The sequence below is a fragment of the Oceanobacillus alkalisoli genome, assembly GCF_022213125.1.
Classification (GTDB): Bacteria; Bacillota; Bacilli; order Bacillales; family Amphibacillaceae; genus Oceanobacillus; species Oceanobacillus alkalisoli.
The window spans coordinates 1-57,671 of the sequence record NZ_JAKNRA010000005.1; the positions used below are offsets into that span (position 1 = coordinate 1).

61 protein-coding genes, 1 pseudogene and 2 riboswitches are annotated in these 57,671 nt (G+C 40.8%); of the genes and pseudogenes, 23 read left to right on the forward strand and 39 right to left on the reverse strand.

Annotation, left to right across the window (positions count from 1 at the left end; all coding sequences use genetic code 11):
• Positions 1-148: 148 nt before the first annotated feature.
• Positions 149-709, reverse strand: coding sequence for a hypothetical protein (locus L3V42_RS08495; RefSeq protein ID WP_238471768.1), 561 nt, complete (start codon positions 707-709; stop codon positions 149-151).
• 159 nt (positions 710-868) lie between these two features.
• Here L3V42_RS08495 and L3V42_RS08500 point away from each other — a divergent pair, with 159 nt between their 5' ends.
• Positions 869-3,046 carry a DNA topoisomerase III gene (locus L3V42_RS08500; protein WP_238471769.1) on the forward strand — a complete coding sequence of 726 codons (2,178 nt, stop codon included), beginning with the start codon at positions 869-871 and terminating at the stop codon, positions 3,044-3,046.
• Between the two features lie 492 nt (positions 3,047-3,538).
• On the opposite strand, the gene mnhG is transcribed toward L3V42_RS08500, so the two are convergent.
• From mnhG to arcC, 10 genes are all read right to left on the reverse strand, one after another.
• The gene (mnhG, locus tag L3V42_RS08505) at positions 3,539-3,907 is read right to left on the reverse strand and encodes a monovalent cation/H(+) antiporter subunit G (RefSeq protein WP_369412865.1); all 369 of its coding nucleotides are present in this window, start codon (positions 3,905-3,907) and stop codon (positions 3,539-3,541) included.
• Complete coding sequence (locus L3V42_RS08510; RefSeq protein WP_235763994.1) at positions 3,885-4,160, reverse strand: Na(+)/H(+) antiporter subunit F1; 276 nt, start codon at positions 4,158-4,160, stop codon at positions 3,885-3,887. The genes mnhG and L3V42_RS08510 overlap by 23 nt, the downstream gene beginning before the upstream one ends.
• A complete protein-coding gene (locus L3V42_RS08515; protein WP_235763995.1) occupies positions 4,160-4,642 on the reverse strand; it encodes a Na+/H+ antiporter subunit E in 483 nt (160 codons plus the stop codon). Before L3V42_RS08515 ends, L3V42_RS08510 begins: the two co-directional genes overlap by 1 nt.
• A gap of 5 nt (positions 4,643-4,647) precedes the next feature.
• Positions 4,648-6,132, reverse strand: a complete 1,485-nt coding sequence (locus tag L3V42_RS08520; RefSeq protein ID WP_238471771.1) for a Na+/H+ antiporter subunit D — start codon at positions 6,130-6,132, stop codon at positions 4,648-4,650.
• Positions 6,125-6,463: a Na(+)/H(+) antiporter subunit C gene (locus tag L3V42_RS08525; protein ID WP_238471772.1), complete on the reverse strand. Its 339-nt coding sequence runs from the start codon at positions 6,461-6,463 to the stop codon at positions 6,125-6,127. Before L3V42_RS08525 ends, L3V42_RS08520 begins: the two co-directional genes overlap by 8 nt.
• Positions 6,463-6,897, reverse strand: coding sequence for a Na(+)/H(+) antiporter subunit B (locus tag L3V42_RS08530; RefSeq protein WP_238471773.1), 435 nt, complete (start codon positions 6,895-6,897; stop codon positions 6,463-6,465). Before L3V42_RS08530 ends, L3V42_RS08525 begins: the two co-directional genes overlap by 1 nt.
• Positions 6,894-9,311, reverse strand: coding sequence for a Na+/H+ antiporter subunit A (locus L3V42_RS08535; protein ID WP_238471774.1), 2,418 nt, complete (start codon positions 9,309-9,311; stop codon positions 6,894-6,896). The genes L3V42_RS08530 and L3V42_RS08535 overlap by 4 nt, the downstream gene beginning before the upstream one ends.
• Before the next feature lie 384 nt (positions 9,312-9,695).
• A complete protein-coding gene (locus tag L3V42_RS18500) occupies positions 9,696-10,262 on the reverse strand; it encodes an amidohydrolase family protein (protein WP_369412872.1) in 567 nt (188 codons plus the stop codon).
• A 198-nt stretch (positions 10,263-10,460) separates the two neighbouring features.
• A complete protein-coding gene (locus L3V42_RS18505) occupies positions 10,461-10,673 on the reverse strand; it encodes a hypothetical protein (RefSeq protein WP_310739864.1) in 213 nt (70 codons plus the stop codon).
• Positions 10,674-10,870: 197 nt separating this feature from the next.
• Positions 10,871-11,827, reverse strand: coding sequence for a carbamate kinase (arcC, locus tag L3V42_RS08545; protein ID WP_235764000.1), 957 nt, complete (start codon positions 11,825-11,827; stop codon positions 10,871-10,873).
• A 341-nt stretch (positions 11,828-12,168) separates the two neighbouring features.
• Between arcC and L3V42_RS08550 the strand changes: the two genes are divergently transcribed.
• Positions 12,169-12,306 (forward strand): hypothetical protein, encoded by a 138-nt coding sequence (locus tag L3V42_RS08550; protein ID WP_235764001.1) that lies wholly within the window; start codon positions 12,169-12,171, stop codon positions 12,304-12,306.
• 80 nt (positions 12,307-12,386) lie between these two features.
• Here L3V42_RS08550 and L3V42_RS08555 read toward each other — a convergent pair whose 3' ends face one another.
• Positions 12,387-13,037 (reverse strand): B3/B4 domain-containing protein, encoded by a 651-nt coding sequence (locus L3V42_RS08555; RefSeq protein ID WP_238471775.1) that lies wholly within the window; start codon positions 13,035-13,037, stop codon positions 12,387-12,389.
• 255 nt (positions 13,038-13,292) lie between these two features.
• Here L3V42_RS08555 and L3V42_RS08560 point away from each other — a divergent pair, with 255 nt between their 5' ends.
• Positions 13,293-14,483, forward strand: coding sequence for a chromate transporter (locus L3V42_RS08560; RefSeq protein WP_238471776.1), 1,191 nt, complete (start codon positions 13,293-13,295; stop codon positions 14,481-14,483).
• A gap of 79 nt (positions 14,484-14,562) precedes the next feature.
• Here L3V42_RS08560 and L3V42_RS08565 read toward each other — a convergent pair whose 3' ends face one another.
• The 10 genes and pseudogenes from L3V42_RS08565 to L3V42_RS08610 form a co-directional block, all read right to left on the reverse strand.
• The gene (locus L3V42_RS08565; protein ID WP_238471777.1) at positions 14,563-14,787 is read right to left on the reverse strand and encodes a cupin domain-containing protein; all 225 of its coding nucleotides are present in this window, start codon (positions 14,785-14,787) and stop codon (positions 14,563-14,565) included.
• Between the two features lie 270 nt (positions 14,788-15,057).
• Positions 15,058-15,471, reverse strand: a complete 414-nt coding sequence (locus L3V42_RS08570; RefSeq protein WP_235764102.1) for a hypothetical protein — start codon at positions 15,469-15,471, stop codon at positions 15,058-15,060.
• Between the two features lie 15 nt (positions 15,472-15,486).
• Positions 15,487-15,626, reverse strand: a pseudogene (locus L3V42_RS08575) (transposase); the annotation flags it as partial.
• A gap of 565 nt (positions 15,627-16,191) precedes the next feature.
• Positions 16,192-16,626 carry a VOC family protein gene (locus L3V42_RS08580; protein ID WP_235764101.1) on the reverse strand — a complete coding sequence of 145 codons (435 nt, stop codon included), beginning with the start codon at positions 16,624-16,626 and terminating at the stop codon, positions 16,192-16,194.
• Positions 16,627-16,644: 18 nt separating this feature from the next.
• The gene (locus L3V42_RS08585) at positions 16,645-17,505 is read right to left on the reverse strand and encodes a putative RNA methyltransferase (protein WP_238471778.1); all 861 of its coding nucleotides are present in this window, start codon (positions 17,503-17,505) and stop codon (positions 16,645-16,647) included.
• A 107-nt stretch (positions 17,506-17,612) separates the two neighbouring features.
• Entirely contained in the window at positions 17,613-18,452 is an 840-nt protein-coding gene (locus L3V42_RS08590; protein ID WP_238471853.1) for an MBL fold metallo-hydrolase, read from the reverse strand.
• Positions 18,453-18,622: 170 nt separating this feature from the next.
• On the reverse strand, positions 18,623-19,267 hold the full coding sequence (locus L3V42_RS08595) for a DsbA family oxidoreductase (protein WP_235764099.1): 645 nt from the start codon (positions 19,265-19,267) through the stop codon (positions 18,623-18,625).
• A complete protein-coding gene (locus L3V42_RS08600; protein WP_235764098.1) occupies positions 19,264-19,422 on the reverse strand; it encodes a hypothetical protein in 159 nt (52 codons plus the stop codon). Before L3V42_RS08600 ends, L3V42_RS08595 begins: the two co-directional genes overlap by 4 nt.
• A gap of 169 nt (positions 19,423-19,591) precedes the next feature.
• On the reverse strand, positions 19,592-20,893 hold the full coding sequence (locus L3V42_RS08605; protein WP_238471779.1) for a DUF5068 domain-containing protein: 1,302 nt from the start codon (positions 20,891-20,893) through the stop codon (positions 19,592-19,594).
• 210 nt (positions 20,894-21,103) lie between these two features.
• A complete protein-coding gene (locus L3V42_RS08610; protein WP_235764096.1) occupies positions 21,104-21,307 on the reverse strand; it encodes a protein YkzT in 204 nt (67 codons plus the stop codon).
• Between the two features lie 154 nt (positions 21,308-21,461).
• Between L3V42_RS08610 and L3V42_RS08615 the strand changes: the two genes are divergently transcribed.
• Positions 21,462-22,031 carry an L-lactate permease gene (locus tag L3V42_RS08615; protein ID WP_238471780.1) on the forward strand — a complete coding sequence of 190 codons (570 nt, stop codon included), beginning with the start codon at positions 21,462-21,464 and terminating at the stop codon, positions 22,029-22,031.
• A gap of 169 nt (positions 22,032-22,200) precedes the next feature.
• Here the strand turns inward: L3V42_RS08615 and lspA are convergent, their stop codons facing one another.
• From lspA to L3V42_RS08650, 7 genes are all read right to left on the reverse strand, one after another.
• The gene (gene lspA / locus L3V42_RS08620) at positions 22,201-22,653 is read right to left on the reverse strand and encodes a signal peptidase II (protein ID WP_235764094.1); all 453 of its coding nucleotides are present in this window, start codon (positions 22,651-22,653) and stop codon (positions 22,201-22,203) included.
• A gap of 23 nt (positions 22,654-22,676) precedes the next feature.
• Positions 22,677-23,093, reverse strand: a complete 417-nt coding sequence (gene fosB, locus L3V42_RS08625; RefSeq protein ID WP_235764093.1) for a metallothiol transferase FosB — start codon at positions 23,091-23,093, stop codon at positions 22,677-22,679.
• Positions 23,094-23,472: 379 nt separating this feature from the next.
• Positions 23,473-24,204: an ABC transporter permease gene (locus L3V42_RS08630; protein WP_235764092.1), complete on the reverse strand. Its 732-nt coding sequence runs from the start codon at positions 24,202-24,204 to the stop codon at positions 23,473-23,475.
• Complete coding sequence (locus L3V42_RS08635) at positions 24,205-24,912, reverse strand: ABC transporter permease (RefSeq protein ID WP_235764091.1); 708 nt, start codon at positions 24,910-24,912, stop codon at positions 24,205-24,207.
• Positions 24,909-25,820: an ABC transporter ATP-binding protein gene (locus tag L3V42_RS08640; RefSeq protein WP_235764090.1), complete on the reverse strand. Its 912-nt coding sequence runs from the start codon at positions 25,818-25,820 to the stop codon at positions 24,909-24,911. The genes L3V42_RS08635 and L3V42_RS08640 overlap by 4 nt, the downstream gene beginning before the upstream one ends.
• A 122-nt stretch (positions 25,821-25,942) precedes the next feature.
• Positions 25,943-27,307, reverse strand: a complete 1,365-nt coding sequence (locus L3V42_RS08645) for a sensor histidine kinase (RefSeq protein WP_235764089.1) — start codon at positions 27,305-27,307, stop codon at positions 25,943-25,945.
• A complete protein-coding gene (locus L3V42_RS08650; RefSeq protein WP_235764088.1) occupies positions 27,304-27,972 on the reverse strand; it encodes a response regulator transcription factor in 669 nt (222 codons plus the stop codon). The genes L3V42_RS08645 and L3V42_RS08650 overlap by 4 nt, the downstream gene beginning before the upstream one ends.
• 224 nt (positions 27,973-28,196) lie before the next feature.
• Here L3V42_RS08650 and L3V42_RS08655 point away from each other — a divergent pair, with 224 nt between their 5' ends.
• Entirely contained in the window at positions 28,197-28,436 is a 240-nt protein-coding gene (locus tag L3V42_RS08655) for a thioredoxin family protein (RefSeq protein ID WP_235764087.1), read from the forward strand.
• Positions 28,437-28,769: 333 nt separating this feature from the next.
• On the opposite strand, the gene L3V42_RS08660 is transcribed toward L3V42_RS08655, so the two are convergent.
• A complete protein-coding gene (locus L3V42_RS08660; RefSeq protein ID WP_235764086.1) occupies positions 28,770-29,687 on the reverse strand; it encodes a LysR family transcriptional regulator in 918 nt (305 codons plus the stop codon).
• 228 nt (positions 29,688-29,915) lie between these two features.
• Here L3V42_RS08660 and L3V42_RS08665 point away from each other — a divergent pair, with 228 nt between their 5' ends.
• From L3V42_RS08665 to L3V42_RS08685, 5 genes are all read left to right on the forward strand, one after another.
• Complete coding sequence (locus L3V42_RS08665; RefSeq protein WP_235764085.1) at positions 29,916-30,416, forward strand: hypothetical protein; 501 nt, start codon at positions 29,916-29,918, stop codon at positions 30,414-30,416.
• Positions 30,417-30,712: 296 nt separating this feature from the next.
• Positions 30,713-30,817: riboswitch (SAM riboswitch) on the forward strand.
• A 74-nt stretch (positions 30,818-30,891) separates the two neighbouring features.
• Positions 30,892-31,644, forward strand: a complete 753-nt coding sequence (locus L3V42_RS08670) for a cyclase family protein (protein ID WP_438822761.1) — start codon at positions 30,892-30,894, stop codon at positions 31,642-31,644.
• A gap of 33 nt (positions 31,645-31,677) precedes the next feature.
• Positions 31,678-32,796: a 5-methyltetrahydropteroyltriglutamate--homocysteine S-methyltransferase gene (locus tag L3V42_RS08675; RefSeq protein WP_235762860.1), complete on the forward strand. Its 1,119-nt coding sequence runs from the start codon at positions 31,678-31,680 to the stop codon at positions 32,794-32,796.
• A 146-nt stretch (positions 32,797-32,942) separates the two neighbouring features.
• Positions 32,943-33,863, forward strand: coding sequence for an ABC transporter ATP-binding protein (locus tag L3V42_RS08680; protein ID WP_238471781.1), 921 nt, complete (start codon positions 32,943-32,945; stop codon positions 33,861-33,863).
• A complete protein-coding gene (locus L3V42_RS08685) occupies positions 33,850-34,806 on the forward strand; it encodes an ABC transporter permease (RefSeq protein WP_438822762.1) in 957 nt (318 codons plus the stop codon). Before L3V42_RS08680 ends, L3V42_RS08685 begins: the two co-directional genes overlap by 14 nt.
• Before the next feature lie 42 nt (positions 34,807-34,848).
• Here L3V42_RS08685 and L3V42_RS08690 read toward each other — a convergent pair whose 3' ends face one another.
• Both L3V42_RS08690 and crcB read right to left on the reverse strand, forming a co-directional pair.
• On the reverse strand, positions 34,849-35,214 hold the full coding sequence (locus tag L3V42_RS08690) for a CrcB family protein (protein WP_369412866.1): 366 nt from the start codon (positions 35,212-35,214) through the stop codon (positions 34,849-34,851).
• Positions 35,211-35,585, reverse strand: coding sequence for a fluoride efflux transporter CrcB (gene crcB, locus L3V42_RS08695; protein ID WP_238471782.1), 375 nt, complete (start codon positions 35,583-35,585; stop codon positions 35,211-35,213). Before crcB ends, L3V42_RS08690 begins: the two co-directional genes overlap by 4 nt.
• Positions 35,586-35,930: 345 nt before the next feature.
• Here crcB and norA point away from each other — a divergent pair, with 345 nt between their 5' ends.
• The 10 genes from norA to L3V42_RS08745 all read left to right on the forward strand — a co-directional run bounded on the left by norA (position 35,931) and on the right by L3V42_RS08745 (position 47,238).
• On the forward strand, positions 35,931-37,103 hold the full coding sequence (norA, locus tag L3V42_RS08700) for a multidrug efflux MFS transporter NorA (RefSeq protein WP_235762864.1): 1,173 nt from the start codon (positions 35,931-35,933) through the stop codon (positions 37,101-37,103).
• A gap of 61 nt (positions 37,104-37,164) precedes the next feature.
• Positions 37,165-37,266: riboswitch (TPP riboswitch) on the forward strand.
• A 491-nt stretch (positions 37,267-37,757) separates the two neighbouring features.
• Positions 37,758-38,348, forward strand: a complete 591-nt coding sequence (locus L3V42_RS08705; RefSeq protein WP_235762865.1) for a YkoF family thiamine/hydroxymethylpyrimidine-binding protein — start codon at positions 37,758-37,760, stop codon at positions 38,346-38,348.
• A 17-nt stretch (positions 38,349-38,365) separates the two neighbouring features.
• Positions 38,366-38,971, forward strand: a complete 606-nt coding sequence (locus L3V42_RS08710; RefSeq protein ID WP_238471783.1) for an ECF transporter S component — start codon at positions 38,366-38,368, stop codon at positions 38,969-38,971.
• On the forward strand, positions 38,952-40,544 hold the full coding sequence (locus L3V42_RS18510; protein ID WP_238471784.1) for an ABC transporter ATP-binding protein: 1,593 nt from the start codon (positions 38,952-38,954) through the stop codon (positions 40,542-40,544). Before L3V42_RS08710 ends, L3V42_RS18510 begins: the two co-directional genes overlap by 20 nt.
• The gene (locus L3V42_RS08720; protein ID WP_235762868.1) at positions 40,528-41,307 is read left to right on the forward strand and encodes an energy-coupling factor transporter transmembrane component T family protein; all 780 of its coding nucleotides are present in this window, start codon (positions 40,528-40,530) and stop codon (positions 41,305-41,307) included. Before L3V42_RS18510 ends, L3V42_RS08720 begins: the two co-directional genes overlap by 17 nt.
• A 240-nt stretch (positions 41,308-41,547) precedes the next feature.
• A complete protein-coding gene (locus tag L3V42_RS08725) occupies positions 41,548-43,275 on the forward strand; it encodes an ABC transporter substrate-binding protein (protein WP_235762869.1) in 1,728 nt (575 codons plus the stop codon).
• Positions 43,276-43,377: 102 nt separating this feature from the next.
• Positions 43,378-44,334: an ABC transporter permease gene (locus L3V42_RS08730; protein ID WP_235762870.1), complete on the forward strand. Its 957-nt coding sequence runs from the start codon at positions 43,378-43,380 to the stop codon at positions 44,332-44,334.
• A 17-nt stretch (positions 44,335-44,351) separates the two neighbouring features.
• The gene (gene opp4C, locus L3V42_RS08735) at positions 44,352-45,269 is read left to right on the forward strand and encodes an oligopeptide ABC transporter permease (RefSeq protein WP_235762871.1); all 918 of its coding nucleotides are present in this window, start codon (positions 44,352-44,354) and stop codon (positions 45,267-45,269) included.
• Positions 45,270-45,274: 5 nt separating this feature from the next.
• Positions 45,275-46,264 carry an ABC transporter ATP-binding protein gene (locus L3V42_RS08740; RefSeq protein WP_238471785.1) on the forward strand — a complete coding sequence of 330 codons (990 nt, stop codon included), beginning with the start codon at positions 45,275-45,277 and terminating at the stop codon, positions 46,262-46,264.
• The gene (locus tag L3V42_RS08745) at positions 46,264-47,238 is read left to right on the forward strand and encodes an ABC transporter ATP-binding protein (protein WP_238471786.1); all 975 of its coding nucleotides are present in this window, start codon (positions 46,264-46,266) and stop codon (positions 47,236-47,238) included. The genes L3V42_RS08740 and L3V42_RS08745 overlap by 1 nt, the downstream gene beginning before the upstream one ends.
• 107 nt (positions 47,239-47,345) lie before the next feature.
• Here L3V42_RS08745 and L3V42_RS08750 read toward each other — a convergent pair whose 3' ends face one another.
• The 3 genes from L3V42_RS08750 to L3V42_RS08760 all read right to left on the reverse strand — a co-directional run bounded on the left by L3V42_RS08750 (position 47,346) and on the right by L3V42_RS08760 (position 49,725).
• Positions 47,346-47,561, reverse strand: coding sequence for a hypothetical protein (locus L3V42_RS08750; protein WP_238471787.1), 216 nt, complete (start codon positions 47,559-47,561; stop codon positions 47,346-47,348).
• Positions 47,562-48,287: 726 nt separating this feature from the next.
• Complete coding sequence (locus L3V42_RS08755) at positions 48,288-49,079, reverse strand: MBL fold metallo-hydrolase (protein ID WP_235762874.1); 792 nt, start codon at positions 49,077-49,079, stop codon at positions 48,288-48,290.
• Positions 49,080-49,146: 67 nt separating this feature from the next.
• A complete protein-coding gene (locus L3V42_RS08760) occupies positions 49,147-49,725 on the reverse strand; it encodes a nitroreductase family protein (protein ID WP_439651880.1) in 579 nt (192 codons plus the stop codon).
• A gap of 417 nt (positions 49,726-50,142) precedes the next feature.
• Between L3V42_RS08760 and L3V42_RS08765 the strand changes: the two genes are divergently transcribed.
• From L3V42_RS08765 to L3V42_RS08775, 3 genes are all read left to right on the forward strand, one after another.
• Entirely contained in the window at positions 50,143-51,339 is a 1,197-nt protein-coding gene (locus L3V42_RS08765) for a quaternary amine ABC transporter ATP-binding protein (RefSeq protein WP_238471789.1), read from the forward strand.
• Positions 51,329-52,189, forward strand: a complete 861-nt coding sequence (locus tag L3V42_RS08770; RefSeq protein WP_235762877.1) for an ABC transporter permease — start codon at positions 51,329-51,331, stop codon at positions 52,187-52,189. The genes L3V42_RS08765 and L3V42_RS08770 overlap by 11 nt, the downstream gene beginning before the upstream one ends.
• 72 nt (positions 52,190-52,261) lie before the next feature.
• Positions 52,262-53,161, forward strand: coding sequence for a glycine betaine ABC transporter substrate-binding protein (locus tag L3V42_RS08775; protein WP_238471790.1), 900 nt, complete (start codon positions 52,262-52,264; stop codon positions 53,159-53,161).
• A gap of 568 nt (positions 53,162-53,729) precedes the next feature.
• Here L3V42_RS08775 and L3V42_RS08780 read toward each other — a convergent pair.
• From L3V42_RS08780 to L3V42_RS08795, 4 genes are read right to left on the reverse strand one after another with little or no spacing between them, the layout of a single operon-like run.
• Positions 53,730-54,929: an acyl-CoA dehydrogenase family protein gene (locus tag L3V42_RS08780; protein ID WP_238471791.1), complete on the reverse strand. Its 1,200-nt coding sequence runs from the start codon at positions 54,927-54,929 to the stop codon at positions 53,730-53,732.
• Between the two features lies 1 nt (position 54,930).
• Entirely contained in the window at positions 54,931-55,467 is a 537-nt protein-coding gene (locus L3V42_RS08785; RefSeq protein WP_238471792.1) for a MaoC family dehydratase, read from the reverse strand.
• A 25-nt stretch (positions 55,468-55,492) separates the two neighbouring features.
• Entirely contained in the window at positions 55,493-56,650 is a 1,158-nt protein-coding gene (locus L3V42_RS08790; RefSeq protein WP_238471793.1) for a CaiB/BaiF CoA transferase family protein, read from the reverse strand.
• 22 nt (positions 56,651-56,672) lie between these two features.
• Positions 56,673-57,530: an HpcH/HpaI aldolase/citrate lyase family protein gene (locus L3V42_RS08795; protein WP_235762882.1), complete on the reverse strand. Its 858-nt coding sequence runs from the start codon at positions 57,528-57,530 to the stop codon at positions 56,673-56,675.
• Between the last annotated feature and the right edge of the window lie 141 nt (positions 57,531-57,671).

The following is a 57,671-nucleotide window of genomic DNA, read 5'->3' on the forward strand; positions in this document are numbered from 1 at the left end:
ACAATACAGCTTGAACCCTTTCATCCAATGTGTGTTTCATTACTTTCTCAGACATAATAAAAACTCCCTTTATAGTAGTAGAGATCTTTTATTATTTCTCTGTCTACTATAAAGGGAGCATATCACAGTGCATTTGTCCCACTTCCGTTCATCTTTCTTCATTTTCTGCCCATACTTTAAAATCTACCGCCGTCTCCAATTCCCGAAGAATCTTACCATCATGGAATGAAGTAGTCGCTTTAACCGTATAGTATCCCGGAGGAAAATCGCATCTATCTTTAAAATCCTCGATAAACTCCACATGTTGCTCATCCTCAAGTTCAAAAGAAAAGACTCCTTGCTTTAAATACTTCTCCCGATACGCCTCTCCTCCCGCAAGCTCTGTCTCAATTCCAATCTCCTGCACAGCAAACGGAACCACATAATCCCGCACCTGTTCCTTAATCTCAAATAATATCGCTGACGAAGCGTGCGTAATCTTAATCTCTCCTTTTCCGGTATAAGTAATCTCTCCATACAGTTCGATCTTTTCGCCTGCTTCATATTCCTCCTTAGCGCTTACAAGCTGGAATACAAAAGTATCCTCCACTGTTTCATCAAACGTTTGTTTAACTTTATAGTCCTTTACATCTTCATTCGTCACTTCATTTACCGCCCCACAGCCTGCGAGTATAAAAAGGAAGCAGAATAGCACAACTCTCACTTTCATCCAGCAAGCCCTCCTCTGTAAAAATAAAACACGCTACATAATAAGACGTTTACAAAGCGAATTAAGTTTCATTTCCCGCTGCGTTATATAGTAACCAACAACAAACATTTATGTTAAAGTAAGAAGAGATATCTTTTACAAGAAGAAAGGATTTTACAAATGAGTAAAACAGTAGTACTAGCTGAAAAACCTTCTGTCGGCCGTGACATCGCCCGTGTTCTCCAATGTAATAAAAAAGGGAACGGTTACCTGGAAGGTTCCAAATATATTGTAACTTGGGCTCTCGGTCATTTGATTACGCTCGCTGATCCGGAAGTGTATGATGATAAATATAAAACATGGAAACTCGACGATCTTCCAATGCTTCCACCCCATTTGAAATTAGTCGTCATTAAGAAAACTAGTAAACAATTTCAATCCGTTAAAAGCCAGTTGAACCGGAAAGATGTGAAAGACATTGTCGTTGCAACAGATGCTGGACGTGAAGGTGAGCTTGTTGCCCGCTGGATCATCGATAAAGCACGAGTCAATAAACCGGTTAAAAGGTTATGGATTTCCTCTGTCACAGATAAAGCAATCCGTGACGGATTCAAGAAACTGCAGCCAGGTGATAAATATATTAATTTATACGACTCCGCGGTTGCTCGCTCTGAAGCAGATTGGTATGTTGGCTTGAACGCAACCCGGGCACTCACAACGAAATTCAATGCTCAGTTATCCACTGGACGGGTGCAGACACCGACACTTGGCATGGTGGCGACGAGAGAAAAAGAAATCAATGAATTTAAACCGAAAACATACTATGGTCTACAGGCGAAAGTTACGGGTGGCGTCACGTATACATGGCGGGATGACAAGAATAATACTCGCATCTTCCAGAAAGAAAAGGCAGACAAACTTTTCCAGTCTTTAAAGGGAGAAACATTAACAATTGACCGAATCGATAAGGCAGCCAAGAAAAAATACGCGCCGCAACTCTATGATTTAACCGAACTGCAGCGTGATGCGAACCGCTTATTCGGATTCTCCGGTAAACAAACCTTATCGATTATGCAAAGTCTTTACGAACGCCATAAAGTTTTGACCTATCCGCGAACCGATTCAAGGGTGATCTCAACGGATATTGTCCCAACCCTGAACGAGCGGCTTGAAGCATGTGGAATCGATCAATACGCAAGCGTTGCCCAGACGATTCTTAGAAAAGGAATTAAAAGACTGCCAAAATCAGTTGTCGATAACGCGAAAGTAAGTGATCACCACGCGATTATTCCTACAGAAGAGCCGGTCTATTTGTCAAATCTCGATGCAAAGGAACGCCGCATTTATGATTTAGTCGTCAAACGGTTCTTAGCTGTCCTAATGGACCCTTATGAATATGAACAAACAACGATTCATGCGAGAATTTCCGAGGAAGCTTTTACAGCAAACGGAAGAATTATTAAAAACCAAGGCTGGAGAACGCTTTACGACCGAAGTTTTGACGAAGATGATTTTGATAATCAGTCTCTTCCAAGTGTAAAACAAGGAGATACATTCACAAACTTCACCCTCAATTTAACGAATGGTGAAACAAAGCCGCCAGAACGATTTACGGAAGGTGCTTTGCTGCAAGCGATGGAAAATCCAGTCCGCTATATGGATGCAGATGAAAAACATTTGGCAGGCACCTTACAAAAATCAGGTGGAATCGGCACGGTCGCAACCCGAGCTGATATTATCGACAAGCTCTTCAACAGTGAATATATGGAGTTAAAGGGCAAACACATTTTCATCACACCAAAGGGTAAACAATTGCTTGATCTCGCTCCAGAAGACTTGCGCTCTCCTGCTTTAACGGCTGAATGGGAACAGAAGTTGAGCCTAATAGCCGACGGAAAACTGAACAAAAATAAATTTATCGCTGAGATCAAAGATTACACGAAAGAAATTATTCAAGAAATCAAAGCAAATGACGCGACATTCAAACATGATAATATTACTGGCACAAAATGTCCGGACTGCGGTAAATTAATGCTTGAAGTGAGAAACAGACACGGGCGCATGCTCGTCTGTCAAGATCGCTCCTGCGGACATAAGAAAAATATCGCCAAACGCACCAATGCCCGCTGTCCGAATTGCCATAAACGGTTGGAACTGCGCGGGGAAGGTGAGGGCCAAATCTTCACCTGTTCTTGCGGACACCGTGAAAAACTTTCTACCTTCAATAAAAGAAAGCAACATGAGAAAAAACATAAAGTATCGAAACGCGATGTCAACAAATACCTTAAAAACCAGGACGACGGCTTTAAAAACAACGCCCTCGCCGAACAGCTCGCAAAACTTAGAGATAAAAAGTAACACAAATGGGACAAAGGCGGAAGCGCCCGTTTAGCAACGTACAAACTGGAGCACTTCGAGGGGGAGATAAAGGAAACATGCCCCTTTAGGGGGTAGACGTGAGTTGGGCCTTGGCCCGTACTTAGTCGGCCTTCCTTTCCTCTTTGAGTTGATGTTGACTTTCACCACAAGGGTATAAGGGCGACTAAGCCTCACAAAGATCAAACGGCTAAGTCTTCTTTATCGATTGAAGAAGTGTGAAGTTTGGGACTGCGCATTGCTCGTCCCACTAAAAGATCTGCTAGTTGCTGGGCGCAGAGCGGACATGGCTAGCGCTAGTAACTTTAGTTATCCACAATTTTTTTATTTTATAGTTACCTATGCAAGGACAAAAGCTCTGACCCCCCATGTCTCGCCGCAACTGGGACAGAGGGTCAGAGCTTTTGTCCCATTAAACCATAAATAAACCCTGTATCGGATTTTTCCAATACAGGGTTTATTTGAATAACGTATTTATTCACTAGACTCCAGCTTCTCATCTTTATATTCCTCTTTTAAATCGTCTTGCACTGTATTTTTCTCCATCGAAACACCATTTCGGTAAGCCGATCGATTAATAAGTAAAGCACCAAGAGGAGCTGTCATAAAGACAAATAATATCGCCAATAGAATCTTAACATTAAAGATCCCTTCTGGAATAAAATAAATGAAAGCTGCAATCATGAGAGAGATCATTCCAAATGTGGAACTCTTCCCAGCAGCATGAACCCGGCTATACACATCATGCAGCCGTATTACCCCAATCGCACTTAGAAAAGTGAAGAAAGAACCTACGATGAGGAAGAAACTAGTAATGATTTCAGTCGTCGTCAAATACAGCACCCCTTTCAATAAACTTGGACATGGCGACCGTTCCGACAAACGAAAGGATACTTAACACGAGAGCGACTTCAGAATAAGCAATTGTATCCTGCAAGATCATAATAATGCCGATGAAACCGACTAACGTCACACCAAACGCATCAAGTCCGACTATCCGATCACTTACCGTCGGACCAATGAGGATTCGGATTAAAAAGATAAGTAATGAAATCATAATGACGATAAGCACTGTATATACAATAATCGTAAACATTACTTCGTCACCTCCATAATCGCCCGTTCAAAGCTATTATGAATATCTTCTATCATCTCATCCTCATCTGGAACATCGATGGCATGAATATAAATGGTCTTATTATCGGGCGAAAAGTCCATCGAAACCGTTCCCGGTGTAAGCGAGATTAAAGCCGCGAGCAGTGTAATTTCGATCTCCGTATTGAGCTTCGTGCGTACGGCGACAATTCCAGGCTGATGGTCCATCTGCGGCTTTAACACAACTTTCACCATATCGATATTCGCTTTTGTTAGTTCTATGACAAACAAGAAGAATAACTTCACCACAGCCCAAAGCCTTATTTTGCGCAGGTCAACTTTCACCATGAGAAACTTCCTCATCAAGTAAAGAATCAGGATACCAATCAGATAGCCGAATACGAAGCTCGCTGGTGTAAAACTGCTTTGTAAGAACATCCATAGCACTGCGATTAATATATTGAGTAAAATTTGAAATGCCATATTACCTACTCCTTCAGCACAGAGTCAATATAGATTTGTGGATCCATAATTTGCTCCGCTACCTCTAATGAATATTGGAACATCGGCTCAGCAGCTAGTCCAAGGATGATTGTTAATGCGACAAGCGGTGCGATTGGTGCAAGTAATTTACCAATCTTGATTTTCGCTTGCTCTTCGGTATGTTTCTGTTTACCCCAAAACGCGTAACCAAAGATTTTCATCATCGAGAAGAGGGTTAGTAAACCAACTAATAAAGCTACTCCGGCAATTACATACTGTCCTTCCTGGAAACCAGCAAGTATAATCGGAAACTTACTGAAGAACCCACTAAACGGCGGGATCCCGGCAAGGGAAATAGCACTGATAAAGAAGAGCCAAGCGAGCCATGGATGGGTTTTAAGCAATCCACCCATTTGCTTTAAATCACTTACGCCAGTTACACGCTTAGCCGCTCCTTCAAACAGGAAGAGCGCTGTTTTAACAATCATATGGTGCGCTATGTAATATATCGCTCCCGCAACAGCAAGCGGAGTAAAAATCCCAAGCCCCATCACCATGTAACCGACCTGGCTGATGATGTGATAGGATAAGATTCGCTTAAAATCGAACTGTGATACAGCCCCTAGTACCCCGAGCAGCATCGTAAACCCGGCCGCAATCGTAATAATGAACTTATGTGTAAATCCTGCATCATGGTAAAAAATCAACGTAAACACACGAATAATGGCATAGATTCCGACTTTCGTTAAGAGCCCACCGAATAAAGCGGCAATTGCGGCAGGTGGACCGAAGTATGATTTCGGCAACCAGAAATAAAGCGGGAACAAAGCCCCTTTTGTTGCAAATACGATAAAGAACATCATCGCAATCGTATTGATGACCCCTGTTTGTTCCAGCTCAGCAACCCGTTCCGAGAGATGTGCCATATTGAGCGTTCCCGTCACCGAATACAGCCAAGCAACCGCAACAACAAATAACGCTGAAGTAAATACGTTGATAATAACGTATTTGAAAGATTCACGGAGCTGGTATTTCGTACCGCCATGGACGATCAGACCGTAAGATGCAAGTAACAATACTTCGAAAAAGACAAACAGGTTAAAAATATCACCAGTTAGAAATGCACCGTTCACTCCAACTAGCAGGAAAAAGTAAAATGGGTAAAAATAAAATCTTTCCCTTTTCGGTGTAATTGTTTTAAAAGCAAAAAATAAACAAGCTATAGCAAGAATCGCCGTAAGTAGCAACATCAAGGTCGCAAACATATCTGCGACAAGCACGATTCCAAACGGTGCTGGCCAATCCCCTGCTTCAAGTACAATGATACCATCCACATAAACGAGAACTGCTAAATAAATAGCGAAAAGGAGCAGGACGATTGATGTCAACCCACTAATTACACGTTGGAGCTTGTGATGCTTAGCAAATATGATTAGTATAGCCCCGATAATAAACGGAATAATGATCGGGAGTATGATTATGTTACTCATCAGCAGACCCCCTTAATTGATCTAGATCTTCTGTTTTATGTTCTTTATATGTCCGGTATCCCATCACAAGCAACATCGAGGTCACCCCAAATGCGATAACAATCGCTGTTAATACAAGTGCTTGTGGTAAAGGATCTGTGAAATTCTCCTCTCCTATATTTAAAAGCGGCGGTGCACCTCGCTGCAATTCAGACATCGTAATTAAAAGCAGATGCACCCCATGTGAAATAGTCAATGTACCAAGGATGACCCGGATTAAGTTTCTTGACAACAGTAGATACACACTTACTGCAAAAACAATTCCAATCACAATTGACATTACGATTTCCATTATTCATCATCCCCCGCAATCACTAAAATAATTGACATCGCTGCTCCGACTACAACGAGGTATACTCCTAAGTCAAAGGATAATGCGCTTGTCAATTCCACTTCACCGAAGAATGGAATATGAAAATAATCAAAGAACTGGGTGAGAAATGGATAATCGAATAACATACTTGCAATACCAGTTCCTACCCCAAATAACAAACCGATCCCGATAAGAATCGTGAAATCAAATGGAATTACTTTTTTCATAATTTTTTTATCAAAGGCAAGATACAAAATTAAAAATGCACTTGCCGTCATTAAACCACCAATAAATCCTCCACCCGGGGAGTTATGCCCCGCAAAAAAAAGATAAAAAGAAAAAGCAAAGACGATAATAGTAATATATCGCATGGCTGTTTGGAGCATCATATTGTTTGCCGGGCTTTTCCTCATACGTCTTCACCTTCCTTTAATCTGAGTTTAATAAATGAGATGACCCCGAGTGCGGCAATAGCCAGCACGAGAATCTCAAGCATTGTATCCAATCCACGAAAGTCAACAAGAATAACGTTAACAATGTTGTAACCACCTGCAAGTACTTTCGAGTTTTCAATAAAGTATTCTCGAATCGACGAAAATCCAGTTTCACTACCAAATGCAAAGGCACTAATGGACACTAAGGTAATCATTGCACCAACAGATATCGATACAATCAGATTAACGATTTTCGTAGAGGATTTTATTTTTTCTTTCTTCAGTTTAGGTAAATGAACAAAGACGAGCATGAATAAAATAACGGACACCGTTTCAATGAGCAATTGGGTGAGTGCCAAATCAGGTGCACGGAATATCGTGAACATAATGGCGACAAGATAACCTGCCGCACCTGTTACAATGATTGCTGTCATCCGATTATTGATGAACGGGACAGCGACAATCGATGCAACGAAAGCAATGAGGACAAGCCACATATATGGTTCGACCGGTGATAAATTATCCGTACTCAGCATAAATCCATCGTACTTGAACATCGTATAAAAAATGAGCAGCACCATAAACACACACATATAAACAAAGTAATCCCGTAATCTACCGGTTATTTGCGCTCTTGTAATCACTTGCGAACCTTTAATCAGACCATCATAACCTTGGTCATAGACATAGTTGAAGATATCCTGCTCCGTCTGGTAAAAACCGAACTTAGACCACTTGCTCATCGTACGGTACAGAAGAATCCCGATAAGAAATACACCAATCGTCATCCAGAGTTCCAAATTAAACCCGTGCCAATGCGTGATATATACTTCAAATCGTTCTCCTGCAGATAATATTCCTGGCAGGATGGATTGCATTGCCGGTTCAATAATGGAATATGCCAAGATATGCGGGAACAATCCGAATACAATAACGAGTGTAATTAAAACAATTGGACTGATCAGCATGCCAAATGGTGCTTCACGTACTTTATTGACATTGAGCTTTTCCAATTGGAACTTGCCACGAAATGTTTTAAAAAATAGAATGGCACAATATAGAAACGTGAATATACTCGCAATCCAAGCAATGATCGGAAGGAACATCCCCCACGTATCCAAATTGAAAATTCCGTATTGGGAAGCTTGAACCATCCCTGTAAAAAACAATTCTTTCGACAAGAAACCGTTTAGCGGAGGAATTCCTGCCATCGCAGCAAGGCCGAACAAGGAAATCGTTGCCGTAATCGGCATGAACGTCATCAACCCACCGAGTTTACGAATATCACGCGTTCCCGTTTGATGATCTACAATTCCAGCTGCCATAAATAAACTTCCTTTAAAGGTTGCATGGTTTATTAAATGAAATACCGCAGCAAGAATCGCTGTCGTATAGAGCAGGTTATCACCATCATTAAAGTAATAAGCAGCCGAACCAGCGCCAAGTAGACTCATAATCATTCCAAGCTGACTGACTGTGGAAAATGCCAAAATTGATTTCAAGTCTTTTTGCCGTACTGCTTGAACAGAGCCCCAAATCAATGTAGTAAGCCCTGCCAGTGTAATGATCCAGAACCATGTTGCCCCGCCACCGAAAATTGGAGTTACACGAGCAACGAGATAGATTCCCGCCTTAACCATTGTAGCTGAGTGCAAGTATGCACTGACTGGAGTTGGCGCCTCCATAGCATCGGGCAACCAGATGTGGAATGGAAACTGTGCTGATTTTGTAAATGCACCAAGCAACACGAAGAGCATTGCTGGAATAAACAAGGAGCTTGCCGTGACAAGATCCACATTCGCGATAATTTCCCTAATACTGAACGTCCCAGTCATCACATAAATGAGCGAGAATCCACCAAGCATGCTTAAGCCGCCGAAAACGGTAATAAACATCGACTTTTGTGCTCCATATACCGATTTCTCACGATGGAACCAATAACTGATCAGGAGTGCGGAAGAGATGCTCGTAGCTTCCCAGAATACATAAAGAACAATCAGGTTATCGGATAAGACGACTCCAAGCATCGCACCCATAAATAAGAGAAGATAGACATAAAAGTTATTCAATTTCTCCTTTTTATCTGCTAAATAGTAAATCGAATATAAAACGACAAGCACACCTATACCGGTTATCAATAAGGCAAACAAGAGGCTTAAACCATCCACATATAAGTCAAAGTTTATCCCGAGTGAGGGGACCCAAGGAACATGCTCCGTAACGGTACCCCCGTCCCTTGTTACCGGCAAATAGTTAAAATAATAAATAAAAAGTACGAGCGGCAGAATAAGAACGAACCAACCTGTATGTATTTTTCGGAAATACTTATATAATAATGGAATAAATATTGCTAACAAAAAGGGAGAAATAGTAGCCCAATGTAAGAGTGTCAAATAAATTCCTCCTTTTCTCTAGAAAGCTTTAATAAGTTTTTATCTAGACACCGTATTCTAGTAATTCTAAGATATCGCACTATTCATTTGAGAACGTTCCCTTTAATCCGCTTACTCATACTATTATCCCTACTCACCCTTTCACCTATACCAAATAAAAAAAGAGCCTGAAAAAAGGCATAATTCGCCCTTTGTTGACAGACTCCTCCATGGTGGTGCACTTATCTACTTTTCGATTATTAATAGTTTAACTTACTTTACCAAAAAAATAAAGGTTGAACCGTAAATTTATTCGAAAAACTTTTCTTCACACGCTAAACATATCTCTTTTTGTCGACTAGCAAAGTAAGATGAGTTTGTGCTATGACAGGCTTTGACAAAGTTCTATTTTTGCTTTCCAGTAATCAATTCCCATACAGGTCTTTCGACTATGCCCAGCTCTATGTCATACACAACATTTCCGCGGACGATTGTTTTTGTAACACGGCAGCCAATTTTCCGCCCTTCATAGGCACTATGTTTGTTTTTATAATAAAGATTTTCACGTTCGACTACATATTCGCGGTTCGGATCGATTAAAATAATATCGGCATCCTTCGTAACAGCTAATGCACCCTTATTAGGTAATTGAAATCGTTTGGCCGGATTTGCAGCGATTTGTTTAGCAAATTCATGAACAGGCATGCCACGGTGTTTAACTGCCAAATCAAACATTAAATCAACACTGTTCTGTGCTCCGCTGATTCCGCCCCAGGCTTCAAAGATATTCCCTTCTTTCAGTTCTTCCGTACAAGGCGAGTGGTCAGAAGCAAGCCAGTCGATATTACCAGCCAACAGTTCATCCCACAGCTTTTCTTGATCTCGAGTTCGTCTAAGCGGTGGTTGACACTTGCCCTTGGAACGATTTGCTCTACATCTTCTGCGGTAAGCGCAAAATAATGCGGGCAGGATTCTACCGTCACGTCCATACCACTCTCACGCGCTTTTACAATTCGTTGGATTGCTTCAGAAGAACTGATATGGACAAAGTGAAGCTTACAGCCTGTCTCTTTTGCAAAAAGCAAAGCCCTTTGAACTGCTACCACTTCGGTAAATATCGGCCGGGAATCAACATAATCACCAGACTCGTCCTTCCTTCACGAATCATTTCTACATAACTTGTTGTTCCACCGGCTGCAAGACATGAGTATCGACTATTCCCGGTAAAACAAATTGATTGCTAGCATCAATGATTTCTTCTGTTTCCTCTGTTATATCTTCTGCTATTACAGCAATGGAACCGTCTTTGATTCCGATGTCCACTTGATAAACACCGTCCGTCAATACGACATTTCCATTTTTAATTACGATATCTAGCGCCATTGTCAGTGCTCCTCCTTTTGTTTCTTGGAAAAGCGAATGATACTCCCAAACGCGTGCTTGAGCTTTTGGTTTCCTCTAGCTTAAGCACGCAGGAGCTCTCTGAACTTCCCGCGCTTCCGGTTGATAAGTCAACATCGCCTCACTGCGTTCGGCGTGTTTCCTTTATCTTCCTGCACCGCGATCCAGTTCAGATGCTCCTAAACACGTGCTTTCACTTTTGGTTTGATTTGTGTTCCTGTTTTGCCTTGCATGGCTTGGTCGGCTTGGTCGAGGGAACAGATGATGGCTCGTTGGCCGGTTTGGGCAAATTTGATTGCTGCTTCCATTTTTGGACCCATGCTGCCTGCTGAGAAATGGCCTTCACTTACATATTTATTCGCTTCTTCCAACGTAACTTCAGTAAGTATCTCTTGTTCAGGTTTCCCGTAATTGATATATACATTATCTACATCGGTTAAAATCATAAACAGATCTGCATTAATTTCTTCTGCTAACTTAAAGGCGCTGCGGTCTTTGTCAATTACAGCATCGATTCCTTCATACGTTCCATCGTCCTGTTTCACAACCGGAACACCGCCACCACCGCTTGCAACGACGATTGTCCCCATCTCTGATAATTGTTGAATGGTGCTAGATCCGATAATCGACTTCGGTTCTGGTGAAGCTACGACTCGTCTCCAACCTCTTCCTGCATCCTCTTTTACCGTCCAGCCTTTGTCAGAAGCCAACTGTTTCGCCTCCTCTTCCGAATAAAAGACACCAATCGGTTTGGAAGGGTCCTCAAAGTCTGGATCAGCACTTGAAACTTCTGTCTGAGTAAGCATGACAGTGACCGGAGTTTCATTATTTAATTTCAGTAATTCATTTCTTAATGCCTGTTCAAGCATATAGCCGATGAATCCTTGAGATTCCGCGCTGCAAATAACTAATGGCATTGCCGGAACAACATGCTTCGCTTCTTCATTTTGCCTTAGAATGTTACCTACTTGGGGACCGTTTCCGTGCGTAACAACAACCGTATGGCCTTGATTAATAATCCTCGCAATAACTTCGGCACTTTTCTGGACATTTTCAAATTGTGTTTCATAAGTTGCTTCCTGCCCTGGTTGTAAGATTGCATTTCCACCTAATGCAATGACAATTCTTTCTCCCATTATGTTTCCTCCTTTACGCCAAGAGACCAAGTAGGATACGAATTTATCTAACAAAATCCGAACTGTGACTCATTGACAACCAATTATTGATTCAACTTTTCACCCTGAGTTTGTTATCAGAGAATTTTCCTTTATGATATAGAATATCATAAATTCCTTTAATGCTTAATCATTTTTTTGATTTTTTAGCTATTGACTGCTAACCAACAATGTGATAGTATTTTAAAAATATTTAAAATCATCCATTACTTTTTTTGAATCTTGGACCTATTTATTAGGCAGGATTCTTTCTGTTTTTTAAGAAGGTAAAAAGATGGGTGGCTAGAAAGGAAGTTTAAAAGATGTGCAAAGATATCGGTAAACATATTCATATCATCCGGGAAGATGAACAGGTTCTCTATACGACAGCATGCCCGAAGTGTTTCGAACAATTATTAAAAAATCCGCAAGTTCTCGAACAACTAAAATCAAAATCATAAGGTGTGTGGAAAATGATATCCGATAATTGGATAAAGAAAGAGAGGTCAATCTGTAGGACCTCTCTTTTTAATGCTTTTACTTAGTTGGTACTTGGCGTAATAATCTCTGTCCGGATGGCTGTTGCGTCTGTATACCGCTCAAGTAATTTGCGATATTCCGCCAACCACTTTTCCAACTCTTCTTGTTCCAGGTGGAAAGCATAGATAACACTTAGGACTTCACGTTTCCCCTCCTGAATCATCGCCCGATTACTGTCGCTCGTTGGATTGCCAAATGCTCCTTCTTCATCAAATAATACGGGCAGGTTTTCAATATTAATGTCAAATTTACCAATCCCATCATAACGTTCTCCAGCTGGTGCCGGACGTAATTCAATTTTCCCGCTTAGTGCTTGATTATCATAAGAACCAATAGAATAACCAGAGCGGATGGAAATTAAATTATTGATTTCCACTACATTATTGATCTTATATAAGCCATTCCCCTTCACAATTCGTCGCAGCATCGCTTCTGATGCATTACGATACTGAGAAGGAGATTTCCCCAACGTTTTATAAGCTTCCCTCGTCTCCTGAATATGCGGAACTTGCGCGATTTCACTCAACTCATAGCGCAAGCCAGTCTCCTCCACCGTCTCATCAAAATAATCGAGCAACCCACCATCACTCTTCTTCACATCAACAACATAATGAATAACCCCGAGCATCACCCCAGAAATCAAAACCTCCACCATCTCGCCTCCCTTTGGGACAGAGGGTCAGATTATTTGTCCCATTTTTCCTTCTACTTCATATATTGCCATAACTTTGAGGATGGGGACAAGGGGGTCAGTGTAACTGTCCCACCTGAAACGCGATAAATGCCCTGACCCCTTGTCCCCGCCAATGTTAAGTTTGAATTAATTTTCAGCTGGTTCCGTTGTTAGGAATGGATTGGCATGGTACAGTAATATTTCATTTTAGTATTTGCAGGTGGTGTTATTTGAATGAATAATAGAGAATCAATATTTAAAATCTGGTTAGAAATCTTTCTTGTATCGAGCCGACTTGGACTCACATCCTTTGGCGGCCCGGTTGCGCATCTAGGTTACTTCCATGAGGAATACATCCGCAGACGGAAATGGATGGATGAAAAAAGTTACGCGGATCTGGTTGCTCTTTGTCAGTTCCTTCCAGGCCCAGCGAGTAGTCAGGTTGGAATCGGAGTCGGCGTCTTGCGTGGAGGTTTTATCGGTGGAATCATATCTTTTCTAGGGTTTACACTGCCTTCTGTTGTCGCACTCATTGTGTTCGCCTCATTCTTGCATACTTTTGGGATAGAAGATGCTGGCTGGATTAATGGATTAAAAATTGTAGCCGTTGTTGTCGTAACGCACGCCATTTTAGGAATGGCAAAAAACTTTACTCCAGATATACAGACAAAAGTAATCGCCTTGTTCGCTTTAATTCTGACATTACTTTTCCATTCCGCATATACGCAAATTGCTGCGATTATTATTGCTGGTCTCGTTGGCTTTATCATTTTCCGAAAAGAAAATACAGGAGAGAAAGAGACAAATATCAATTTCCCGATATCCAAAAGAATGGGAGCTATATGTTTAAGTTTATTTTTCGGTATTCTTTTCCTGCTTCCAGTTGTTCGTGGATTTACTTCAAATCAATGGGTCGAGCTATTTGATGGCTTCTATCGCTCCGGTTCTCTTGTGTTTGGCGGCGGGCATGTGGTATTACCACTTCTCGAGCAAGAGTTCGTTCCAACAGGCTGGCTTAGTGAACAGGATTTCCTTGCAGGGTACGGTGCGACACAAGCGGTTCCTGGGCCATTGTTCACATTCGCCGCTTATATTGGCACCGTTATTAGTGGATGGCAGGGTGGACTGTTTGCAACATTTGCGATTTTTTTGCCAGCCTTTCTGCTCATTCTCGGTGCGTTGCCATTTTGGAATTCACTCCGAAAAAATCCAAAAATAAAAGCGGCTTTAATTGGTGTGAATGCTTCTGTGGTAGGTATTCTCCTTTCCGCACTTTACAATCCGATTTGGACAAGCTCTGTTCATGAGCCAGTCGACTTTGCTCTTGTAGCCGTATTATTCAGCATGCTGGCGTATTTCAAACTCCCACCCTGGATTGTCGTCCTCACCGGAGCAATTGGTGGATGGGCCATTAGTTTCCTTTAAGTCTTGTGCGACAATGGGGTCAGAGCAACCGTTCCACTTGAAGTGGGACAAGTGCTCTGACCCCATTGTCCCACCCCCCTCAATAAATCAGTTTCGTCATGGTGGCGTAGATGGAAACTTTCTCCTCTCCTGTGTTTGTGAAGCCGAGTTTGTCCTTCGCCTGGCAATAGATGACATCCCCTTGCTCCACAGGAAATTCTTTATCTTCCAAAATGAAAACACCACTCCCATCTAACACATGCAGATACAATTCACGGACCGGATGATTATGCAGCTTCATATGCTGTCCAGGCAAAAAATTCAATAAAAAGACGACACTCCGTTTATTACGATAATATTGATTTTCGTAAACCGTTCCTCACTAAACTGCTGAGCAGCATGAATCGTATATTTTTCCATGTTCCCCCTCCTTGTATATATGTCGTATTCGCTTCTCTTCAACTATACCCCAAACCGCAAAAAAACTATTCGGTTAAACGCACGAAAAAAGCATGCCGCCCGATTATTTCCCGGACGACATGCTTCATCTATCATTTATGCTTATTGATTTCCATTTTTAATCGCTTCTGCAATGCTAACCGTACGTTTTACGGAATGTCGGTTCTATCCCGAGTGTTTTCTGACGTTTTAAAGTGGACTTTTTGTATTGTTTCTTATGTGCAATCTTGTTGAAAGCAATTATCGCCTTGTTGAAGTGCTGTTTTGCTTCGCTGGAGGCGTATGCGTCTACAAGATAGAAGTAAGCCACATGATCTTCATTTAAACATTGTTTTTTAAATTGGGAAACAGTCAGCATCCCCATCCTCTTTAAAGAAGGTAAGGCATCACCTGGTTGATAGTCACTTTTATCCAAACAATCATAGAGGTGGGAAACATGGAGGTTGTACATCTTTCTCTTTGCACCGAAAAACTGTCGGAAATACGTTTCTGCTTCTTGAGAAATGGGGGTCGCACGATACACATAGCCACGGTTCACGAATTCCAGCATGGATTCCACCACCCGTCATTTTTGTTTTTGATTTAGGATATAGCTATGAACCTGCTCTTGTAGTATTTTCACTAACTGTTGCGATAAAATAGCTGGGATTCCACAAATGACCTCCCCTAAAGAGAGCGTTTGATACCAGGATGGGGTTTGAATAAATCCTAGCTGAGTGCCCGTGAATAACATTTGCTATAGTTATCACCCCATCTCTACTATACTACGAAATATATCACAAGTATAAAGACTGGTGTTAAATCATCAACGTTGTTTTTAAAAATATCATGTGTGCCTTTATCCAAGAATGAGTATGTCGGACAATTGAGTTAGCAGAGGCTAACCCTTGGCCGAAGTCGATTTATCTCCTGACTGAAGTCACAAAGGTTCTCAACTAGAACCTAAATTGGCTGGATCACATGATAATAATCCAGTTCAGCTAGTGCCTTTTGTGCTTCATCCATTTCTTTCCCTCTTTCCAGTGCAATTTCCATAACACATCATTTTTAATTAATAGTAATTTGATTAACTGAATATTACTCGTTCCACTACTTACCTGTCAAACATTACGGTCTTTTGACCTATTTCTTTACGTTATTATTTTCCCAATTCAAATGGTTTTCTCTTTCCATACGAATCATTTTCAACTACAGTTAAGAATAATAACAAAGAAACAAAAAAACAGGCATCTCAAACTAGAGAAATACCTGTTTTTTCCTATGTGTATTCTTAATACCTGTCTTCATCCCAGAGATCCATTTCTTCTTCAGGAGTAACTTCTTGATCCATTTGCTGAATCATCCACTGGTACCCATACGGATCAACGAAAATTGCATTAGCTATCCCATAATCCGGAAGTTCAGTCACTGGCTGTATTTCTATACAACCTGCTTCCAGTGCTTTCTTATACGTTCCTTTTATATCTTCAACTAATACATTAAACCAGATTGTTCTCGGGTAATCCGGTGTTGGAGCTTTCAAATCAAATGTCGGATTCTCATCCAGCATATGGAAGTGGACATCATAGAGACTGAAGACAACCTCATTCTCCCCTTTTGGAAAATCAGATACTTCAATCGGTTCCACTTCAAATATCCTTTCATATAACTCCAATGCTTTTAAACTATCTGTCACGACCATATCAATTTCTACGCCGCCTATCATAAAACATTCACTCCTTCTCTATCTGTTCTTGCCAATTAAGATTGCCAAATCAATCGTTATTCCAAAGTGTTCCCGGTTTCGCACTTCATTAATCGATTCCTGCTCAGCATTCCAGGAAAGGGGTGACATCTTGATTAAATCACGAAGTTCTTCTTGGTGTAACTCCTTCGTATATGTCAGTTCCTCAATCTGCACATCCGAATAGTGCTGTTTAAAAAGGGAAATCGTCTCTTCATTCGTAAAGAAACGCTTTTGTTCTTCTAAAATCGTATCGCGCAGCTCGATTAAATAGTTCGCACCAGGCACCACTTTGATCATTAGTCCATTCTCTATTAATACCCGTTTAAACTCCTGGTAATTCGCTGGAGACAAAATATTTATAATGGTATGAAGCGATTGATCTTTAACCGGTATGTTTGCCAAATCACCGACCAGCCACATCGCCTTCTCAGATTTACTTGCAGCGAGCCGAATTCCTTCCTTGGAAATATCGATTCCAATTCCGGTTACAGTCTTCATTTGATCTAAAATTTTCGCTAAATGAGATCCCTCTCCAGCTCCTGCATCTAAAAGAAGGGAGCGTGGATTATTTGCTTCTTCCACCTTGATTACTTCTAGCAACCGTGTATGTAGGGCATCGTATAATTTATGCTTCATGATGATATTCTCTCTTGCAGCAAATAATTCTTTATCATAATTAACTTTCATGGAACGGGTCGAGATATTAATATACCCTTGTTTGGCAAAATCAAACGTATGCCGTTTAGGACAAACAACGCTTTTAAGTTCTACAACCTCAACTGTGTCGCCACAGACTGGACAGATAAATACCTCAGCATAATCCTGTACTAATGACGCAGCATTTTCTTTACGGGACAATCATAAACCTCCTAAGAGAAGCAATCCACCCCGCAGGTTTACTGCGGGAGTGTCATGCCAATTATAAGGATATTGACTTTCTGCTGTCAATTAGCCAAGCAGCATTTTTAATGGTTCCGGTCCACATACTTTCCGAATTCAGGTATCGCAACTTTTTCAAAATCTCTTACTAACTGCTCCAAGCCTTCCTTCAATTCCGCTCCGCCAACAGGGACTCCGTGCCCCGTAACAGCGACAGATGGATGTAATGCCGCAACTTTTTTCACTGATTCCCATGCCGCCATCCAGTCCGTCGTTAAATACCTTGGCGGACCATTAATCTCCAGTTCCTGCGTCAATACCTTATAAAGGGATTCTTGCTTTACCGTAACGAATGTATCTCCTGCAATTAGAGCTCGGTCCTTTTCCCGAAATAGTGCCACCTGCCCTGGTGCATGACCTGGCGTATGAACCCATTTCCACTCCGGCATATCTGGCACCGTTCCGTCAGGAGGCAACGCTTCAACAAACCTCCCTAAATCAACTGGGTCAGTCGGAAACATCGGAGACATCTTCGCTACAAGCCCACCCTCCACTGTTCCATCCGGGTCTGGATAGCTTTCTTTCCCTGTTAAAAATGGCAGCTCTTTTTCATGAGCATACACGTTCACTCCCCATTTCTTTACTAAATCGACAACAGCCCCTGTATGATCGAAATGTCCATGGGTCAAAATAATCGCTTTCGGCTTACTATTTTCCCCAAAACGCTCCTCAATAACCCTAACCAGACGCTCTGATGATTCCGGCATTCCGGTGTCAACTAATACAAAATTATCTGCACTGTCACCAACTAAGCAAATATTCACAATCTGATTCGTATAACTATATAAATCAGGCAGAACCTCGACACCTACTCCGCTTGCAATGGTATAAAGCGGAAGGAATTTATTTTCCATCGCATCATGCATACCTTGTCCACGATATTCACTCATCAAACCACCACTCTCTTTCGTATTCCGGCTTCATTCGTCAGTAGCCGAGTCTGTTTATTATTTGTGGCAGGGGTAAAATTATGTGAAGGATTCATTATATGATGAAAAAAAGAGACAGAAGCATTTACGCCCCCATCTCTTAGGATTTATTTTTCATTTTCCTCCTGCCAAACCTGTTCCAGCACTTGCTTGAACTGAGCAACAGGTTGGGCTCCGGACACGCCATATTTATTATTGAACACATAAAATGGAACACCTTGAACACCAACTTGACCAGCTTCTTGGATATCTTGATTCACTTTTTCCGTATAATCCTGATTGTGGATGCTCTCGCGTGCTGCTTTTGCGTCAAGACCCACTTCTGCAGCTAAGCGGCCAATCGTTTCTTCATCACTAAGCAATTCCGCTTCGGCAAAATGCGCTTTATAGAAACGTTTGAAAAATCCATTTCCTTTTCCCTGTTCCTTAGCATATTGGAAAGCATGGTGAGCCGGAATCGTGCTTGAGAACTTCGCAGTATCATAATCAATAACGATACCAGCATTATTTGCCATATTTACAACGTTCTCAAACATTCCTTTGGCCTGCTCAACAGATGTCCCCTTCAATTCTGCAAAGGTCTCATGATAATTCTTATCAGGATTGTGAGCTGCATCTGGCGAGAGAAGGAAACTCTTATACTCGATCTCAACTTCATCTCTGTGCTCAAATTCTTCCAATGCTTTTTCTAAATGTGCCTCACCGATATAGCAGAATGGACACATAAAATCAGACCAAATCGTGATCTTCATTTTTTCTTCTCCTCTTTCTTCACCGGACCACATATCCCGGTTTCCATATCACAGACAAATGCATCCGATGAATCGAAATTGAATCCTTCCAATTCTTCGAGCGGCTTTAGTTCGATTGGCTTTATTTTTGGCGCTTCCGTTACTATTTTATCCAATGCGTTCTCCTCCCTTTATTTAACAGCAGTCATTTAATAATCGTTCAAGCATGAGTGTTAATGTTCTAGTTATAGTATAGATTATGTTTAGCAGCGAAATACAGTAATGCGCTCAAAAAAAACCTTGCCAAAAAGCGAAATGCTCTTTGGCAAGGTTTTACGAATCAACTTATTTCAACTTAAATTCTGCTTTTTCCCCTTTGGAAATGTCTTCTCCGTCTTCATTACGCATCGGGCCAAGTTCCATTTCAAAAGATTTATCTTTCCAAATTGCTTCATATTGTTCCTGATCAAGCAGGAATACTTGCAGTAATTCACCACTGTCTCCAGATGGGATAGTATCACTGTTCGTATATGGCAATAACATTCCTTCGTTTAACGTCCATTGTTTCCCATCATTTACGTGTAACGTGGAAGAAATCGAGTTCTTCGCAAGGTCTTCATCATATCCATTTTCGATATCAAATTTAACTGTTAAAAGAACAACCTCATCTTCCTGGAAACGCGGAGCTTCTTCAGCATTCGGCACGAAATTCGTGAATTGGTATCCTACAAGCGTAATCCCCACATCACCAAGCTCCTGACTTTCCCCGATATCTTGTTCTTCTTCCAGCATTTCCTTGTCACCCATATTGTCAGCAGTTACTTTATCTTCGTAAAATCCTTGACTAGCTTTATCCGCTTCCTTCTCCGCATTTTCTGCATCTAGTGGAAGAGTGAAGCGACCTTCCGAACCAATCGTTGATGCAAAATCATCTGGATCGGTTTGCGGTGTTGAAATGGCTATATCGACACTACCTAAGTCAAGAATTTCCGCTAAGCGGTCCTCACCAATCGCATATGAATAATATCCAACAATTTCTTCCCCTGCCTCTAGTAAATAATCATTCGATGGGGATAAAATGTTCGGCAATTGATTCTCTTCTGGCAAGAGGTAACGGTGATTCGTTAGAAACTTCTCCGAATTGACATAAGACAAATCGTACGTGGTCATATAATGTAAATCTTCATCTGTCGTATTTTCAATTGTATATTGAGCAATTAGCACTGCTCCATTATTCTGGTCGTCAAAAGGAATACTGTAATCACGATGGAAATCGAGTAATTCTACTAGTGAATAACCATCTAGAGATACCGTAACACCTTCCATTTCATGAGTTTGCGCTTCATTATTTTCATATAATACAGCTGCTGTTCCTTCTGTTTCATCTTCCATATATGTAATGAGATCAGCGAAATCACCATCATTTCCACTTGCAGACGTTTCTTCCGCGTCTACTTCTTCCTCTGCTTCCTCTGCTTCCTCTGCTTCCTCTTCAGGCTCTTCTACTTTCTCCTCTTCTGTAGTTGCCTCCTCTTCTTCAGCAGCATCTACAGTTTCTTCCGGCTCTCCCTCATCTTCATTTCCGCAGGCAGCAATAATTATCGCTGTTAGAAACATAACAACAAGTAATAGCAATCGTTTTTTCATAAAACCCCTCCATTGTATTGATACAAAAGCTATCTTACTACAACGGAAAGAATTGTCTATTCATTTTTATCAAAATCGTCACGAAGAACTAGAAGTTTCCAGCACTTCCGCTTCCGCCATACCAAAGAACTCATGACTTCTGACTCAAAGGAAAAAAGCTTGCACAAAGGTAACTTTTTGTGCAAGCTTCCGTTTATCATTATCTATATTCTAATATCCATACTGCCAGTCAACATTATCTTTTAACCAGACAATCTTTGTAATCGGCCCGAATTCCACTTTTTTCTTATCGATTTCACAGTGGATATGCTCCTTAGGCTTCTGACGCTTCATCTCCTCATATACCTCATGACCAATGTTCTCCAACACCGTTACGATTCGGTTGTCATTAATTAGTAATGCTGTACCTTTCATTCATTTGCACCTTCCTGGAAGATTTATTTGTTTTCACACCTTCAGTATACATGAGTTCACTATCCAGAAAGCTCTATTGTGACTCATTTCACAAATAATTCACTTTTTTTTGTATGAAAAGTTGTAACATATGCGGGACACGGGGTCAGAGCATTTGTCCGATTTTGGCATCGTGATATATAAAGCAAAACTTCAATCAGTGGTGTCTTATTTCTGGTATAAATACTTGGGATTGCACCGAAAAGACACAACAAAAAATATTCTCTCTGGTGTGAAGGATAATGCATTAGGTGCTTCGATTGCGATTACCGGTTTTTTAACGATGACAATGATTATGGAAAACAGTGGGCAGACAAATGTGCTTGCTCTTGGCATCGCGGAAGTTTCACCGCCTGCCGTTTATGCGGGGCTTGCCAATGTCATCGGGATTATTGGGGCATTTATGACTTCTTCCAACACGTCATCGAATGTTCTATTCTCACCGCTGCACGGGTCGGTTGTTGACTCGATGGAAGAATTGTCCTTACCACTTGTCATTGCCGGCCAATCGACGGGTGGTGCAATAGGGAACGTAATTGCACCAGCAAATATCATCCTTGGAACGAGCACGACAAACGCCCAAGGAAAAGAAGCAGAAGTTTACAAACAAACCCTAGTATTCACGTTAATTGCGGGAATACTTGTTTCTGGATCATCAATCGTCCTCCACTTCATTGGAGGTTAGTGCGGAGCGGGGGTTCGTCCCCTGCCCATTTTTATTCGTTTCTAGCTCGAGCAGCTCAATCGGTTCCTCATTCCCATTGTCAAAATTAAAGTGAATGGACTTCACCAGGCTCTAATGATTGTATTTTAACCGTACATATTCCTTTTAATCACTGTGTCAACAGCTCATCTCACTCATCTTTAACACGTTTCCTCCGCTTAAGCCATTGAACGATTTCATGAATAATAAATAGAACGATACCGATTTCCAGCGCATGGTCCGCTATATTAAGAATCCCGCCAGAACGAACAATGAAATCTGTCACCTGTCCATGCAATAACCGGTCCACCCCGTTGCCGATTGCTCCTCCTACAAGGAAACCTAGACTAATATCAATTAGCGGCCCTCTCCACTCTGGACTTCTCCTCAAGTAAAAAATAAAAATAACAAATAATACCGATATAATCCCAAAGACTCTTGCAAACCCCGGGAAAAATCCACCTGCCATTCCGCTATTCTCGATGTAAGTGAACTCAATTCCCGACCAGGTCACTCTTTCATTCATCGCCAAGTTCAGGCGGACAAAAATTTTCGTTGCCTGATCAATTAAAATGACGATAATAGTAATCAGATAAAATAACATAAGAACCTACTTTCTCGGGCGATTCAATCAAAAAATTCCATATGCGGTTTGTCTTCCCGGTAATACGCTAACCGATCCGCAAGCGTCCCCGTATGAAATTCAAATTTATGTCCATCCGGATCTGTAAAATAGATGGACTGCTTGTCTTTCTTATCTCGAGAACGACCTTTTAAAATATTCACATTCAAATGCACCAGCTTACCATACATTTTCCCGAAATCTGCTTCAGCTATTGAAAATGCCACATGTGATTGGTGGATTTCATTACGCAGGATATCTTTTTCCTCATTCAGCGCCAGCCATATTCCGTTTAAATCAAAATAGGCAGTTGAACGGCCTTTCACGAGTAATTTCGCGCCGAATACATTCTCGTAGAAGGTGATTGATTTCTCCAAGTTGGATACGGAGAAAAGTAAATGATTAATCCCTTTAATAGACATTGTACACGCTCCTTCTTGAACCTTCTATTATTATATGAAAAACTTGATGGGTTTTGACTTTAGACAGAGGTCTGCTCCTGCATCAGGGCACTCTTTTAATTACTAGTATTATAACGGAAAAGAGCATCTAGTAAAATTGGTTCGCAGCGTTTCTTGCAAAAAATAGAAGGGAAATTGGGACAAGTGCTCTGACCGAGGCTGCTGAAAAAGTACACTAATTTCAAGCGAATGGAAACCGATTCCCAAATTTCATGTAAAATAACCTATGAAAGTGGGGAATAAATACCTGTTTTCACTCGATTTTGGTTATCAAAGTGGGAAAAATAATTTCCAAAATATGTTTTTCAGCAGCCTCGCTCTGACCCCTTGTCCCGATTCACTAAATCGGTTTTCTTTGAAAGTAAATATAGCCGCCTAGGAAAAATAGGATAAAGCTTCCTCCGACTACGGTTAGCACTTGGTCCCAGGGAACGAAGAATACATCTTCTGCGTTTCCTCCGATGTACATCATGGAAAAGGGTTGTGCCCAAGGGTAGAAAGGGCCGAACCGTTCCGAGTTCACTGCTAATATCGTTGGTAAAGTGAAAATGACATTTACAGCAAATGGTGCAGCAAAGCTTTTAAATATAATGGACATCCATAATTGCAGGGCAACAAGCGGGAACGTAGCAAGCCAGCCGCCAAGAATACTCTTCCAAATAATCTCCAATGGAAACGGGTCTGTAAATCCGTTTATTATTCCAACGATATAAATAGCGCCAAGATAAAGTAATTGGATTAGAAAAACAAGCAGTAACAAGAGCACATATTTAGAAATAAACACATTTCCCCGTCTTACCGGTAATGCTAATAATTGTTTCCATCCACCTGCCTGGTGTTCATATCTGCAAATGCTGCTTGCTAAAACACCTGTAATCAATGGTAAGAACAATAGAGCATAGGTTAAATTCATCGATAAAACAGCTAAGGACCATTGATTAAATCCACCTTCCATAGAATCATAATTAAACATGGCACCGATGATAACCGCAATGAGTGGACCTGCAACTATAATCGGCAACATTTTTGACTTTCGTAATTTGTACCATTCAGACCGTAGAACAGCCCCCATCTACAACACATCCCTTCTTGTAAAATCGAGCATGCCCACGACATACAATAAACATCCAACACCAAGCCCTAACAGTACATTTATCAACGGTTCATCCCATTGATTCATGAGAGATGGCCATTTCCAAATCATCCAATCCGGAATTATATGAGCGGAATAAGCAAAAATCACACCAAATATCCCAGTTGTAATCGGTATGCCCTGATTCTTACTGACCGTTGCAATCCATAATTGTAATGCAAGAACAGGCAACGCAGCAAAATACGGATAGAAGCTATACTTCACGAGTTCCAACCACGGAATTGCCTCATCAAAGGAAAGAAAGACACCAAATCCAAGTGTAAAGAGCATTAATAAAATGGATGAGATGAACAACAGACAGGCTAGCATCGTAAACTTTGATAAATAAACTGTCATCTTGGAAACCGGTAGAGCAATAAGCTGTTTCCATGCGTTGGTCTCATTTTCTATACTTGCCATAAAAGAGGTAAATATCGCAATACCTAACACAAGGGCAAGCGGTGTAAATGCAGTAATATTTTGTAAGTAATACAACCAATCATTCTCACTTTGCTGCAGCAAATATTCCTTTCTTACACCATAATTCACCATTTGCAGCGCAACGACCCCGATAGGCCCGAGAAACGTTAAAAACCAAAATCCCTTCCGCTTTATTTTCAAAAAGTCAGTTTGCATCATGCTGATCATACTGCTGAATCCTCCCTCGTCATTGAAAGGAAAATATCCTCCAGCGATCTTTTTTCTTCTTCTACGCGGTAGATGGATAGATTCGCTTGCACGAGCAGTCGAACCGTCTCTGCAACCATTTCATTTGAACTTTCCTGCAACGTGATGAAATCATTTTCATGCTCCACCTTCATCCCTTTTGCCAGCAACAGACGCCATGCTTGTTCGGCATGATTAACTTGTATTGATATGGTATGACCTGCTAATGTTCGCATTGCTTCAATAGAATCTTGGAAAATCATTTTTCCTTTCGTTACAATCCCTACCGTTGTTGCCATTTGATCGATTTCAGACAATAAGTGACTGGAAACGAGCACAGTTATTCCAAATTCTTCCGGAAGCCGTTTAATTAATTCGCGTATTTCAATAATGCCTGATGGATCCAATCCATTCATTGGCTCATCTAAAATAAGCAATTGTGGTTGATTTAATAAGGACATCGCAATCCCAAGACGTTGTTTCATCCCAAGAGAGAATCCTTTCACCTTTTTGTCAGCTACTTCTGTTAACCGAACAGTCTCTACCACTTCATAAATTCTTTTCTTCGGAACTCCTATTATTTTTCGCAGAGCTTCCAAATTTTCATAGGCAGTTAAATGTGGATAATAGGATGGATTCTCAACTAAGGAACCAACTCTCGCCAATATATTTTTTCGATGTTGTTTTATATCCTGTCCGAATATATGAATGCTTCCTGAGGCAGGCTTCATTAAGCCTAAGAGCATCCGGATCGTTGTTGTCTTTCCCGCTCCGTTCGGTCCTAAAAACCCATAAATATCGCCCTTCTTGATATTCATATTTAATCCTTCTACTGCTACTTCTTTCCCAAAATGCTTTGATAAGTTTGATGTTTTTACAATGTATTCCATTCTCTCACCTCCATTCCTATCTTAAAGAACGAGGTTTAAAATCAAGGTTGGAACTTGTTTAAATTTTGTTTAAAAAAGTGTATGTGGACAGAAGTCTGTCAGCACATACACTTTTTAAAGGTTTATTTCTTATGATAGTTGATTATTTTAACGGTTGTTCCTTTATTACTAGAACGAATCTCCCAATCTAAATTTAATCCCTTCACCATCATATCCACAATAGATAGTCCGATTCCTGCACCACTATACTCCGACTGTTTATCAATCCCACTCCCTTTATCGATAAACAGAAATGCATCATAGGTCTCGGTCGCTTTTGTTTTCACCTCTACATACTTTCCTTCATTTGCATGCCTCAAAATATTTTGCAGCAAGTTATCCATAATCCGGCTTATCCAAACGGGGTCAACCATCCAATAACTGCTGTTTAGCGACTGCATATCAATGTTAATTTCGAAACCTTCCCTTTCAAAGACGGAATACCAGGTAGCTAAATGTTCACGAACATAGCGTACCATGTCAATCTTTTCGCGCTTCAATTGATACTTACTCGCTGTAAGCAGGGTATACGACATCAAATTCTCAATTAACCGATCCATATCATTAATCGAGACATCTAATTGTTGACTAGCTTTATTCAACTCTTCGTTGCCGTCCATTTTTGAGATGGAATAGGATTGTGCTCGCAACTTAGTTAGTGGCGTTCTTAAATCATGGGACAGGTTCGCAATTAATTCTTTTCGCAGTCGCTCTTCTTCCTGTTCCCGTTGTTTGCTTTTTCTTAGTTCAGCAACCATTTGATTAAACGTTTGTTCAAGTTGCCCAATTTCATCTTTTTTCTTAACTGGGATTGCAAGGGGAAGACCGTCAACATCTCTAATTTCCATTGCTTCTTGAAGATGTAACAGACGCTTTCTAATCCGATGGAAAAATAGAAAAGATACGATAATAAACAATAAAACAATCAATAAAAGCCCAATTATCAAAATTTCCCCATAATGATCATAAACAGACTGCATTGGCAGTTGCAGGGCATCACGAGGTATTTCAAAAACAATAAATCCATCCGCCTCATCCATTAATGCAATGACCGTAAAAGGGTCACCATCATACCTGCTTTTAATAAAAGAAGCAGCTTCTCTTGCAGTCCACTCTGTTGGAATATCATGATTATCACCAATTTGCTCTCGTAATATCCCGGCTCCATCTACCCAAAACATGGTAGCCTCAGGAAAATCTTCTTTCCATTCAGCAAAGTGCTGCTGTATCCCCTCTTCCGAAACCTGTTCTAGATGGCTCGCCTCCTCATGCCAGCTTTCTTCTATAGTTTCCGTGTCTATTCCCTTTTTCAGATAACGGTTTTCAACATTTTCGGCGAATCCGTATACAAATAGTGCAATCGTTATGGTGGCAATTTGCACTAAGAAAATCGCGATTACGATAAGGAGCATGTATTTTGCCAGGAGAGACCTGAAGAAATTCCTCATTGCTTCACCCGATATCCAATACCGCGGATCGTTTCAATGACTGTGGGCGCTGATGGATTTTCTTCAATTTTTTCACGCAAATAGCGAATGTGTACCATCAATGTTTTATCACCTTCGATATAGCTTTCTCCCCAAACACCTTCATACAATTGCTCTTTTGTTAAAATCTGATTTAAATGGCGGATAAAGTACTGGAATAGATGATATTGTTTACCTGTTAATAATATTTCTTCCTCCTTATTTTTGTTGATAATCCGCATGTCTTTCGGATAAATCTGTAGATGCTTAATTTCCAATACTTCGTCCTTCCACTGGAACCTTCGCAGCAATACTTCAATTCGAGCAGCAAGCTCATCAGGATGGAAGGGTTTTGTTACATAATCATCTGCAAAACGAAGTCCTTCCAATCTATCTTCTACTGCAGTTCGGGCGGAAAGCATAATGATTGGTGTATCTGGTGCACTTTTTTTCAAACGCTTGCCAAGGGAAAAACCATCTAATCCTGGCAGCATCACATCTAAAATCGCTAAATCTACCGAAGCCAAATAGCTCTCCATATTTTCTCCCGATGGCAACCATGTTATTTTATAACCTCTTTCGGTTAAATCTGTTGTGACCCAATGACCAATTTCTTTATCATCTTCAATATATAATATGTGAATCATATGCTCCTCCATTTTCCGTTTCTCGGGCTTTTCACGATTTTCATCCGTTCTATTCATTAATCTTAGCATAGTTAAAATCTATTGAATATCTGACATTTGCTCGTCATTAAAAAATACTCAACTTTTTTACATAGTTAAAACCTATCATTATGATAGAGGATTTCTAATTGTTTTAGCCTTTTTAATGGCATATGGTATATATAAGATAAAAAGGAGGTATTCAGATGCAGAAAGCAATATTTTATCATGCGGGTTGTCCTGTATGCGTCGATGCAGAAAAAATGGTATTAGATTATCTGGATGATTCAAAAGTAGATTTAGAAATTGTTCATTTCGCGGAAGACCCTTCTAGAATCAATGAAGCGGAAGAAGCTGGAGTAAAGTCAGTTCCAGCATTAGTGCTGAATGGACAGACCTATCATATTAATTACGGTGCAAGCATGGAAGATGTTAAAAAAGGCTAAGAAACCAAAACACGCCCGAACCAACCTCCCTGGGTCGACGGTTCGGGCGTTTTTGTACAGCGGGACAGGGGGGCAGAGCGAGGCTGCTGAAAAACATATTTTGGAAATTATTTTTCCCACTTTGATAACCAAAATCGAGTGAAAACAGGTATTTATTCCCCACTTTTATAGGTTATTTTACATGAAATTTGGGAATCGGTTTCCATTCGCTTGAAATTAGTGTACTTTTTCAGCAGCCTCGGGCAGAGCACTTGTCCCACTGTATTTTCGTAATTAGTATAGAAATGTAATTAATAAAACAGCTCGAACACCTTAGTATCCGAACTGCTCTTTTCATGGATGGATGTTAATAGCCTGATCCTCTGCCCCATCTGCTAATGCTTTCGTCACTTCTCCGATAAAAGTTCTGGTTGCTGTACACATGAATTTATCTTTTCGATAGATAATGCCAATTTCCCTTTGTGGGGTTGGATTTAGTATTTTCACAGTTTTTATATCTTGATTATTTAAATTTTCCAAGTACGGCAGTGGTAAAATGGGTGCGCCCATTCCTTTTTCCGTCAGTTGGATAATTGATTCCAACGTTGTCAGCTCAAGTGCCGGATTAATCGTGATCCCGACCATTCGAGCGTAGCCCTCCATTAATTGCCGAAGTTGATAATTTTCCGGCATAAGTATTAATGGGATATTGGTAATTTGATCAAAGTTTATTGCCGGCTTCATCGCAAGTGGATGACCCTTGGGAACAGCAAGTGCCAGTTCCTCTGTATATAATGAAATTTCCTCCAACTCATCATTTCCGTTCGGCAGGAACGTAAGACCAAGATCCAGTTCATTTTCCAGTATGCTTCTTTCAATCTCTTCTGTCCGCAGTCCTTGGACAGACAGTTCGATATTCGGATAAAGACCTTTGAAGCGAACTAGTGCAGGAGGAAGTAGGTAATTCATACAAGTAAGCAAGGATCCGATGGTAAGCCTTCCTCTTTCCAACCCATTCAGTTCTCCAATTGCTGCTTGTGCTTGTTCCAATTCATAGAAAACCTGCTTACTATGTTTATACAAAATCTTTCCCGCTTCCGTTAGAGCTGTCTTTTTCCCTATCCGATCAAAGAGCGGTATGCCTACCTCACTTTCCAATACTTTGATTTGCTGGCTTAATGTCGGCTGAGCAATATTCAACTTCTCAGCAGCTCTCGTAAAATGTAATTCTTCACATACCGTCATGAAATATTCTAGCTGTCTTAATTCCATTAAGTCCCTCCTCCATCTTTCTCATCATCTAAACATCTATTTACCGAACAACCTCAATAACTTTCCATTATCCCCATTAAATCATAACCCGCCCCACCTGTATAGAAATCGGGACAAGTGCTCTGCCCCACTGGAACATGGGGTCAGAGCACTTGTCCCGATTCAGCACTTTAATCATAGGTTTTCATAAACTATTACGGGCTAATTTTATAATAGGGAGTGGCTTCAATGAGTAGAATCAACTTTCAATCATTTACCGGCTACGTCACGAGTATAGAAGACTTTCCAATGTATCCGCCTAATGATAATTTCGGTTGTTACAAGTTTATATCTGTTCAGAATGATGCCGGTGCTGTTGTTAACTTTGTTGCAGGACCAGATACGTTCTTCTTGTACCAAGAAAAAATCCAAGTCGGAGATCAAATCACTGGTTATTACGACGGAGATGCTCCGGCAATTCTAATTTATCCACCCCAATACCGGGCATTAGTTATCGTGAAAGAAAATCCGTATAGCCATGTAAAGGTGAGTTATTTCAATGATCAATTAATTAGCAGTGATGGCACTTTACAGCTAAATATCGGCCGTGATACACAGATTCAATTAACAAACGGGCAAGACTTCAAACAAAGTCCAGCTGGCAGAAATTTAATTGTTGTTTATGGTGCGACGACAAAGAGTATCCCAGCCCAAACAACCCCTTATGAAATAATCATTTTTTGCCGGTGAGCTGGGACAGGGGGTCAGAGCGAGGCTGCTGGAAAACATATTTTGGAAATTATTTTTCCTACTTTGATAACCAAAATCGAGTGAAAACAGGTATCTATTCTCCACTTTCATAGGTTATTTTACATGAAATTTGGGAATCGGTTTCCATTCGCTTGAAATTAGTGTACTTTTTCAGCAGCCTCGGTCAGAGCGCTTGTCCCAGTTGGGACAAATGCTCTGACTCCCTGTCCCAAATTAAGCTTGACTTTCTTTTCATTTCGGTATATTGTATTATTTAAATAATTTCATAATGTTTTTTCTTATCCAGAGAGGTGGAGGGACTGGCCCTATGAGACCTCGGCAACAGGCTTTTTTAGTACTGTGCCAATTCCAGGAGCATGCATTTGCTCAGAAGATAAGAAGAGTCGGAGATACGATACCAAACCCTCTTCTTATTTCAAGAAGAGGGTTTTTATAATTTTAGGAGGAGATGAAGTTGACGACAATTCAAGCAACTACAGAACTACAAAAAGCAATCTCACTGCTGAAAGAAAAAGAATGGGTTGATCTGACCCACACTTTCGGCCCGGATTCACCGCATTTTGCAGCCTTTGATGATGCGGCATTCAAGACACTTTACAATCATGACGATGGTTTCTTTGCTCAACAGTTCTCTTTTGCAGGACAATATGGAACACATATTGATGCTCCCGTTCATTTCGTCAGAGACCAGCGCTACCTTGATGAACTTGAATTAAAAGAGCTTGTCTTACCGCTCGTTGTCATTGATAAATCAACGGAAGCAGCAAATAACAACGATTTCACCTTGACGAAAGAAGATATTATCGGGTTCGAAGCCATCCACGGTGAAATTGAGGCAGGGACATTTGTCGCCTTACGCACCGATTGGAGCAAGCGTTGGCCGGATAAAGATCGGTTTGAAAATAAAGATGAAGACGGTAATCCACACCTTCCCGGCTGGGGAATTGACGCTCTCGAATTCCTATTTGAAGAAAGAAAAATTAAAGCAGTCGGCCACGAAACCTTTGACACGGATTCCGCTGTCGACGCTGCAAAAAACGGCAGGCTCATCGGGGAATATTACGTACTGGAACAAGACACCTATCAGATCGAACTGCTGAGAAATCTAGATCAAGTTCCGACAAAGGGCGCCGTCATCTTCAATATCGTTCCAAAGCCTGAAAAAGCAAGTGGATTCCCTGTACGATCGTTCGCAATACTACCTTAAAATAAAACTAAAATCAGAAAGAGGATGATTTTCATGACAAAAACATTAGTAAAAGCTCCATTCAAGGCAGACCATGTAGGAAGTTTATTACGACCGGACAATTTGCACCAGGCAAGAAAAGATGCAAAAGAAGGCAAGATTACCCCAGCAGAATTACGTGAAATTGAAACAGAGGAAATCAAGCGTATTGTTGATAAGCAAATTGAAGTAGGATTAGAAGCAGTGACCGACGGAGAGTTCCGCCGTACCTGGTGGCACCTCGATTTCCTGGAAGGCTTAAATGGAATTGAAGGTTACGAAACAGAAAAAGGCTACCAATTTGCCGATACAGAAACCGAGCGCTATCACGTACGTAACACTGGGAAAATTTCCTTTAATCCAGATCATCCATTCATCAAAGACTTTATCGAATTTAAAGAAATTGTTGGGGATCGCGCCATTCCAAAGCAGACGATTCCAAGCCCAAACCAGTTATTCGAAGCCGGCATCCGCAACCCGGAAATTTATCCAGATCTTGAGGATTATGCCAACGATATCATCCAAACCTACCGTGACGCTGTAAAAGCCTTTTACGATGCTGGAGTTCGTTACTTGCAGCTTGATGACGTCTATATCGCGGGACTTTCCTCCACTGATTTCCAATTGGTTGACTCCGGCGGCTACACGAAAAAAGCTTTAATTGAGCTTGCCGTTCGTATTGTTAATGAAAGTATTGCGGATCGACCGGATGATTTGTTCATCACAACACATCTCTGCCGCGGGAATTATCAATCGACTTGGGCATTCCAAGGAAGCTATGCTGAAATTGCAAGCACCTTATTCGCTAAAGAAAAAGTAGACGGCTTTTTCTTAGAGTACGATGATGAGCGTTCCGGTTCCTTCGAGCCACTTAAACATGTACCAAAAGACGGCGCACAAGTCGTTATCGGAGCAGTGACTTCGAAATTCGGTGAACTGGAAGATAAAGAAGTAATCAAAAATAAAATCCAGGAAGCTTCTAAGTATGTACCGCTAGAACAAATTGCACTAAGCCCGCAATGCGGATTCGCCTCCACTCATCACGGCAACAAACTGACTGAAGAAGAGCAATGGGAGAAATTAAGCTATATTGTGGATTTAGCGAAAGAAATATGGGGTACTGTGAAAGCATAACCCCCCTTAAAAAAAGATGATTGGCCGGAAAACAGGAAATTCCAGCCAGTCATCTTTTTTGTAAATCTTTATCAAATTCTAGAAATGGTGAAACTTTTCCTCCCCTTTCCCCGTACCACCTAGAGAACATGATAGGAGGGAATGGAATGTCAGAAATTGCTATGCAATTGACGAATGTCCGAAAACGTATCGGCAACAAAGAAATCATTAAAGGCCTTTCCTTTACCATCAATAGCGGAGAAGTATTCGGCTTCATTGGACCGAATGGTGCCGGGAAAACAACAACGATCCGTATGATGGTAGGATTAATGAAGCTCACAGAAGGCGACGTACATATTCTCGGGAAGAGTATTAAAACTGAATTTAAAGAGGCGATCCGAGAAGTTGGGGGAATTGTTGAAAACCCAGAGCTTTATCCCTTTTTAACAGGAGCCCAAAATTTAAAGCAGTACGCAAGGATGATTCCGGGCATTACCCAGGAAAGAATCGATGAAGCCGTCAAACTTGTCGGCCTGGAAAAGGTAATGAATGAAAAGGTCGGCCGCTATTCGCTTGGAATGAGGCAGCGAATCGGAATCGCTCAAGCATTATTACATAAACCATCCGTTCTCATTCTCGATGAACCGACCAACGGACTAGATCCCGCAGGTATTCGAGAAATCAGGCAGTATATCCGGAGGCTTGCAACCGAACATAATATAGCAGTCATCATTTCCAGTCACTTATTATCCGAAATCGAATTGATGTGTGACCGGATTGGCATTATTAAAAATGGTGAACTCGTTGCGATTCAAGCCGTGAAAGAAAATACACCAGCAGGCGAACAACAACTGCTGCAAGTGGAAATGGAAGCAAGTCCACTTGATAAAGCCCTTGAAATCGTCAATCGCAAAGCACCTGCTGCCCAATCGAACGGTAGAATCACCTTCCAAATCGAGAAGGAGAATATTCCACCGCTTATTTCAGACTTGGTGAAAGAAAATATCCTCATTTATGAAGTACAAGTCACGAAATCAACCCTCGAAGATAAATTCTTTGATCTGATTGGAGAGAATGTCATTGACTAATTTTCTAAAACTCGTACAAAATGAAGTGATAAAAATATACCGTTTGAAATCGACATGGGCCATGTATGTCATCCTGGCATTAATCATTATCGGTGTCGCCCTGTTAGCGAAAACCTACGGAGACTATATGACCTACGAAGAAGATACGTGGAGAGAGACTCTAGAAGCAGAAAATGCCGAATACATGGAGAACACGGCTGAATTTCCGGACATGGAGTCTTTTAATTCAACGTTCATCGAAACGAATAATTATTATTTAGAAAACGATATCATGCCAGAAAGCTACGGTGCTTGGCAATTTGTAATGGAAAATGCAATGCTGCTTTCCCTCGTCAGCCTCTTTACCATTATCGTTGCTGCCGGTATTCTTGCTAATGAATTCCGCTGGGGAACGATCAAGCTACTGCTTATCCGGCCAATCTCACGGACAAAAATCCTAATTTCCAAATATAGTGCCGTACTAGTCTTTTCTTTTATAACGTTCTTGTTCGTGCTCCTCTTCTCATGGCTTATCGGAGGGATTTTCATCGGCTTTGATGGAATCAATCCTCATATCGTTCTTGAAAAAGGCGATGGCTTGGAATATGTTCCGGTCATCGGGGAGATTTTGACCGATTACGGCTTCAGTCTTGTGAACTTGCTCATGATGGCAACATTCGCCTTTATGATCTCTTCCATTTTCAGAAATAGCGCCCTTGCAATTGGGCTTGCCATATTTCTTATGCTTGCCGGAAATCAGATTGTCTTCTTCTTTGTGGAAAGGGACTGGGCGAAATACATTCTATTTGCAAATACAGACTTATCCCAGTACTTTAACGGGAACACACCGATGATGGAAGGAATGACACTCGGCTTTTCCATTAGCGTCTTAGTTGTCTATTATATGATTTTTGCAGTGATCTCCTGGTTTTTCTTTGCGAAGCGGGATGTTGCAGGTCACTAACCCATTTATTCAGGTTCCGCCCTTGTTACGGAACCTGAATTTTTATAAAAATAACGCCCCGCAAATAGTCCCTAGAAATGCCAATGCTATACCAAAAACATACGTTAGAACCGTGTAAAATAAAAACTCTCTTCTATTTCCCTTTCTCCATAACGATCCCATCTCGAGTTTCAACGTGGAGAATGTCGTAAAGGCACCAAGAAATCCTGTTCCCAATAAGAGAAGTAATAATGCATCCACCCCTGCCCCCATAAGCAATCCAAGTAAGAATGCACCTGCCAGATTGGCGAGAAGCGTGCCCATCGGTATGGCCTTACCAGAATTGTTCATCTTCCTCGAAATCGTATAACGCGCAATCGCGCCTAAAAACCCGCCAACACCAACGATGAATAGATACATCCAGTTCATTTCTTACTCACTCCTTTACCGACTCGAAAACCAATTTCACTCATACCTAGCCCGCCAATCAGACTCACGAAAATATAGACACATCCGAGCAACACCGACTGATTTTGAAACAACTCAACCGTTTCTACACTGACAGCGGAGAATGTAGTGAACGAGCCTACAAAACCGGTTGTTATTACCATTTTCATTTTTTCTTCTAGGCGGACTTTTTTAAACAGCCCGTAAGTCAGCCACGCAAGCAGAAAGCTGCCTAGCAAATTAACCAATAACGTCGCATAGGGAAAAACATGATCTGTCATAAATAGAATTCCTGCGCTATACCGGAGCATTGCACCGAATGCTCCCGCAAGGCCAATATAAATATAATGCATTCGTCCAACATCCTTTTTTATATAAGTTAATGCTCAAGTTTTACCTGTACATAAGAGAATAAAACGAGATTTGACCACAATCAATTGAATGAATTTCATAATTACCAAAGTCGGCTTTCTCATCACCATATGTAGTTGGGAACGAACTAACTCAACTACATATGATGATGGTGAAGCATTAAATACGTATTATGAAATTCATTAAATTACTAGCTTTCATAAATTATTCCAGACTGTGAAAATTAAGCTATAATAAATTGTTCAAAAACGCTTGCAACTCTCAGCAAATCGGAGTAAAATTTCTATGTTTAATACAGAATATCATACCACCTAGGAGACAAAGCTATGGAAAAGAAAGATTGGACATTGACGCTTCTGCTTTCAAATATATTCTTTGTATTTTTAGGAATCGGGCTCGTTATACCGGTTCTGCCAACCATCATGAATGAACTCAGCATCAGCGGCACCGTGGTTGGTTATCTAACAGCTGCCTTCGCTTTAGCTCAATTGATTTTCTCGCCTTTTGCAGGAAAAGCAGTTGATAAATATGGCCGTAAGCGTATGATTATTATCGGTCTTTTTATTTTCAGTTTTTCCGAGTTTTTATTTGGCCTTGGTAAAACAATTGAGGTATTGTTCGCCTCGCGGATTCTCGGAGGAATAAGTGCTGCTTTCATCATGCCTGCGGTTACCGCATTTATCGCGGATATTACGACGCCGAAAACCCGGCCGAAAGCACTCGGCTATATGTCGGCGATGATCAGTACCGGATTTATTATCGGACCGGGAATTGGTGGCTTCTTAGCAGAAATTGGTACGCGTGTACCGTTCTTCTCTGCTGCGGCCTGTGGTTTAATTGTTGCTTTCATTTCGATTTTATCCTTACATGAGCCGAAATCAAAAACAGATGATATGGCTGATATGACTGAGGAACTCGGTAAAAGTGGCTTAAAGAAAGTGTTTATGCCGATGTTCTTTATCGCTTTTATCGTTATTTTAATTTCAACATTCGGTCTTGCTGCTTTTGATTCTTTCTTCAGTCTTTATACGGATCATAAGCATGGTTTCGCTCCTTCTGACATTGCGATTGCCATTACAGGCGGGGCGATTATCGGAGCGATTTTCCAGGTTGTCTTGTTCGATTGGTTAACAAGATGGATGGGGGAAATCAATATCATCCGCTGGTCGCTCGTGATTTCTGCTGTATTGGTCTATGCCATGACACTTGCCAACTCTTATTGGCAAGTGATGGCCGTCACCTTTACGGTCTTTATCGGATTTGACCTCATCCGGCCAGCCGTTACGAACTATTTATCAAAAATCGCCGGGAATGAGCAAGGGTTTGTTGGCGGGATGAACTCTTTCTTCACCTCCTTAGCTAATGTGTTTGGTCCGTTGATTGGCGGGATTTTATATGATGTAGATATCAATTATCCGTTTATTTTCAGCTCGGCTGTTATTGTCGTCTGTCTCCTTTTCACTATTTTTTGGAAGAAACCAGAGATTAAAATTAATTAAATACTTTACAAAATACCGAAACATGTATACAATCTTGAATTAGAATAACTGCATAATGAAACATAAGCACTAGGGGAGCTGCGTCATGTGGCTGAGAGGATCAATCCGACCCTTACTACCCGATCTAGATAATACTAGCGTGGGGAAGTGCAGTTTACAGATATTACATTGATAAAATTAATGTGTAAACTGCATTCCCCTTAGGAATGCAGTTTTTTTATTGCATAGGAAACTATAAAATAAAAATGCTGTGGATAACTAAAGTTGCTAGCACTATCCACGTCCGCTCTGCGTCCAGCGACTAGCAGATCTTTTGGTGGGACGAGCAATGCGCAGTCCTAAACTTCACACTCTTCCAATCGATAAAGAAGACTTAGCCGTTTGGTCTTTGTGAGGCTTAGTCGCCCTTATACCCTTGTGGTGAAAGTCAACATCAACTCAAAGAGGAAAGGAAGGCCGACTAAGGACGGACCAAGGCCCAACTCACGTCTACCCCCTAAAGGGGCATGTTTCCTTTATCTCATTTCAGAGTGTTCCAGTTTGTACGTCGCTACGACGCACAGGATGTGCTAGTGCAGGTGTTGCGAAGACGATCGCGTTTTTAACATGCAAGGGCGCTTGCGCCTTTGTTATTATCATAAGGAGGAGATTTGAATGGATAACAGTTGTGGAACAAGTCGAATTGCAGGGTGCCAATTTAGTTTGCATCCCATGAGCAGTAATTTTGTGGATATTATTCTATCAACATTAGACGAGGTAGATACCTCTAAGGTTTGGAAAGAAACAGATGATGTAAGCACGTGTATCCGCGGGAAAATGGTTCATGTTTTCGATGTAGCGAAAGCAATCTTCCTGCATGCTGCGAAAACAGGTGAGCATGTTGCGATGAATGGAACGTTCTCTATAGGCTGTCCTGGTGATACGGAAGCTGACGCATACATGGATGAAACAGACACACCGCTGAACGAAGAAAAGGCAAAATCGATCATCCAAATCGCTGGTTGTAAATTTTCCCTTTATCCATTGGGGCATGAGGATTACATGGATAAAATCTATGAGCAGATCAATTTATCAAAGCATCGTAATGTCACCGTTACTTCTGCACATTATGCAACAAGGTTAGACGGAGATGTTCATGATATCTTCCATGCTTTACATGAATCCTTTGAACTCGTTCAAGAAAAAGTTTCGCATGTCACCATGACCTTCAGCCTTTCCGCCAACAGTCCTACTACTATAAAATAAACCTAGGGAGAAGTGAAATGACAAAGCATTGGAAATTAAAAGAGATTGTTCTCATGTCCGTATTAGGTGTCGTCTTCGGGATCATTTACTTGGCATTCTTTCTTGTTGGTCAAGGGATTCGTAATATGCTTGCTCCATTTGGTCTCGCACCGTTTGGATATGAGGTTATTTTTGGCATTTGGTTTATTGTTTCCATCCTTGCAGCTTACATCATCCGGAAACCGGGTGTTGCCTTTACAGCTGAGCTTATCGCGGGTGTTACCGAAGTATTATTAGGAACTGCCGCAGGACCCGGACTTATTTTAGCAGCTGCAATTCAGGGCCTCGGAGCAGAGTTTGCTTTTGCAATAACAAAATGGAAGGATTACCGTTTACGCATTTTAATTCTTTCCGGTGTCTTTGCAGCCATTTTTAGTTTTACTTGGAATTTATTCTCCTCCGGAAACATTGCATTAGCTCCGGAATTACTTATCGCAATGTTAACAGTTCGCATCATCAGCGGCGCCCTTCTTGCGGGTGTTCTAGGTAAATGGCTGAGTGACCAACTCGCAAAAACTGGAGTACTTCGGGGTTACGCCTTAGGAAAGGAGTTACAGAAGAAACGTGAAAAAGGAGCAGCTTAATCGATTACTTCAGGTAGAAGGTTTTTCATTTGACTATGAAAGTTTAGATAAACCATTACTCAATCAGCTAAACTTTTCCTTAATGGATAAGGAGACGACTCTCCTTATCGGTTCAAGCGGTTCCGGGAAAAGCAGTCTATCTTTATGTTTAAATGGATTGTATCCGGAGGCGGTTGAAGGTGTTTCTTCCGGCAACATCTATTACCGAGGGACAAATATACAAGACTACCAAAAAGGAGAGCTCAGTCAGTTGATTGGCATTGTCTTTCAAGACCCGGAAAGTCAATTTTGCATGATTACCGTAGAGGACGAGCTTGCTTTTACATTAGAAAACAGAAAAATTGCCCCTTCCGAAATGCCTGAGCGCATTTCGGAAGCGTTATCTGTCGTTGGAATGGACGGTTTTCAAAAACGAAAGATCCATGAGTTATCGGGGGGACAAAAGCAGAAAATTGCTTTAGCAGCTGTTCTTTTACTAGAACCAGAGCTATTGATTTTAGATGAACCTACGGCAAATTTAGATCCGGTTTCCCGAATAGAATTCATCCAATTAATTAAGCACATCCAAGCAAAACAAAAATTAGCTGTGTTTATCATTGAACACCAACTCGAGGATTGGCTCGATGTTGTCGACCGTCTTCTTGTTTTAGGAAAACAGGGTAAAATCATTGCGGATGGCAGTGTAACATCCATCTTTTCAGATCATCATTCTTTATTAAAAAAGGAAGGCGTATTTTTACCAAGGCAGTATTCTAACGCTGAAGATTCCTATCCAACTTACGCTGAATCCCCTCCTCGAATCAAGCAAGATGTTCTGATAACGATTAAACAGATGGGCTTTCACCGCAAAAAACACACTATTTTACAAGATATAAATTTAGAAATACACCGCGGGGAATTCATCGCAATTGTTGGAGAAAACGGCGCTGGCAAATCTACCTTACTGCAATTAATGGCTAGGTTGTTAACTCCTCAAAAAGGAACAATAATTTTTCACGATAAATTGATGGATCAGTGGGAGGAAAAAGAGTTGCGAAAGAGAATAGGATATGTTTTTCAAAATCCAGAGCACCAATTCATTACGGACACTGTATATGATGAATTAACATTTGGAATGAAATTGAATGGATGGACAACAGCTGAATCAGATACTGCTGCAACGGCACTTTTAAAGCAGTTCCATTTAGAAAAACATAAATACAGTAATCCCTTTTCCTTAAGCGGCGGACAAAAACGCCGCTTAAGTGTTGCAACGATGCTGGACGAAACACCTGATATTTTGTTTTTTGATGAGCCGACATTTGGCCAGGATGCTAAAACTACAGATGAATTGATGTATATGATTGAAGCCCTGAGAAAAAATGGAACGGCCATCGTCTTCGTCACCCATGATATGGACATTGTGGACACAGTTGACCGCGCTATCGTCTTGTATCAGCAGCATATTCATTATAATGGCGAGCCGGAAAGTCTTTGGAAGCAAGCTGATTTGCTGGAAAAAACTCGATTACGTTTGCCTTACCGGATTCGAGTACTTCATAAAGAAGGTGTAAGCCTTGATCTCGTCCATTAATCCAACAATCAAAGCATTTGCCATCTTCATTCCAGGCATTTTGCTCAGTTTTACATTCGATATGTTTACACCGCTTGTTTATTTTTTATTTATTCTTATTGTGACATTTACAATGAGCGACATCCCCTTCCTAAAATGGCTTAAGATTTTCAGTCCATTTCTGCTTGTTGCGCTTAGTTTCGCCTGGATGACCATTCTATATACGAATCAAACCTTTTCCTATGGTGAAGTTTTATTTACCCTTTTCGGAATCGAGATTACAAGGGGTAGTATGATAACAGGAATCAGTCTCGCCTTACGTTCTCTTTGTTTCGTGTGCTTGTCGATTCTCTTTGCTTTAACGACGAACTCGACTAAATTCATGCTGAGCTTGATGCAGCAATGCAAGGTTCCACCGAAAATAACATATGGTATTCTAGCCGGATATCGCTTTTTACCGATGTTCCGTGAAGAACTACAAATCTTAAGACAAGCTCATCGTATCCGCGGATTTAGCAGAACGAAAGGGCTAAAAGGAAGATGGAATCAATTCCGCAGATATTCTATTCCATTATTAGCAAACGGAATTCGGAAAGCAGAACGGGTTGCTATTGCAATGGAATCAAAAGGTTTTACAGGGGATACCGACCGCACGCACTATCATGAAATGGACGTCTCAGTTAGAGACTGGCTCTTTTTTACACTTATCGTCGGTGTATTTTTTATTACCGTCGCTTTCTCTTATTCTCTAGGGTACTTAAATATATTTGGAAAGCAGTTTTAAAAAGGATCTATATAGTGAGACTTCAATCCGTGGGGTCATCCCCTACTTATTGTTAGTTAAACGGATCCGGGAATTAGCGTCCGTTATCCCCCCGCCTAAACTATCTCGAAATGACCTGAAGCTTTCAGCTGGGAATTTTACGGAATGTTAGACCGGGATGAATACTCTCTACCCAACTATTCCTACTTGACTAATTGGATTTATTATATTAAGTTATTGATGTCAAGTTAAATAAACATAATGGGGGAAATTTCAGTGAAAAGAATCAATTGGGGATTATTCATATTATTAATTGGATTACTTATCCTTACTGCTTGCAATTCGAATGACGATGCTGCAAGCACAACAGAAGATACTGAAAAAGTTCAAATTGTAGAAGATACAGTTCTTGAAGCAGAACAACCGGAACTGGCACCACAATTATCGATCAATCGCGGGAATACAGTTGTTGTAGGGCTTCAAGAGCCTGGTGGAATCTTCACTCCGTACTTCAATACGAGCGGTTACGATGGTAACGTACAATCCGTCATGTTCACACCATTAATTGAAGTAAATGAAAGCGGTGAGCCAATTCCTGGACTTGCTGAGTCTTGGGATATTTCTGATGACGAACTAACCTATACATACCATCTCCGCGATGACTTGAAATTCGATGATGGTACGCCATTAACGTCGGAAGATGTGGCTTTCACGATAACACTTCTGCATGATCCAAGTTATGCTGGAGGAACAGATATAACGAAAGCGAATGTCGTTGGCGGGCTTGATTATAAAGAAGGTGACGCGGAAGAAATAGCTGGAATAAACATTATTGATGATCAAACGATTGAAATAGAAACTGAAGAAGTAAATGCACAATCCCTCCGTCTCTTAGGCGGGCAAGTGCTAAAGAAAGATTACTATGGAGAAGGTTATGAGAAAGGAAACATCGATTATATCCGTGATCTCCATTTAGAACCAATCGGAGCTGGACCATTCCGGTTCGTCGAATATAAACCAGGTCAGGAAATCCGTTTTGAGGCAAATGAACATTATTACGATGGTAAACCAGATGTCGATACGTTCATTTATAAAACAACAGAAGGAGATTCCACACAATTCTTCCAAACAGGAGAAGTTGATTACAGTGGATTCACTGCAAATGCGGATAACTTCGAATTATTACAGACTCTCGGGTTTGCTGATATAAACCTTTATACATCAACAGCTTATAGCTATATTACATTCAACCATGACAGTCCTATTCTAGCAGATCCTAAAGTAAGACAGGCGCTTAATTACGGTTTAGACCGTGAAACAATTTTAAATGTCTATGCTCAAGGATATTCTGAAGTAGCGAACGTTCCGGTTGCGCCAGTTTCCTGGGCTTATACCGATGAAGTAGAAGGCTTCCCATATGATCCCGAAAAGGCTAAAGAACTTCTTGAGGAAGCCGGCTGGGTTGAAGGGTCGGATGGCATCCGGGAAAAAGATGGTGAGAAACTATCACTCTATTATTTCTCTAGCTCAGGAGGGTTATCTGACACCTTAGTACCGATTGCCCAAGAGAATTACCGTGAAATTGGTGTGGAATTCCAAGTAGAATTAATGGACTTTAACGCATTACTAGCGAGAGTGGAGCAGGGTGACCACGACTTGGCTTCCTTTTCGACAACGATGCAAACTGATCCATATCACGGAGTCGAAATCTTCCATTCGGAAAACACATCTGTAACAACCCAAGGATATGCGAGTGAAGAAATCGATGGATTAATTGAAGCAAGTGTTGCAACAAACGATATTGAAGAACGAAAAATAGCCTACCACGAACTATATCAAGCACTAGAAAATGATCCGCCTTTAATTTTACTTGGGTACAATAAAGTACTCTCTGCAAGTAATTCCCGTGTAGATGGATTTACTCCAAATGGCTTCCGCGGAATTACGCCAAGCTTGCCGAATTTACAAGTCGTTGATGTGAATCAATAATTGAATAAATGATAATGAATGAAAAGGGAACAAAAGCATCTGAGTTATTGCGGATGTTCCTTTTTCATGTTTAAACAGAAATTAAAGAGGAGGGTCAACACGGTGAACAGCTATTTTATAAAACGAATTCTTTACTTAATTCCTACTTTAATAGGTGCATCTATCTTAATCTTTTTCCTTTATTCACTCATTCCGGGAGATTATGTTGATACGGACCCTAATTTAACAGCCGAAAGAAAAGCGGAACTGAAGGAATTATATGGACTAGACCAACCAGTCATTACCCGATATTTCACATGGGTAGGAAATCTATTTCAAGGTGATTTAGGATACTCCTTACAATTTCAACGACCTGTAACCGAAGTGCTTGGCAATTACATATGGAGTTCATTTTTCGTTGCCTTAGCTTCCTTAATTATCACCTGGTTCTTAGCAATTATCATTGGAGTTATTTCAGCAACCCGGCATTATTCTCTCTTTGATTCTACCGTTACTTTCCTTGTATTTGCTGCGATGGCAACCCCATCATTCTTCCTTGGGTTAATTATGATTAAGTTCTTTGCTGTTGATTTAGGCTGGTTCCCGGCCGGCGGAATGATTACAACAGGAAGTAACTTTACTGGATTGGAGTATTTTAAAGACTTAGCAGAACATATGATACTGCCAGTCCTTGTATTAGTCATGCTGAGTGTTGGAGGATTAACACGATACTTCCGGACAAATATGCTTGAGGTTGTCAGACAGGACTTTGTACGAACAGCACGGGCAAAAGGATTAAAAGAGCGGGTCGTAATTTTCAAGCATGCGTTCCGAAATGCCATGCTACCGGCGATTACATTGTTCGCTTTTGAACTGCCTGCCCTTTTCAGTGGAGCAATCATTACAGAGCAGATATTTAATTGGCCAGGAATCGGTGCCATTTATATGCAAGCCTTTACTGTACGTGATTATCCGTTATTAATGGGCTTTACGATGTTTATTGCAGTGTTGACCGTCATCAGTAATTTAATAGCCGATTTATTATACGGCGTTGCGGATCCGCGCGTCCGTTTGAAATAGGAGGGTGACAAATACATATGGAAGAAACTACAGTTCAAACAGAACATATGGCCAAATACAGGAAATCCAACTTATGGAAACAAGTTTTCCGCCGTCTAGTGAAAAATAAAATGGCTATGACAGGATTAGGTTTTCTCATTTTCATCTTTGTTTTTTGTATGATAGGCCCTTTTTTCTCACCATATGCCAATGGTGGTGTTGATGCGATAAATATTAATCAGCCACCTAGTGCAGAGCATTGGCTCGGTACAGATGCTTTAGGAAGAGATGTGTTAACTAGACTAATGGAAGCTGGGAGAATTTCTCTTACAGTTGGTCTTGGTGCAATGGTGATGTCTGTTTTTATCGGGACACTACTTGGTGTTCTTGCTGGATTTTACCAAGGTATCGTTGACCAGATTATTATGCGGACTGCCGATGTCTTAATGACGATTCCAGGACTCCCTCTCCTCTTCATTATGGCAGCTGTTATGTCAGAGTGGAAAGTCCCTGCAGAAAACCGACTCTATATCGTGATGGTTATGTTAAGTATTGTCGGTTGGTCTGGACTGGCACGATTAGTAAGAAGTCAAATTCTGAGTTTAAGAGAGCGTGAATATATGCATGCTACCGAATCCCTTGGACTTCGGGACAGAAGAAAGCTATTTGTCCATTTACTTCCAAACATTGTTCCTCTCCTTATCGTAGTTGGAACATTAAGTGTTGGTGGTGCAATTTTGAGCGAATCGGTATTGAGTTACTTTGGGTTAGGAGTCGTCCCTCCTACCGCATCCTGGGGAAATATGATTAATGCCGCCAACTCCTTAATTGATTTCCAGAACCGACCTTGGCTCTGGATTCCACCTGGAGTTGCCATATTTCTAACAGTAATTAGCATTAATTTACTTGGAGATGGATTACGAGATGCAATTGATCCAAAAATGAAAAGTAGGTGACAACAATGTCTGATAACACAATTCTTGATGTAAAAAAACTCAGCACACATTTTTTCACAGAAAATGGTGTTGTTAAAGCAGTTAATGATGTAAGTTTTAGTGTTTCTGAAGGGCAAACAGTTTGTATTGTTGGAGAATCAGGCTGTGGAAAAAGCGTAACTGCTATGTCAATTATGGGGTTAATCGAAGACCCACCAGGTAAAATTGTCGATGGTGAGATCTTGTTTCAGGACAAAGATCTAATTCACGCATCAAAGAAAGATCTGAGAAGACTTAGAGGAAATGATATTTCGATGATTTTTCAGGAGCCAATGTCTTCCTTAAATCCCGTTTTAACGATTGGTGAACAAATTACAGAGCCATTGTTTGAACATCGATTACTAACAAAAAAGCAAGCAAAGCAAGAAGCAATTAAATTGATTGAGCTTGTTGGCATCGGACGCAGTAATGAGATCTTCCATTCCTATCCGCATCAATTAAGCGGAGGAATGCTGCAGCGAATTATGATTGCAATCGCTCTAAGTTGTGATCCACTGCTTCTCATTGCAGATGAGCCGACAACTGCACTTGATGTAACAATTCAGGCGCAAATTTTAGAGTTACTAAAAGAAATTAAAGAAGAACGCAATATGTCGATGCTCCTTATCACCCACGATTTAGGAGTTGTTGCAGAAGTTGCCGATTACGTCGTCGTCATGTATGCAGGTAAAGTAATTGAGCAAGGTTCTGTTTTGGATATTTTCAAAGACCCGAAACACCCTTACACACAGGGTCTACTGCAATCAAAGCCTGTTTTAAACCAACGGAAAAAGCGTCTATACTCCATTCCTGGTCAAGTACCTAATTTAATTGATTTAAAGCCGTCCTGTTACTTTTACGACCGATGTGAACACCGAATGAGCATATGTGGCGGTAGTATACCGGAGAAAATGGAAGTAGATGATAATCATCAAGTTGCCTGCTGGCTATATGAGAAAGAAGAGGTGAGAACGTGATGGATCAAAAAGAACTTTTAGTCGAAGTAAAAAACTTAAAGAAACACTATAAAGATTCATCCCGATCTCTTTTCAAACGAAATCAATCCGTTGTTAAAGCAGTCGATAATGTCAGCTTTACAATAGAAGAAGGGGAAACATTCGGCCTTGTTGGCGAGTCTGGAAGTGGAAAAAGCACAATAGGAAGAAGTATATTACGATTAACGGATATAACGGATGGAGAAATACTTTATAAAGGAAAGAGCGTTCATCAGCTATCCAAACAAGAATTGCGCGAACATCGGAAAAGCTTCCAATTTGTTTTTCAAGACCCTTTTAGTTCTCTAAATCCTCGTATCCGGATAGGCGATGCAATTGGAGAAGCCTTACTAGATCATGGCTTAGCCACGAAAAAGGAAATCCGTGAGAAAGTATTAGAAGTATTAAACCTTTGCGGACTTGCTCCTTATCATATCGACCGTTTTCCCCATGAATTCAGTGGAGGACAACGCCAGCGGATTGGGATCGCCCGGGCAATTATTATGGATCCAGAATTCATTGTAGCTGATGAACCAGTGTCTGGATTAGACGTGTCGATTCAGGCACAGATCATTAATTTATTTAGTGATCTCCAGGAAAAGAAACAATTAACCTACCTCTTTATTTCTCATGATTTGAGTGTTGTAGAACATATCGCAACAAAAGTTGGTGTACTTTACCTCGGCACACTGATGGAGTTAGGTTCACGAGACGAAATATATGAAAATCCTTTACATCCTTATACGAAGTCATTACTTTCCGCTATTCCAATTCCTGACCCAACAGTGAAACGTGAGCGGATTGTTTTACAAGGTGATGTGCCGAATCCAGCCAACCCACCAACGGGTTGTAAATTCCATACCCGTTGCCCATTTGCAAGGGAGAAATGTAAAACAATCGTTCCTGAGTTTAAAGAAGTCGAGGCAAATCATTTCGTTGCTTGTCATCTAGTATAAGCTAGTATAAGACACTCTGATTGCTATTAATTGCTATTCAAGAATAAGGAGCAATTAGGGTGTCTTTTCCCATAACGATGCAAACTCCCCTCATAGATTAGCTTTAACTATGTTAGCCCTTCCAAATCGTGCGGCTTGATGAATGCTAACGATTTATTTAACTCCACACTTTCACTCTGCTGCAGGACAACAGCAACAAACTGGGAACAGTAAAAGGCATTCTCTCTATTTAATGGAATATTAAATAGAATTACAATCAAGCCTAACCTATTATAACGGTAGTCCTCCTTCCGATTGTCTAGCGTATGGATAGACTTCCGCATGCTCTCATAAGCATGCTCACTTACGTTTAAACGGTAAATAACACGAGTTGCTTCTTTATAAGTTGATCTAAATATTTCATGAAAAGTTTTCCTTGAAATTATGCCTTGTAGGGACTTTATTAGACACAATCGGCCGTAATTCGGGATAGATGTCTATTAGAAGAGCTCTATTAGACACTTCAGCTCTGAATCCTTGTAAAATGTCTCATAGAAGGATTCTAACGGGCAAAATGAGCAACATAACTTGCTAATAGATGGATTAGCTCCCATACAGATGTGAAAAACCTAAGTTTAACGTATAATAGAATAATATTTTGGTTGTCCTTCCTAATAGACTGGCAACTAATCCTTTTTCTATCTACGCTTCACATAGTGCGTTGAATATAAATAAGCATCCTCCGATTTAGAATAAGGCAATAACGTTTTTCTAGATTTCCCCCATGATTTGTAAATAGTTAAAGAAGTTTTTAAATTTTGTTTGCTAGCAAACTTCTGCAAGCATTTTAATGTATGATTTAACTTTTCTGTGGTATCCGACATAACACGTTCTAAATAAGCTATTCTATTAAAGCGTCAATCTTCCACATTCTTTTAGGTTAGTCTATTCATTTTAACCAATAATCCAATTGGAATAACAAAACCTTTTTCTTTTAATAATTCTGAAGCATGACAATAAACATTGGCTTTTATCTTTTTCTTACTCATTTGACACGCTCTTTCTCTATGTTATCTTCTAGCTAAACTTATATTATCAAAATGAATACTTTTCATTCCATCAAAGAACGTATATTTATTGCGTAAAACATCGATAAGACTGTCATTATTGCGAGACAGTTCCTTTAAATAATACTTCGAAAAGTAAAGCCTACTTATAATTTCATCTTCATTTTGTGTAGCAGTTCCATGACCCGGTACAAGTACCCGGATCAAGTGATCTTCTAAAATCCGTTCAGCCGTTCTGATCGTCTCTACATAATCTTTATAACTGCTAAAAACAAATGGAAATTCTACATCAGATAAATAATCACCCGCAAGAAATATTCCATATGGCTCGATCACTGTAAACAAACTATCCTTTGTGTGACCCGGCGCAAGATAAAATGTTAAAGTAACTTCTCCTAACTGTAATGTTTGCGCGTCTTGGGATACAATAATATCCGCTGATGGATAGATTGGTTTATAATTGCGCTTCAAATAATACTTTTGATCAAACGCTTCTATCTCCTGCAATACTTCCTCTTTATTTAGGTTATGATGAAGTGTCCGTGTAGCGATGACCTTTGCCTCTGGGAAGGCTCCTGCGCCGATGATATGGTCGAAATCGCTATGGGTATAAATAATATATAATTGCCGATCACCTATCATTTCATCAACATGATGTTTAATTGTTTCAATTTCTTTCGGAAGCCATGTCGGATCCGTCATAATTACTGCTTTTTTCGTTTGAATAATGGCCGTTGTCGTCATGTAGAGAGCACTTTGGAAAATAGTGATATGTTGGTTTTGGAATTGGATCATAGAATCCTCCTCAAAAGTATTAATGAAAAATAGCCCAAATGAAAAAACTCTCATTTGGGCACTCCCATTATTTCTTAAACTTTCCATTAAAAATAAAATTCTCTAATGGCATGCGTTGGTTCGGTTGTTCACGTTCTTGTAATACTTCAGGCAGTTTTCCTTTCTCATCCTGATAGCCAATCGCGACGAGCGCTTCTATATTGTACTCATCCGGAATTTCAAGTATGTCCCGGGCTTTATCGAAGTCAAAGCCTGTCATCGGATGGGTAATCAGTCCTTTCTTATTCGCTTGAAGGGCTAAGAAAGCCCAAGCTGCTCCTGTATCAAATGAATGCGATCGGACCACATTCCCGTCCTTTTCTTTTTTAGAAACAATCATTGCTAATACCGGTGCCTTTGTACACCAACCTAAATTACCCTCATAAATGAAGGAATGGTACACTTCCCGCTCTTCAGCTGTCTTTGCAAGAATGAATCTCCAAGGCTGAAAATTGAATGCAGAAGGTGCCCAATGGGCAGCCTCAAATAAAGTTAACAATATATCTTCTGGCACCTCTTTTTCCGAAAATGAGCGGGGCGACCAGCGTTCAAGAAACATCTCATCAATAGTATACTCGGACATTCTGTACTTCTTCGTTTCAGTCATAACCATTATGTATTTCCTCCTTCACCCCCCTTATTATACAAATAGACCAAGCATTTTAGAAATCATTCGTCTACTTACACGAAAGCTGTGACATATAATGGAAATCCCTCCCCTATTTCAATGCATAACATTCCCCAAAAAGCCCTACCCTAAGAATGTCGTCGAATATTAGAGGTAAAAGTAGAATGATTTAAAGGATTTAAGAGAAAATAGGAGAAATGAGCCAAAAAACGGGTATATACTTTATAAAGTATATACTCTACATTCTAAATCAACGTAAATAAGAACACACAATGTTTGAGTTAATGATTTTATATGCGTATAGTTGTTAGGTAGATTATTTTTATGGATAAAAAGATACAGATGGGCATCGTATGCTTCGTATATCAACAAAAAATTAGACAAAGAGGTGAAAGAATGCCGATTATTGAAGTTAAAGACTTAACGAAAGTATTTGGAAGAAACACGAAACAAGCATTAAAACTTCTAGACGACGGCCGCACAAAAGAAGAAATTTTAAAAGAAACAGGTGCAACGGTCGGAGTGAATCGCGCAAGTTTCTCTGTAGATGAGGGAGAAATATTTGTTATTATGGGACTTTCAGGAAGTGGTAAATCAACACTTGTCCGATTGATCAACCGCCTGATTGAACCAACACAAGGAAATATTTATATTGAAGGGGAAGACCTTTCAAAAATGGATAAAAACCAGCTAAGGGAAGTTCGCCGCGAAAAATTAAGTATGGTCTTCCAGAAATTCGGACTATTTCCGCATCGAACTGTATTGGAGAACGCTGCTTTCGGCTTAGAAATTCAAAAAGTCGATAAAGAAGAAAGGGAAAGACGAGCTACAACCGCACTTGAAATGGTGGGACTTGGCGGATACGTGGAACAAAAGCCAGGCCAGCTTTCCGGCGGGATGCAGCAACGTGTTGGTCTTGCACGGGCTCTCACGAATGATCCAAAGGTACTTCTAATGGACGAAGCTTTCTCAGCACTTGATCCCCTTATCCGTAAAGAGATGCAAGATGAACTTATCCAATTACAATCTAAAATGAAAAAGACAATTCTATTTATTACACACGATTTAGATGAGGCGCTGCGCCTAGGTGACCGAATCGCATTAATGCGGGACGGGAACATCGTACAAATCGGTACACCGGAAGAAATTTTGGTTAACCCGGCAAATGATTATGTAGAGAAATTCGTTGAAGATGTTGATAAATCGAAAGTATTAACGGCCCACCATATCATGAAGCGTCCTGAAACCATTCAAATTGAACGACATGGTCCGCGGGTAGCCCTCGAACGAATGCGTGAAGAAGGTATTTCAAGCATCCTCGTGACAGATAGAAATCGTAACTTACAAGGTTATGTAACAGCAGATGACGCTTCAAAAGCGCGAAATGAAGATGTTAGAGATTTAAATGAAATTATTCGTACGGATATACCGAAAGTAGATAAAGATACACCTTTACAGGATATCTTCTCTATCATCTATGACTCCCAGACTCCTGTAGCTGTTGTCGAGGACGGGGAGCTATTAGGCATTATTGTGCGCGGTGCTGTCATTGCCGCACTTGCTGGAGAAGGAGAGGTGACAAATGGTGCTTAATGTTTCAAGTATCGTACCAAGAATTCCTGTGTCAGAAAGTGTTACCGATGCTGTTCGCTGGATAACAGATAAATTTTCTTTCTTGTTCAACCCAATTAAAGAACACTTCGGTAATCTCATGGAATTCATTTCTGAAACTGTATTGATGAATATTCCGCCGTTCGTACTTATCCTGATTGTTGCAGTTATTGCCTTTTTCATAACTGGGAAAAAATTCGGTCTTGCTGCTTTCTCTATTGTTGGACTTTGGTTTGTATATAACCAAGGCTACTGGGATCAGATGATGAATACAATCACGCTCGTCATCGTAGCGAGTCTACTTTCCATCATCATTGGAGTTCCGGTTGGAATTTTAATGTCGAAAAGTAAAATTGCTGAAACAATCATCACGCCAGTTCTTGACTTTATGCAGACAATGCCTGCCTTTGTTTATTTAATCCCTGCGGTAGCCTTCTTTGGAATCGGAATGGTGCCAGGTGTAATTGCTTCGTTAATTTTTGCAACACCACCTACCGTACGTTTTACAAACTTAGGTATCCGTCAAGTGTCTGCTGAACTAGTTGAAGCTGCGGATGCGTTCGGAAGTACTGGTTCACAAAAACTATTTAAAGTAGAGCTCCCAATGGCACGTCCAACCATCATGGCTGGCATTAACCAGACAGTAATGTTATCATTATCTATGGTGGTTATCGCATCAATGATAGGGGCACCTGGTCTTGGTAGAGAAGTACTATCTGCCTTACAGCGTTCACAAGTAGGTCCAGGATTCGTATCCGGTGTAGGAATCGTTATTCTGGCAATTGTCATCGACCGTATGACACAGAACTTAAGTAGAGAGAAAAAAGATTAAAATTAATGGTACCTTTTCTAAGGGAAAGTTTCCATAAATAGTATTAATTTTTATAAAGGAGAGTTGTATAATATGAAGTTCAATTGGAAACGTCTAGGCCTTGTATTTGGATTATCTACAGCATTATTTGCTGCAGGCTGTGGTGCTGGAGATGATGAATCAAGCACGGATGCAGGTGACGATGCAGCAGGTTCTTTAGAAGGTGAAGTTGAACTAACTTATGTAGAATGGGATACGGAAATCGCATCTACACACGTTGTTGGTAAAGTCTTAGAAGACTTAGGATTTGATGTAACATTAACTCCACTTGACAATGCTGTTATGTGGGAAGCTGTTGCGAATGGTGAAGCAGACGGAATGGTTGCTGCTTGGTTACCTGGAACTCACGAAGCTCAATTTGAAAACTATGGTGATCAAGTAATTGATCTTGGTCCTAACCTAGAAGGTGCGAAAATTGGCTTAGTTGTTCCGAGCTATATGGAAGCTGACTCTATCGAAGACTTATCAGATGAAGCTAACCAAACCATCACTGGTATCGAGCCAGGTGCTGGAGTAGTTGCTGCTTCTGAACGTGCTGTAGAAGAATATGATAACTTGGATGGCTGGGAAGTTCAAACTTCTTCAAGTGGTGCCATGACTACGGAGTTAAGAACCGCTTATGAAAATGAAGAAGATGTTATTGTAACTGGTTGGTCTCCACACTGGAAATTCCAAGCATTCGATCTGAAATATCTAGAGGATCCACAGGGTGTTTTCGGTGATGCTGAAACAATCAACACAATGGTACGTGAAGGTCTAGAAGAAGATCTTCCAGAAGTCTATCAAGTTCTTGATAACTTCTACTGGACTACAGATGATATGGAAGAAGTCATGCTTGAAATCTCGGAAGGTACAAGCCCTGTAGAGGCTGCTGCAGCTTGGGTTGAAGAGAACCAAGATAAAGTAAACGAATGGACAGAAGATATTGAATAGGTAAGAGAACAAAGGCGCAAGCGCCCGTTTAGCAACGTACAAACTGGAGCACTCTGGAATGAGATAAAGGAAACAGGGCGACGTAAGGAGCCGATGTTGACTTATTGATTGGAGGAGTGTGAGGTTTGTCAGTTGCTGGGCGCTGGAGCCGGACGTGGCTATCGCTTGGAACTCAAGTTATCCACAACATTTTTGCTTTATAGTTTCCTATGTAATAGAAAAAGGGACTGGTATAATTATTACCGGTCCTTTTTTGTTGAAAAAATAGATTGATTTTACTATAGAACACTAGTTCTGTTTGTGATATACTTGCGTTACCCCCAAGTGGAAAGGGGGTGGACCTATGGAGGTATTGGCAATAATAGTAGCTTTCCTTGCACTAGTAACCGCAGTGGTTAATCTCACATCCGCTCTACTAAACGCAAGAAAAAAGAAAGACCATCGCTCGGGCAAGCGATAGTCAGCTATTATGGGCAAGGGGATCAATCCCCTTGCCTCCTCCATATTCTATTTTAAATATAACCGATTTATGCATGAATAGCAACAATTAGAAGCTCCATCAAACACATTAATACGAACGTGGCAGTCCTAACACATGTTGACCGAGATATGCTAAAATCATATTGTTATGGACTGGAGCAATTTGATACATTCTTGTTTCCCTGAATTTCCGCTCGACATCATACTCATCGACAAAACCATTCCCACCAAATGTATTCAAGCAGACATTCGCTGCTTCCCAGCTCGCTTCACTCGATAACAATTTCGCCATATTTGCCTCTTCTCCGCACTGCTTGTTATTATCAAACTTCTTCGCCGCTTCATACCGAAGAAGATCAGCAGCTTTAATCGCAGCATATGCTCTTGCAATTGGGAATTGAACCCCCTGATTCTCACCAATTTTACGATTGAATACTTCACGCTCCCTCGCGTACTCCACTGCTTTATCGATAAAGAAATAGCCATCTCCAATCGTTTCTGCTGCCAGTAGAATTCTTTCTGCATTCATCCCATCTAACACATATTTAAACCCTTTTCCTTCTACTCCAATTAGAGTATCATGCGGGATTTTCATATCTTTATACCAAACCTTGTTCGTTGCATAGTTGAACATGGTGCGTACCTGTTCGATGATGAGAGCATCCGGTTGATTTTTTCTAATATCACGTAAATCTACAAGAAAGAGACTGATCCCGTCTGATTTCTTCTTCACTTCCTCTAATGGTGTCGTGCGGGCAAGAACAAGTAGTAAATCCGATTGTTGAATGCGACTCGTCCAGTTCTTATGACCGTTCATGATGTAACCGTCTCTCGTTTTTTCAGCAAAAGTTTTTATCGCTGTTGTATTCGATCCAGCTTCCGGTTCAGTAATCGAGAACGCCTGTAATCGAATCTCCCCTTTTGCAATACCTGGAAGATACTTTTCCTTTTGCTCTTTACTCCCATGACGCAGGACTGATCCCATTGTATACATTTGGGCATGGCAAGCAGCTGCGTGACCACCTGCACGGTGAATCTCTTCTAAAATAATTGTTGCCTCTTGAAGACCGTAACCTTTCCCACCGTATTCTTCCGGAATTAAGACAGAGAGATACCCAGCCTTCGTCAGCGCATCAACGAACTCATAAGGATATTCCCGTGGTTCGTCGAGTTTTCTCCAATACGCATTCCCGAAAGACTCACATAATTCCCGTACATCTTTACGCAATTGTTCCCTTTCTTCCCCGCTTAATTGAATTGGCTTATGCAGCTCTTTTATTTCTGCCATTCTATTCGTCCCCTTTTTTAACCTTTTCTTGCTCAAGCACTTTGTTCAATAACGTATTTTCCTTTTTTGGTGCATCGTCACGTTTATAAATCATAAAGGTACGCTTGAATGTAATTACAATTTCTCCCCGCTGATTATAACCACTTGTTTTCACGTTAACGATTCCAACATTTGGTCGGGATTGGGATTCACGTTTACTTAGTACTTCAGAATACGAATAGATTGTATCTCCTTCAAATACAGGATTCGACAGGCGGACTTCATCCCAGCCGAGATTAGCCATCGCATTTTGTGAAAGATCTGTTACAGACTGTCCCGTAACTAGTGCAATTGTAAAAGTCGAATCCACCAACGGTTTACCGAATTCTGTTTGCGCGGAATAATATTCATCAAAATGAATTGGATTCGTATTTTGCGTGAGAAGCGTCATATAAATGTTATCCGTTTGGGTGACGGTTCTCCCGAGTGGGTGCGGATAAATATCTCCGACTTCAAAGTCTTCATAAAATCTGCCATTCCAACCTTGTTTTACTGTCATGTCTTTCTCCTCCATCAACCTATATTTATTTGTGTAATTCCTCTTGTTTGATCCCTATTTCTTCTAGTATTTTCTCCGTATGTTCACCAAGTGCCGGGATTGGTTTCATCACCGCTTCCATCCCAGCAATCACAGCGGGAGGTTTCAACGCGTCAATCGTTCCATTCGGCGTCTCTACTTGTTCCCAGCGGTCTCTTGCTTTGAGTTGAGGATGTTCAAAGAAGTCTTTCATCGTATTCAAACGAGCATTTGCAACCTTTGCTTTCTCTAGTCTATCGATCACTTCGCTCGAGCCAAGCGCATCGAAAGCCCTTTCAATAATTTCTTTCAATTCTTCCCGATTCGCTGAACGATCCGAGTTCGTGCTAAATCTAGAATCTTTATTAAGTGTGGGATCCTTCACAACTAAATCACAGAAATGCTTCCACTCCCGCTCATTTTGTAAGCCGATGAATACCGTCTTCCCATCACCACAAACAAACGGACCATACGGATAAATTGTCGCATGACTTGCTCCAGAGCGTTTTGGCTCTTCTCCCCCATAAGCTGCATAGTAAGCGGGATAACCCATCCATTCACCTAACGCTTCGAGCATGGATACATCAATCACTGCACCTTCCCCTGTTTTCTCCCGGTTCAATAAGGCAGTTAAAATCCCAGTATAAGCGTACATTCCAGCAGCAATATCCGCAATGGAAATCCCGGCTTTTGAAGGGTTATCCTCACTGCCCGTAATCGAAACGAGTCCCGCTTCACATTGCACGAGCAAGTCGTAAGCTTTTTTCTGCTCGTACGTGCCGCCCTTTCCATAACCGGAAATACTGCAAACGATTAGTTTTGGATGTTTCTTCACTAATACTTCCGGAACGAATCCCATTCGTTCTAATGCACCCGGGGCTAGATTCTGAATGAGCACATCTGCTTTATCAAGCAAACGATCGAGCACTTCTTTTCCGTACTCAGACTTTAAATCAAGTTCAATCGATTCTTTGGAGCGATTCGTCCAGACAAAATGACTCGACATCCCATTTACCGTCGTGTCATAGTTCCTTGCAAAATCTCCTACTTCCGGACGCTCCACTTTAATTACCCTTGCCCCGAGATCAGCTAATTGCCTGCTCGCAAAAGGGGCTGCAATCGCTTGTTCAAGGGCTACTACCGTAATTCCTTCTAAAGGAAACATTATAATTCTCCTCCCATTCGTCTTATACTGTTCGCTTTGCATAAGCGAGTAATCTTCTTGCTCGTTCTGCAATGGGTACGTCAATCATCTTCCCGTCCAGTTGAATAGCTCCTTCCCCTTTATCTATCGATGCAGTGTATATTTCAACAATACGCTTTGCCTCATCAATCTCCTTTTGTGTTGGAGAAAAGATATGGTTTACGATGTCAATCTGTTTCGGATGGATAAGCAATTTTCCTTGAAATCCAGCCTGCTTACTTACGATAGTTGCTGCCTCGAGTCCCGCTTCATCATGGAAATCTGGATAAACCGCATCAACTGGTGCTGCTTTTTTAGCTGCCGCAGAAGCTACTACAAGTTTAGAGCGCGCATAGTTTAATGCGGTTTGCGCCGAATCTGCTTCAAGATTCAATTCAAGCATGTAATCTTCTGCTCCAAAACAAAGGCAAAGAATCCGCTCACTGGATCCTGCTATTTCTGAGACATTTTCTATTCCCTTCGCTGTCTCTATTAAAGGAAGAAGTACCAAAGTTCCCTTTTTAATCCCATGCTTCACTTCCAATTGCCCAAGTAAATAATCTGCAATTAAGACATCATCCCGGCTGTTCACTTTTGGCAACATAAGCCCGGTAAGTTCCGCAGAGACGATTCCATGTAAATCGTCTACAAAGTAATTTGTGTCTAGTCCATTTACGCGCACGATATTTACCTGATGATTTGCTTTTGTCATTGTTTCTTTTACTTTTAATCTTGCTAGCTGTTTATCTTCATCTGGTACGGCATCTTCTAAATCATATATAATGACGTCCGCTTCCAAATCAATCGCTTTTCTCAAGTGCTTATCCCGATTTCCCGGAATAAATAGCCATGACCGGTACATATAATCAACTCCTTTTCCCCACTAAAGTATACGTTTACATTAAATTTATTGGATAATGGATATTGGATACAATTTATTTTAAAGGAAGTTCACATGTTTGTAAAGAGTTTTCTAAATAATTATGTAAAGAGTGCAAAAAAA

Excerpts from the sequence above, each read along its gene's own strand:
- norA (WP_235762864.1), top strand. The coding sequence starts at position 35,931 with ATGGAAAAGAAAGATTGGACATTGACGCTTCTGCTTTCAAATATATTC.
- L3V42_RS08580 (WP_235764101.1), bottom strand. The coding sequence starts at position 16,626 with ATGATAGGCGGCGTAGAAATTGATATGGTCGTGACAGATAGTTTAAAA.
- L3V42_RS08610 (WP_235764096.1), bottom strand. The coding sequence starts at position 21,307 with ATGAAAGGTACAGCATTACTAATTAATGACAACCGAATCGTAACGGTG.
- L3V42_RS08705 (WP_235762865.1), top strand. The coding sequence starts at position 37,758 with ATGGATAACAGTTGTGGAACAAGTCGAATTGCAGGGTGCCAATTTAGT.
- L3V42_RS08765 (WP_238471789.1), top strand. The coding sequence starts at position 50,143 with ATGCCGATTATTGAAGTTAAAGACTTAACGAAAGTATTTGGAAGAAAC.
- L3V42_RS08680 (WP_238471781.1), top strand. The coding sequence starts at position 32,943 with ATGTCAGAAATTGCTATGCAATTGACGAATGTCCGAAAACGTATCGGC.
- L3V42_RS08710 (WP_238471783.1), top strand. The coding sequence starts at position 38,366 with ATGACAAAGCATTGGAAATTAAAAGAGATTGTTCTCATGTCCGTATTA.
- L3V42_RS08795 (WP_235762882.1), bottom strand. The coding sequence starts at position 57,530 with ATGTACCGGTCATGGCTATTTATTCCGGGAAATCGGGATAAGCACTTG.
- L3V42_RS08740 (WP_238471785.1), top strand. The coding sequence starts at position 45,275 with ATGTCTGATAACACAATTCTTGATGTAAAAAAACTCAGCACACATTTT.
- L3V42_RS08750 (WP_238471787.1), bottom strand. The coding sequence starts at position 47,561 with ATGCGGAAGTCTATCCATACGCTAGACAATCGGAAGGAGGACTACCGT.
- L3V42_RS08655 (WP_235764087.1), top strand. The coding sequence starts at position 28,197 with ATGCAGAAAGCAATATTTTATCATGCGGGTTGTCCTGTATGCGTCGAT.
- L3V42_RS08560 (WP_238471776.1), top strand. The coding sequence starts at position 13,293 with ATGAATAATAGAGAATCAATATTTAAAATCTGGTTAGAAATCTTTCTT.
- L3V42_RS08645 (WP_235764089.1), bottom strand. The coding sequence starts at position 27,307 with ATGAGGAATTTCTTCAGGTCTCTCCTGGCAAAATACATGCTCCTTATC.
- L3V42_RS08665 (WP_235764085.1), top strand. The coding sequence starts at position 29,916 with ATGAGTAGAATCAACTTTCAATCATTTACCGGCTACGTCACGAGTATA.
- fosB (WP_235764093.1), bottom strand. The coding sequence starts at position 23,093 with ATGTCTATTAAAGGGATTAATCATTTACTTTTCTCCGTATCCAACTTG.
- L3V42_RS08675 (WP_235762860.1), top strand. The coding sequence starts at position 31,678 with ATGACAAAAACATTAGTAAAAGCTCCATTCAAGGCAGACCATGTAGGA.
- opp4C (WP_235762871.1), top strand. The coding sequence starts at position 44,352 with ATGGAAGAAACTACAGTTCAAACAGAACATATGGCCAAATACAGGAAA.
- L3V42_RS08515 (WP_235763995.1), bottom strand. The coding sequence starts at position 4,642 with ATGGCATTTCAAATTTTACTCAATATATTAATCGCAGTGCTATGGATG.
- L3V42_RS08550 (WP_235764001.1), top strand. The coding sequence starts at position 12,169 with ATGTGCAAAGATATCGGTAAACATATTCATATCATCCGGGAAGATGAA.
- L3V42_RS08605 (WP_238471779.1), bottom strand. The coding sequence starts at position 20,893 with ATGAAAAAACGATTGCTATTACTTGTTGTTATGTTTCTAACAGCGATA.
- L3V42_RS08520 (WP_238471771.1), bottom strand. The coding sequence starts at position 6,132 with ATGAGTAACATAATCATACTCCCGATCATTATTCCGTTTATTATCGGG.
- L3V42_RS08755 (WP_235762874.1), bottom strand. The coding sequence starts at position 49,079 with ATGATCCAATTCCAAAACCAACATATCACTATTTTCCAAAGTGCTCTC.
- L3V42_RS08770 (WP_235762877.1), top strand. The coding sequence starts at position 51,329 with ATGGTGCTTAATGTTTCAAGTATCGTACCAAGAATTCCTGTGTCAGAA.
- L3V42_RS08510 (WP_235763994.1), bottom strand. The coding sequence starts at position 4,160 with ATGTTTACGATTATTGTATATACAGTGCTTATCGTCATTATGATTTCA.
- L3V42_RS18505 (WP_310739864.1), bottom strand. The coding sequence starts at position 10,673 with ATGGCGCTAGATATCGTAATTAAAAATGGAAATGTCGTATTGACGGAC.
- L3V42_RS08745 (WP_238471786.1), top strand. The coding sequence starts at position 46,264 with ATGGATCAAAAAGAACTTTTAGTCGAAGTAAAAAACTTAAAGAAACAC.
- L3V42_RS08725 (WP_235762869.1), top strand. The coding sequence starts at position 41,548 with ATGGGGGAAATTTCAGTGAAAAGAATCAATTGGGGATTATTCATATTA.
- L3V42_RS08530 (WP_238471773.1), bottom strand. The coding sequence starts at position 6,897 with ATGAGGAAAAGCCCGGCAAACAATATGATGCTCCAAACAGCCATGCGA.
- L3V42_RS08650 (WP_235764088.1), bottom strand. The coding sequence starts at position 27,972 with ATGATTCACATATTATATATTGAAGATGATAAAGAAATTGGTCATTGG.
- arcC (WP_235764000.1), bottom strand. The coding sequence starts at position 11,827 with ATGGGAGAAAGAATTGTCATTGCATTAGGTGGAAATGCAATCTTACAA.
- crcB (WP_238471782.1), bottom strand. The coding sequence starts at position 35,585 with ATGCATTATATTTATATTGGCCTTGCGGGAGCATTCGGTGCAATGCTC.
- L3V42_RS08690 (WP_369412866.1), bottom strand. The coding sequence starts at position 35,214 with ATGAACTGGATGTATCTATTCATCGTTGGTGTTGGCGGGTTTTTAGGC.
- L3V42_RS08790 (WP_238471793.1), bottom strand. The coding sequence starts at position 56,650 with ATGTTTCCTTTAGAAGGAATTACGGTAGTAGCCCTTGAACAAGCGATT.
- L3V42_RS08595 (WP_235764099.1), bottom strand. The coding sequence starts at position 19,267 with ATGAAGATCACGATTTGGTCTGATTTTATGTGTCCATTCTGCTATATC.
- L3V42_RS08785 (WP_238471792.1), bottom strand. The coding sequence starts at position 55,467 with ATGACAGTAAAACAAGGTTGGAATGGCAGATTTTATGAAGACTTTGAA.
- L3V42_RS08495 (WP_238471768.1), bottom strand. The coding sequence starts at position 709 with ATGAAAGTGAGAGTTGTGCTATTCTGCTTCCTTTTTATACTCGCAGGC.
- L3V42_RS08525 (WP_238471772.1), bottom strand. The coding sequence starts at position 6,463 with ATGGAAATCGTAATGTCAATTGTGATTGGAATTGTTTTTGCAGTAAGT.
- L3V42_RS08590 (WP_238471853.1), bottom strand. The coding sequence starts at position 18,452 with ATGCATGATGCGATGGAAAATAAATTCCTTCCGCTTTATACCATTGCA.
- L3V42_RS08500 (WP_238471769.1), top strand. The coding sequence starts at position 869 with ATGAGTAAAACAGTAGTACTAGCTGAAAAACCTTCTGTCGGCCGTGAC.
- L3V42_RS08685 (WP_438822762.1), top strand. The coding sequence starts at position 33,850 with ATGTCATTGACTAATTTTCTAAAACTCGTACAAAATGAAGTGATAAAA.
- L3V42_RS08570 (WP_235764102.1), bottom strand. The coding sequence starts at position 15,471 with ATGCTGGAATTCGTGAACCGTGGCTATGTGTATCGTGCGACCCCCATT.
- L3V42_RS08775 (WP_238471790.1), top strand. The coding sequence starts at position 52,262 with ATGAAGTTCAATTGGAAACGTCTAGGCCTTGTATTTGGATTATCTACA.
- L3V42_RS08635 (WP_235764091.1), bottom strand. The coding sequence starts at position 24,912 with ATGATCAGCATGATGCAAACTGACTTTTTGAAAATAAAGCGGAAGGGA.
- L3V42_RS08760 (WP_439651880.1), bottom strand. The coding sequence starts at position 49,725 with ATGACTGAAACGAAGAAGTACAGAATGTCCGAGTATACTATTGATGAG.
- L3V42_RS08660 (WP_235764086.1), bottom strand. The coding sequence starts at position 29,687 with ATGGAATTAAGACAGCTAGAATATTTCATGACGGTATGTGAAGAATTA.
- L3V42_RS08780 (WP_238471791.1), bottom strand. The coding sequence starts at position 54,929 with ATGGCAGAAATAAAAGAGCTGCATAAGCCAATTCAATTAAGCGGGGAA.
- L3V42_RS08640 (WP_235764090.1), bottom strand. The coding sequence starts at position 25,820 with ATGGAATACATTGTAAAAACATCAAACTTATCAAAGCATTTTGGGAAA.
- lspA (WP_235764094.1), bottom strand. The coding sequence starts at position 22,653 with ATGTTATTTTATCTGATTACTATTATCGTCATTTTAATTGATCAGGCA.
- L3V42_RS08630 (WP_235764092.1), bottom strand. The coding sequence starts at position 24,204 with ATGGGGGCTGTTCTACGGTCTGAATGGTACAAATTACGAAAGTCAAAA.